The organism is Anaerolineales bacterium, from assembly GCA_016928575.1.
GTDB lineage: Bacteria > Chloroflexota > Anaerolineae > Anaerolineales > RBG-16-64-43 > JAFGKK01.
In genome coordinates this window covers 1-40,646 of sequence record JAFGKK010000038.1, presented here as the reverse complement: position 1 = coordinate 40,646, position 40,646 = coordinate 1, and the positions used below count along the sequence as shown (strand labels likewise).

Below are 40,646 nucleotides of genomic sequence, written 5' to 3'. Positions count from 1 at the left end.
GGGCAGATTTCTGTTCGACGAAGTCCCATCCCCCAACTCGCCGTACTGGTTATTCCCCCAGCACAGCACCTGGCTCGAACTCCGTAGCGCGCAGGTATGGCCCCCGCCGGCGGCGATCGCCACGATATCGTTCGGCAATCCGGCGACGATCCCGCGCTCCGCGCGATAGGGGACGGACGTGCCGTCGCCCAATTGCCCGTATTGATTGTCACCCCAGCACCTCACCCCGCCGTCCTGGATCAGGGCGCACGTATGGCCCCATCCCGCCGTTATGGAAACCACTCCGCCGGTAAGGTATTTCACCTCCACCGGCGTATTGCTGGAATTGGTTGTCCCATCGCCGAGTTGGCCGGAATCGTTCAACCCCCAGCATTTCACGCTGCCGTTTCCCAGCAAGGCGCAGGTATGGTCGTCGCCGGCCGCCATGGCGACCACGCCATGCAACCCCCAGACTCTCACCTGATATTCGTTCACGGGGCTATTACTGTCCGTGCCGTCCCCCAATTCCCCGTTTTTGTTATACCCCCAGCAATACACTCCGCCCACGGGTTCGTCGAGGAAATCGCCGAATCCGCAGGAATGTCCCCAGCCGGCGGTCACGCCGCGGAATATCCCGTCTCCTCCTCCCCAATACAAATCCACCGGCCGGTTACTGTCCGTGGTCGTATCGTCGCCCAATTGGCCGAAATCGTTTTTACCCCAGCATTGGATGTATCCGTCGCCGAATTCCGCGTCGCCGATAAGGGCGCAGGTGTGTTCTCCTCCGGCCGCCAGTGCTATGATGTCCCAATGGGATTCCTCCGGCGAAGCGGTGGTCTCGGGAATTGTCGGAACCGCTGTGGGCGAGCGTGTCTGCGCCGGCTCCCCGTCGGAGCTTGGGGTCGGCCCTTCGACAGTCAAGGTCGCCAGGGCTTCCGGCATCGGAGGGATGGTTTCTGCATCGGAGACAAGGGTCAAGGCGGGAGTTCGATTCGGCTCGCAGCCGGCGGTGAAGGCAACCGTCAACAACAGGAATTGGACGGAATGGATAATCCTTCTTTTTTCCATGGGGAAATCAGATCCAAGGTCGGAAATAATCGAGGCAATTATATCAAGCCCGGCCGCATGGAAACGCGGCGGGTCGGCCCTTCCGTCGGGACGGATCATCTCCCGTTGCAGCGTCCGGCGGGTGACGGGCTCCGTCTCCCAAGGACTGGGTGTGTACGCCCCGGCGGCGCCGCCGTCAGGGCTCTCGAATCACCAGCAACCGCTCCCAGCCGGCGAGATCCTTTTTGATTTTTATCGTCGATTGCGGAAAGAGGCGCTTGGCGATCTGGCGTGCGGCTTCCGCGTGCACCGCGTCGAGCTCGAACAGGGCCAATCCCCCGGCCGCCATCCGCGAGGCGGATTGCCCCAGCGCGCGGCCGACCAGCCGCAACCCGTCGTCGCCTCCGTCGAGGGCTAGACGCGGCTCGAACCGCAGCGAGGGCAGGCTGGCCAGCGCGGGGGTGAAGGCATAAGGCAGATTGGCGCACAGCAGATCGATCCGTCCGCGGAAGGGAGTCAACAAGTCGGCTTGGACCGGTCGGATGCGGTCCGCCACCGCGTGGCGGCGGAAATTCCGCGCGGCCACCGCCAAGGCGTCGGCGGAGAGATCCGCCGCGGTCACCCGCAGTCCGGGCGTGTGAACGGCGAGGGCGGCCGCAATGCAGCCGGATCCGGTCCCCAGGTCCAGGGCGCGGATCGCGGATGGGCCGCGTTTTTCCGCGGCGGATCGTTCCGCCAGCCATTCGAGCGCCGTATCCACCATGAGCTCGGTTTCCGGCCGCGGGATGAGCACCGCGGGCGTGACCTCGAACTCCAATCCGAAGAATTCCTGAATCCCGGTCAGGTAAGCCAGCGGCTCCCCTTCGCGGGCGCGCCGGACGAGGGCGGCGAAGGTTGCGGCGACCGCGGGCGGGAGGGGGATTTCCGGATGGGCGAGGGTCCAACAGCGCGGCTGGCGGTAGGCGTGCGCCAGAAGCGCCTGGCCGACGAGGGACGCGGAATCGGTCCGGGCCAGTTCCCGGGCGGCCCAGGCGAGGGCCGCGCCGACGGTGGGAAGGGAGGGCGGAGAGGAAGGGGTCACGCTTCGCCGGCGGCCTGCAGCCGCTCGGTCTCGTCGCGCAGCGTAAGCTCCTCAATGAAGGGCTCGATCTCGCCGTCCATCACGGCGGCCATGTTGTGCAGGGAAAAACCGATCCGGTGGTCGGTGATGCGCGACTGCGGAAAGTTGTAGGTGCGGATTTTCTCGGAGCGATCCGCTCTGCCCACCTGCGACCGGCGGGCGTTTTCGATCTCGGAGCGGCGCTTCTCCTCCTCGATTTCGTACAGCCGCGCGCGGAGAATGGCCATCGCCCGCATGCGGTTCTGCAGTTGGGAGCGCTCGTCCTGGCACTGCACCACCATCCCGGTGGGCACGTGCGTCAGCCGCACCGCGGTGGAGTTCTTCTGCACGTTCTGTCCGCCCGCACCCGAGGAGCGGTAGACCTCCATCTTAATGTCTTTCTCGGGGATGGCGATCTCCACTTCGTCGACCTGGGCCAGCACGGCGACGGTGGCGGTGGAGGTGTGGATCCGGCCCGAAGATTCGGTCACCGGCACGCGCTGGACTCGGTGCACGCCGGATTCGAACTTCAGCCGCGAATAGGCGCCTTGGCCTTTCAACTCGAAAATGATTTCCTTGAATCCGCCGATCCCCGTGTCGGATTGGGAGAGGATCTCCGACTTCCAATTGTGCTTCTCCGCATAGCGGCTGTACATCCGAAACAGGTCGGCGGCGAACAGCGCCGCCTCCTCGCCTCCGGTCCCGGCCCGGATCTCCACAATCACGTTTCGTGTGTCGCGCGGATCCCGGGGGAGGAGCAGGGATTTCAGCTCTTTTTCCAGCGCTGCAATTTTCGGCTCGAGGTCCGCGGCCTCGCCCTCGGCCATCGCCCGGAATTCGGGGTCCGGATCCGTCAGCATGGCCTTGGCTTGGGAAAGGGAATCCCCGGCGCGCCGGAACTCGCGGTATTTCGCCACCAACGGTTCGATTTCGGCCCGCTCGCGGGCCAACGCAGCCACGCGCGCGTAATCCTGCGCGTGCTCGGCCATCATCCGCTGCAGTTCCTCGTAGCGGGATACGATGCCCGCCAATTTTTCCAGCATGGTCCCTCGGTTTCGGTGGAAATTCCGCTCTGTTCCGCGGGTGATTGGAATTATATCCTTAACCAACGCGCCATCCGAAAAGGGGTGAAGCGGCAAACCCTTTCACCGCAAAGACGCAAAAAGTGCAAAGACTCGCGAACGTTTTCCGATTTTCCCCCTTTGAATTCTTTGGATTTTTTCGCGCCCTTCGCGGTCTTGGCGGTGAATGGGTTGGCCGAATGAGTATAATAATCACCATTCTATGCCAAACGATTCCGGCACGACCTCACGAAGCCCGATTAAGCGAGTCCTGGCCTTGCGGGATTTCCGGCTGTTGTTCGCCGGCACGGCCGCCTCGATCCTCGGGGACCAGTTCTATCTCATCGCCACGCCCTGGCTGGTGCTGCAGATGACCGACGATCCGCTGGCGTTGGGGATCGTTATCGCCTTGGGCGGGATTCCGCGAGCGGTGATGATGCTGCTCGGCGGCGCGGTCACCGACAGGTTTTCGCCGCGCGTGGTGATGATCGCCGCCGACATTCTGCGACTGGCCTTCACCGGCCTGCTGGCGATGGCCGTGTTCAGCGGGGAGGTTCAGATCTGGATGCTGTACGCGGTCTCCCTGGGATTCGGGATCGTCGCCGGTTTCGCGATCCCGGCCGGCAACAGCATCGTCCCCCTGCTGGTGGAGGACTGCGACCTGCAGGCGGGTAACTCCGTCATCCTCGGAACCACCCAAATCGCGGGGTTTGTCGGCCCGACTCTGGCCGGACTGACGATCGGCGGGCTGTCGGAATCCCTGCTCGGAGTCGGTCTGGCGTACGCCGTCGACGCCGCCAGCTTCGCCGCGTCGGCCGTGGCCCTGCTGCTCATGATCTCCGGGCGGAACCATCCGGCGGCCGCCATTGCGGAGGAGCGGAACGGCATCTGGGCTTCCATTTTAATGGGGATGAAATACCTCTGGGACGACCGGGCTTTGCGCCTGCTGTTTATGGTGGTCACGGCGGTGAACTTTCTGATCATCGGGCCGGTGCTGGTCGGAATTCCTGTGTTGGCCAATAATTATTTGCCGGAGGGCGCGGTGGCGTACGGCCTGTTGATGTCGGCCGTGGCCGGGGGCAATTTGGCCGGCTACGTCCTGGCCGCCCAACTGCCGCGGCCGAACGGACGGATTCTGCGGATCGCCCTGCTGGCCGGTTTGGCTGTTTTCGGGGCGGCCATCGGATCGCTCGGATTTCTCCGCTCCACCCCGGCGCTGATTGCGATCATGTGCATGCTGGGATTGGGGAACGGGTACCTGGTGATCATGGCCTTGACCTGGTTCCAGTCGCGCACCCCGCGCGAGATGCTCGGCCGGATGATGAGCATGGTCATGCTGTCAATCGCCGGTATGAGCCCCGTCTCCCAGGCCCTATCCGGCGCGGTCATCAAATGGGACATCGCGGTTTTGTTCATTGCGGCGGGGATCGGGCTGATCCTGGTGCCGATCTGGGCTTCCCGCCAGCCGGAATTAAAAACCCTCAGCGAGAGTTTCCTGCGGGATCTGGAGCAAGGATCCGCGGCGCAGTGATGGCAGCGTCCGTCTAAAAAAGCCCGCCGGGTTCCGAGTCCCGGCGGGCTTTTTTGGAGAAGGGATTCAATTCCTGCGGCGGAAATCCGCACCGGCTTTTATTCTTTCCTTTCCGCCCTCCGCAGGTTGAGGATCGCCACCACCACGAAGTAGATCGCTGTGAAGAACAGCGAGAAGGTCAGCGAGAAGATAAAGGCGTCTGAATTCGAACGCGGGTGGCGGATCCAATCCAGGATTTCCTTCAGAAGGGGTTTGGGATTCACCAACAGATCCCAGGAATTGAAGCGCAGGAAGCGGCCGATGTAGATCCCGAATCCGGCGGCGACGATCGCCGCGAGGGCGAACAGCCAACTCAGGACCGTCCCGAGCGCCCGCTTGACGATGCCCTGCATGAGGATCAGCGAGACCATGCCCAGGTAGCAGCCGGCGAAGGAAAATGCCATATACAGGATCTGATCGAACCAGTAAGGCATCTCCTCCTCCCGCGGCCGGAGGTGCACCAGATCGGTGATCAGGTACGGCGCGTTGGGGAAGAAGAGCAGCCAGATAGCCGCGCAGCCGAGCGCGACGACCGCGCCGACGCAGGATCCCTTGCGGTAGGCGTTGTAGGCGATGAGTGCGAACACCGCCGGGATCCAGGCCAGGAAGAGGTTGAAATTAAGCGAAGCGTAGACCGTCGAATCCGATTTGGCCGCGCGGATGAACCACAGCAGGACGCTCACCCCGCTGCAGACGACCATGGTGAATACCAGCAATCCCTGGTGCAGGCAGGAGAAGCGTCCGACCTCCGGTTTAGCGGCGGGGGCGGAAGCGGCGGGGGCATCCGGCGAAGCGGCGTTTTCCATTTGCATTTTTCCCGAATTCGAAGCGAACGGCGGCCCGGTCGGCCGCCGCGGAAAGGATTCTACCAGAAGGCTTTGCGGCGGTCAGGGGCGGGCCAGGTAATCCCCTTCGCCGACCCATTTGTAGGTGGTCAGTTCGCGCAGGCCCATCGGGCCGCGGGCGTGCAGCCGCTGGGTGGAGATGGCCACTTCCGCGCCCAGCCCGAATTGCGCGCCGTCGGTGAAGCGCGTGCTGGCGTTGACGTACACGGCGGCCGAATCCACCTCGGCCGTGAAGCGCGCCGCGTGCTCCTTGTCCTCGGTGAGAATCCCGTCGGAGTGGTTCTGCGAATGCCGCGCGATGTGCTCGATCGCTTCGTCGAGCCCCTCCACCACCTTGAGCCCGAGGACCAGCGACATCCACTCGGTGTCGAAATCCTCCGGCCCGGCCGGCCGCACCGAGGCCGGCAGGGGATTGCCGAGGAAGGGAATCGCGTTTTCGTGGGCGCGGAACGTCACGCCGTCCTGCTCCAGCCGCGCCACCACCATCGGGAGCAGCTTGCCCGCGATGGGGCGCTCCGCCAGGACCGTATCCAGCGCGTTGCACACCGAGGGGCGTTGGATCTTGGCGTTGCGGATCACCTCCACCGAGCGGGCGAGGTCGGCGCTTTGCTCGACATACAGGTGGCAGATCCCCACCCCGCCGGTGATGACCGGGATGCGGCTGTTGGCGCGGCAGAATTTGTGCAGGCTCGCCCCTCCCCGGGGGATGATCATGTCGATCGCTTCGTCGAGCGCGAGCATTTCGGTGACGCGGGCGCGGTCCGGGTCGTCGACAAAGAGCACCGCGTCGCCGGGCAGGCCGGCTTTTTGCAGGGCCCGGCGGACCGCGGCGATGAGCCCGCGGTTTGAATGGATTGTTTCGCTGCCGCCGCGGAGGATCGCGGCGTTGCCGGTCTTGATCGCCAGGCCGGCGACGTCGACGGTGACGTTGGGGCGGGATTCGTAGATCACGCCGAGCACGCCGAGCGGGACGCGCTGACGCCACAGGCGCAGCCCGCCGGGACGCAGGCTCTCGTCGAAGCGCTCACCGACCGGGTCGGGCAGGTCGATCACCTTCTGCAGGTCGGCGGCGATGCCTTCCAGGCGCGCCGGGGTGAGCGTCAGCCGGTCGATCAGCCCTTCGGCCAGGCCGGCGGCCTTCGCCGCGGCGACGTCTTTGGCGTTGGCGTCCAGAATCGACAGACGGTCCGTGCGCATCCGCGCGGCGAGTTCCGCGAGGGCCGCATTCTTTTGATCGGTCGGCGCCTTGGCCATCAAGGCTGCGGCGGCCTTGGCCCGCTTACCGAGATCGGGGATGTCAACCGACATGGCACCCTCCCATTCGAGGGGGAAATTCTACCATTTTCCTTTTGTAATAAATTGTCCGGCGCAAGCAGGGATAGCGACTTGGCAATCCGGCGGAAATCCGGCCGCGGATTTTCGGCCGGCCATGCCGCGGGGAAGCTCGCCCTTGCGGAGCGGAGCGCGGGGGGATTCGCCTATTTCCCGGTATGGAACAGGACGAGAATCGGGCCCTCCGATCCGTGATCGATGCCCAGCAGGAACCCACCGTCAAACGCCGCCAGGCGGGGACTGCCATGGTAGACCTCGCCCCGTTGATAGGTGAACAGCGGCTCCGGATCCCCCTCGCACCGGCGCAGCGTGATCCGGGAATTGTTCACAATATCGTCGTGTTCGGAAAGGTTTTCCGCGGCGGCCAGGACGCACAATCCGTCCACGACGACCAGATCGGTCTGATCGATCACCCGCGCGTCGTCCCAGGATGCCTGCGCCAGGGATCCTTTGCCGGAGGCGTCGAGGCATGCTACGACGGGATGGTTGACGAATTTCCGGCTGCCTTTCCGCCAGCCTGCAACCCAAACCGTTTCCTCCGACGCCCACGCGGCGCCGCCGCGCGCGTGAAAATCCACCGTCTCCTCAACGACCGGGTTCAATCCGGAGTCGAGCACCACCACTCCGCTCCCCGACGAGGCCGAATTCCACGCCGCCGCCAGTTTTGCGGAGGGGCGGTGGAGCGCGGCGGCGCTGAAGCTCGATCCGAAATGTTCTCCGGAGTACTGCGCCGCCAGCCGGCCGTTTTCCGCGTCGAGTTTGAAGGCCGCCAGATCCGCTCCCCCCGCGCCGGCATGCCAGGCGCCGACGCTGATGACCGCGCCCTCGAAGGCGGCCAGATAGGGTTTGACTTTTCCTGACGTGCCGCCGGTGTACATCCAATTAAAAGAAGCGGGGATCGAAGTTTCCCAAACAACGTTGCCTTGCGGATCGACCCGCAGATGGCGCACCGAACTCTCGCCTTCCACCCCGACCGCGACGGCGTCGCCATCCGGCAGGGCGCACATCCCCCACAGCTTGCTGTCGCCGGGGGAGGAGAGATCCCACACGGAATCGCGCCCGTCGGCGGCTGCCGCGGGGGGCGGCGGAGAATCGCTTGTCCATTGCAGGGTTCCCGCAGCGGAAACGAACGCAATGTGGGAGCGCTGAACCTTCTGCTGGGTGTCCCGTTTGTCGCCGGCGACGTACACCCCTTCGCCGGTCACCGCCATGGCATGGGCGCCGAAGGCAACCTCGGCGCGCCAAAGCTCCTTCCCCGAGGCGTCGATTCGCACCAGCGTTCCGGCGGTCAATGTGCCGGAAAGCAGGTACGCGCCGCCCGCCCCGTCCGGGGACAGATCGGCCAGATCGTCCAAATGGTCGCCGCCGAAGCGGTAGATGAATGCGGGTTCAAGCGCGCCGCCGGCCGCTTCGCCGCCGAAGAGGCTGCAGGCAAACGCGCCCGCAAGGAGCGCGGCGAGCGCCGCGGTGTGAGGAAGGATGCGTACGGAGGGCTTCGTTGCGAGCTTCATCGTTCCTCTCCTTTTCGGAACCGCAAATGCGGATGCCTGGATGATGGGCGCGCGCACAGCTGGGATTCGCCCCTAAAAGACTATCCAAAGCAAGGCGGCTTTGCGATCCAGAAATCTCCGCGCTGCCCGCACTCCGTCCAACGGCCTTTTACCCCTCTCCGGGAGGATTATCCATGCTCGGCGCAGCGGCGCGTGATTGCACCTCTCGCCGCCGGCAGGCGGTTCATTCGGAGAGGAAGGAGAGGACGGTCGATTGGAATGATTCCGGCTCCTCAAGAAAAGGCCAATGCCCGCTGCGGTCGAAACCGGCCAGCAGGCAATCCGGCAGCAGCCCGCAGATGGCCTCCGCCGCGGTCTTCCCGGTGGCGTCCGCATCGGCCGAACCGTACAGAACAAGCGTCTTTACATACAGCTCCTGGAGCGCTGCGGTGTAATCCGTTCCGCCCAACGAGCGCGAGACTTCGCGCCAGGTCGCGAAGGAAACATATCCGGAATCCTCAATCAGGGATCGCTTTGCCGGGTCATGCAGCCGCGGAAGCGATGTGGCAAGCAGCAGTCCGGCAAACCAAGCGTCGGCGGCTTGGGGATCGGCGGGCGGCAGGCCGGGACCGGCGGCGTACAACAGGGGGCCGAAAACATCCCACAACAGCGGGATGCCGATGCCGTTGTTGATCCGGATCGAGCCGACCAGAATCATGCGCTCGACGCGATCCGGATGCGCCAGGGCATACCGCTGGGCCAGCGCGCCGCCGGCCGAATGGCCGACGAGGACGATTTTCTCCGCGCGGAGGATATCCCGGCGAAGGCCGTCCAACTCTTCGACCAGTTGCTCGATGGTGTAGAGCGACGGATCGGGCCGGATCTGCGAATTTCCGGATCCGCGCTGGTCGTAGTACACCACCCGTCGGTCGGGAGCCAGGAAATCAAACCCCTGTTTAAAGGAAAGGCTGGAATGGCCCGGTCCGCCGTGCAACAGGACGACCGGCGCCGGATCATCGGCCGGACCGAGTTCCCGGTAGAACAGGTCGAACCCCCCGATGGAAACCGCACGGGCTTCGCCCGTGCACTGCCGGCAGGGAAGATCCGCCGGCGGTACGCGGTGGTAGGCGTAGTTGGCGTAAGCGATGAGCGCCGTTGCAAGGAGCAGAATGCTTGCCGTTCCCAAGACTGCGGCACGCAACCAAGGTTTTTTTCGATCGCCGTTTCGGATCATAATAGCCACTCCGCCCGGAGACGGATTTACCGTTCGCCCACCTTGGCCCCGCACTCGGCGCAGAATTTCGCCCCGGGCTTGAGTTTGGCGCCGCACTGCGTGCAGTGGGCTTCGGCTTTGATCTTCGCGCCGCACTCGGGGCAGAATTTGGCGTTTTTCGCCAGCGGCGCGTTGCACTTCGGGCAGGTGGCGCGCACGCCCTCGCGCCAGCTCTTCTCCTTCAGCATCTCGCGGTCTTCTTCGGCCATTTTGGAGTGCGCCCAAATCTCCTCGGTCGTGCGGCTGGATTGAGCCGCGGCCATCTCCACGCCCAGGTCGGGGGCGCACTCCTTGCACAGACCCTTCGAAGTGTTCCAACAGCTTTTACGGCAGACCCAAGAAGAGTAGCGCGGGCACTGGATGAAATCCGGTTTAAGATCCTGCATCGCCCGGGCGAAAGCCGCATCGTGGGCCTTCTGCCAGCCGGCGGAGCGCACCCGCTCCCCGAGGTCGGCCGCCTGGCCGAACACGCCGCCGAACAGCGAGCTGGCCGTATCCAGCGCGCCGGCGACGGTTCCCATCGCGTAGGCCTGGAACTCGGTCCGGAAGCCCGTGCCGCAGCGGTCGCAGTTGAACTCGAATTGGAACCCGGTGTCGGTCGAGAGGTCGGAGTAGTTTTGGGTGAACTCGATTTTGGCCATGCGGGATCTCCTGATGGACTAGGCGGTCGGGTGGGGGCTATTTTAAAAAACGAAACCGGATTTTCCAGGATAACGCTTGCCCTTGTCAGTTCGTCATTCCCGCGTGTTCTTGGTGGGAATCCAGGGGTTTGCTGAAGTGGATGCCCGCCAAGTTCGCGCGGGCATGACGATCACCTGGATGATAATATTGCCTTTTTTCGACAGCCCCGTTTCGAAACCTCTTGTTGATCACAGCAACACCAAATCGTTGCGGTGGATCACCTCGTCGCCGAAGTTGAACCCGAGGATCGATTCGATCTCGTCGGATTTTTTCCCGATGATCCGTGACAGTTCGCCCGAGCCGTAGTTGGCGATACCGCGGGCGATTTCCTTGCCGTCCGGGTCGAGGACGCGGATCGAATCGCCGCGTTCGAACGAGCCGTCGACGGAATTCACGCCGACCGGGAGCAGCGAGCTGCCGTGCGCCAACGCCTTGACCGCGCCGGAATCCAGCCTCACCGACCCGGCGGCCCTCCCGCCGGCGAGGATGTAGCGCTTGCGGCTCTCGACCGAGGTGGCCACCGGCCGGAAACGGGTGCCGACGGCGTCGCCGGCGGCCGCGCGCAACAGCACGTCGGGTGTATCCCCCGAGGCGATGATCACCGTGGTCCCTGAGCGGCGGGCAAGGTCCGCCGCCTGAAGCTTGGTCAGCATCCCGCCGGTCCCCAGGCCGCTGTCGGTGCCGCCGGCGGCCTTCCACAGCGCCTCCGGGATTTCCGGCTCGCTTACCTCATTCACCAGGATCGCCTCCGGGTCGGAGCGCGGATCGGCGGTGTAGAGGCCGCTCTGGTCGGTGAGCAGCAGCAGCAGGTCGGCGTCAATCAGGTTGGCCGCCAGCGCCGAGAGGTTGTCGTTCTCGCCGATGCGGATCTCCTCGGTGGCGACGGTGTCGTTTTCGTTGATTACCGGGACGGCGCCGTAATCGAGCAGGGCGGTGAGGGTGTTGCGCGAATTGAGGTAGCGGCGGCGCTCGGACAGGTCGGCGCGGGTCAGCAGAACCTGCGCCGGCACCAGCCCGAACATGCCGAAGACCTGCTCGTAGAGGGCCATCAGCCGCGGCTGGCCGATGGCGGCGAGCATCTGTTTGGCGGGCAGGCCCTTGGGCAGGGAGGGAAACCCCAGCCGTTCGCGCCCGGCGGCCATCGCGCCGGAGGTGACCAGGACCACGCCCGTCCCCTTGGCCCTGAGCGCCGCGAGCTGGCGGGCGATGTCGACCAGGTAGGGCATGGAGAGTCGGGGTGTGCCGGCGGTGAGGGTGGAGGTGCCGAGCTTTACGACAATCCGATGGAACGCCATGGCGTCCGTCCTTCGAATCGGCTTAAGCGGCGGTTATACCACAGAAGCCGGTCCGGGATTGAGCTCCAGTTGGAAGTGCGTATTTCCCCCCCGATGGTGGGTGACGGCGAATCCGCTCCCGCGGTAGAAGGCGACCGCGTCGGTCCATTCCGAGGTGGTCTCGAGGATCACCCGGCGGCAGCCGGCGGAGCGGGCATCCGCGATCAGCCGGCGGAGGATCGCGCCGCCGATCCCGCGCCGGCGCAGATCGCGGCGGACGGACATGCGCCGGATTTCCGCCACGCGCTGCGGATGAAAGGCCAACGCCCCGGTTGCGACGATTTGCCCGCCGAGAACGGCGACCAGAAACGCCCCGCGGCCGTACGCGGCGGCGATGTCGTCGAGGTCGGGATTCTTGCTCGGATCTAGTCTGTTCCAGCGTTCACGCAATCCTCCGAGGATCAGGGCTTTGGCGGCGGGTTGATCCCGGGGTTGGAAGGCGCGGACAAGCAATTCCTCCGGCATGATCGGATTCCTTTCTCCGGGGCTGGATTGCAAAAGGCGTTGCGGCTCCTATTATCCTCGATCCGCCGGCAATCGGGAATGGGAAACGTACGGATGTGTGCTCCGGCATCCGGGCGGCAAAAAGCGGAAGGCAGGAACGCGGATTGCATACAACGGGTGTGCCCGTGGTGAATTCCGGGCATTGGATAGATGTATCCAGGCGGCCTGCTCAGGATCGGCAAGCCGGGGAGCATGAAGGGCGCGGGCGTTGACAAAACGGCGAATCCGGGGGACGATAGACGCACGCAGAGATATTATTTCTCGCGGGATCGGGATCTCTCGATGCGATCGGGGAGAATGATCCATGCCTGTTCACTGCTCCCGGGGGCGGTTATGGATTGGATTGGCCGTATTGTTTTTGGCGGCGATTTCGCCGCAAACCGCGCGGGCGGACATCGGCCCCAAGCCCACGATGAAGTTCGAAATCGTCTACGAAATCTCGCCGGCGCCCGGGATCGTCGCCGCCGTGCTGGAGCAATGCTCGGATCCCAATTGTTCGTCTTCCTCTCCGTTTACCCAGGGCGGTCCGGCGCATTTCACCTGCAGTTGGAGAAGCTGCGACTCTCTGGGCTACTCCTACTCCGAATATCAACGCCTGAAGTTTTCCTTTTCCGACGGGAAGACGCGCCTGAGCAATGTCTTCACCAAGCGCAACTACTACGCCCGGTACGAGGTCGCCGTCCGGGAGAATGACCTGCTGGTGACGGAGCGGGCGGGGGAGATCGAACCCTTCTTTTCCGTGTATTGGTTCCTGCTGGGCGGGGCCGTCCTGCTCGCCGCCGGATTTCTGGTGTCGATCGTTCTTCTGATCGTGATTGCCCTGCGAGGCCGCGCATTTGAGGAAAGCCGCAAGGTATACCTTGCCGCATGGATCCTCTCCCTGCCGACAGCGGGGATTGTGCTGTTGGCCTCCTTGTTTTCCGGAATGATCATAGTTCTCCTGGCGGAGGCGGTTATTGCCATCCTCTACGCCGCGTTGAGAAAGCGTTCGATGGCATTGGTGCTGACGGTTGTATTTCTCCTGACCGTCGTCAAGGCGCCGGTCTTTGCCTTCGTGGCGGGATTCATTCCGCCGGAGACGGAAGGCATAAAGTGGATTCTCCTCTCGGGTCTATTTTTCTGCCTTTTGGATGCGGGAGTCCTTGGGATGGCCCTGCGAAAAACGGCGCGCTTCCCGGAGACGCTGTTGTTCGCCTTGGCGAATAACGTTCCCTATTGGGTGATGGGTTTGATTTCCATCATCCTGCGGTTGGCGATTTCTATGCGTTGAACAGAATCGAAACAGAGGCCGGAGGAATAATCCGCTTCCTCCGTCGCGAACGCCGTGCCCGCAATCTTCCCCTTTGCAGCTGTTCTCCTTCTATTGCCGATCCTGCTCGTACTGATTGCCGTTCGGGCGACCGGATTCCGGGAATCCCGGGCGGCATACCTGTCGGCATGGCTGTCCGCTCTCTTTGTAGCTTGGCGGCTTGCGGATTTTCCCCCGCTTCAGGAGGGGCTTCTGGCCACGTTGACCGTCGAGATGCCGTTGGCGGTCGGGTATACGCTGTGGCGCAAGCTTCCGGCGGCTCTCCTCCTGACCGTTGTCTGGGGGATGAACACGGTCACCCGCCCGCTGCTCTCTTTTGCCGTGGTTGCTTTGCATCCCTGGATCGGCTATTCCCTTTCTTGGCTGGTGCTTTTTGAGCTCCTAATTTGGATTGTCGAAGCGGCGATTCTGGCGGCCGCCATGCGGAAGCAAACGCCATTTTGGGAGGCGCTGTTGCTCAGCTTGGCTCTGAATGCGGCCAGCTTCGGGATCGGATTGCTGCTGCCGGTCCCTTAGCCCATTCATAGAACGGTACGATCCCGGAAAAAAGCCCCCTCGCATTCCGCAGTGCTTGACAACCCCTTTCCGGCTGTGATATCCTCCCACCCGACCGACCGGTCGGTCAGGTGGAGAAACGATGGCCGCCGACACCCGCGAAAAAATCCTCCAGGTCGCAGCCAAATTGATCGTCCGCCAAGGGTATACGGCCACTTCGGTCAACCAGATCGCGCGCGATACCGGTATCGGCAAGGCCACCGTCTACCACCATTTCCCCGACAAACGCGCCATCGTGACGGCGCTCCTGGAGCGTAACTCGGGCCGGCTCCGCGCCGTCCTGGCGGACAGGAAGGCCGAGCGGGATCCGCGGCGGCAGATCGAATCCGTCGCCCTGGCCGCCGTACGAATGCGCAGCGAAACCTTCGATCTGTTCCAGGTGATCCGCCGCGAAGTCCCCGACAGCCGGCCCGTGCTCCACGCCCAGCTGGCTTCCTTCCTGGAAGTCTATATGCGCGAGGTGACCAAGGCGATCGGGGGGGGAATCCGGCGCGGCATGTTCCGGCCGGTGGATCCCGCCCAGGCGGCACGTGCGCTGCTGGCGATGATCACCGGGTTGTACGTGCAGATCTACCTGGGCGCCGGTTCGTTCCCCGATCCGGAAAAAACGATCCGGTCGATGCTGGAGATCTTCTTCCGGGGAATTGAATCCCGTGGACGGGGGAAGCGGATGACGACAGAAAGGACCTGAGCCGTATGGACTGGTGCAGAATTCTCTCCGAATTGTCGAGCCGGGATCTGCCCCTGGCGGGCGGCAAGGGTGCCAACCTCGGCGCGCTGATCCGCGGCGGGATGCCGGTGCCGCCGGGGTTCTGCGTGCTGACCGGCGCGTACCGCGAAGCCGTCCGGCGCGGCGGTCTGCAGGCGGCGATCGATGCGGCGCTTGCGGAATGCCGCGGCGGAGCGCCGGCGGCGCTCGAATCCGCCGCCGGAAAAATCCGCGCCGCGTTCGCTTCCCGTCCTGTTCCGGAGGGGATCGCCGGCGAGATTCTCGCCGCCTACCGCGGGCTGAAGCCGGAGGGCGCTGCCGCGGTCGCCGTGCGTTCCTCCGCCACCGCAGAGGATCTCCCGGAGATGAGCTTCGCCGGCCAGCAGGAAACCTTCCTGAACGTCGTCGGCGAAGAGGCGCTGCTCCGGGCGGTCGTGGAGTGCTGGGCGAGCCTGTGGACCGCGCGCGCGATTCTGTACCGGATGCGCAACGCCGTTCCGGCGGAAGGGCTGGCGCTGGCGGTCGTCGTCCAGCGGATGATCCCCTCGGAGTGCTCGGGCGTGCTCTTCACCGCCAACCCGCTCAGCGGCAGCCGGCGCGAGACCGTGATCGACGCAACCTTCGGGTTGGGCGAGGCGCTGGTGGCGGGCAAGGTCGAACCGGACCACTACGTCGTCCGCCCGGCGGAAAACCGGATCATCTCCAAAACGTTGGGCGCCAAGGCGCTGCAGATCCGCGGAAAGACCGGCGGCGGGACCGAGATTCATCAAGTGGACGCGGCCGGGCGGCAGGCGCTCGTCGACGGCCAGATTCTCGAACTGGCGCGGCTGGGGGAACGGGCCCGCGCCCTCTTCCCCGATCCGCAGGATATCGAATGGGCGCTGGCGGACGGAAAATTTTTCCTCGTCCAATCGCGCCCGATCACTTCGCTCTTTCCGGTTCCGCACGATCCGCCGGCCGAAGGATTGCGTGTGTTCTTCTCGTTCGCGGCCGTGCAGGGGATGCTGGATCCGATGACGACTCTCGGGAGGGACACAATCCGCCTGATCTTCGCCGTCGGCGCGGGGATGCTCGGCGTGCGCGTCACTCCCGAAACGCAGACCGCGCTGCTCGCGGCCGGCGAGCGGCTGTGGATCAACATCACCCCCTTGCTGAAAAATCCGATCGGCCGCCGGATCCTCCCCTACGTGTTTGCGATGGTCGAGCCGACGGTCGGACAGGCGCTGGGGCGGCTGCTCGACGAGGCGGAACTCCAGCCCGGCCGCGCGCCGTTCAGCCCGCGCGGTTTTATCCGCCTGGCGCGGTTCGCCGTGCCGCTGGGGGGAAACGTCTTGCTGAACCTGCTTGCGCCCCGCGCCCGGCGGGAATCCATCGTCGCCGGGGGCGAAAGAATCTTGCTGGAGATGGAGGCCCGGGCCGCGGCACTCGCCGGAGACCGCCACGAACGCCTCGCCGCCGCCGTCGGAATAATGCCGACGCTGGTCGACCGGGAGTTGCCGCGTACGTTAATCCGCTTCGTCTCCGCCGTGGCGGCGGGGATGGTGTCCTGGAACGCGCTGAATATCATCGCGCGCAAGGCGATCGAAAAAAGCGGGGAGCGGGAGCGGGCCCGCGACCTCGTCCTGGAGATCACCCGTGGAATGCCGTACAACCCGACTACCGAGATGGACCTGGCGCTGTGGGAAGCGGCCAAGGCCATCCGGCGGGACGGTGAATCCAGCGCCGTGATCCAAAACCGAAACGCGGCGGAGCTTGCGGCGCGCTACGCGGCGGGGGATCTGCCCGCGCCGGTGATGCGGGCGGCGCAGGCCTTCATAGAAAAATACGGCGGGCGGGGGTTCGGGGAGATCGACCTGGGCCGCACGCGCTGGGCCGAGGATCCGACCCATGTGTTCGAGATGCTGGGGAGCTTCCTGGCGATCGGGGACGAAGCCCAGGCGCCGGACGCGGTCTTCGCGCGCAGCGCGGAGGCGGCCCACAAGGCGGTGGAAGAGCTCGCCCGGGCGGTCGGGCGGACGCGCGGCGGATGGATTAAAGCCCGCCTGGTGCGCTTCTTCGCCGGGCGGGCGCGCCAGCTGATGGGCGCGCGCGAAAGCCCGAAGTTCTTCGCGGTGCGGATGATGTACATCATCCGCCGCGAACTGCTCGCGCTCGGCCGGGAATTTGTGACGGCCGGGGAGCTGGCGCGCGCGGACGATCTCTTCCACTTGACCCTCGCCGAGCTGCGCGCCTTCGCCGCGAGGGAAACCCGTGGGTGGCGCGAAACGGTCGCCGAACGGCGGCGCGCATACGAACGCGAATTGCGCCGCAAGCAGATCCCGCGCTTGCTCCTGAGCGACGGGCGCGCGTTCTACGAGGGCATCGCCGGGGGAAGCCGCTCGGATGGCTGCATTCTCGGCAGCCCGGTTTCGCCGGGGGTGGCCGAAGGCCGCGTGCGGGTGGTCCTGGATCCGCGCCGGGCGAACCTCCAGCCGGGGGAGATCCTCGTCTGCCCGGGGACCGACCCTTCCTGGACCCCGTTGTTCCTCTCGGCTGCCGCGCTGGTGATGGAGACGGGCGGGATGATGACCCACGGCTCGGTTGTGGCGCGCGAGTACGGCATCCCCGGCGTGGTCGGCGTGCAAGAGGCGACCACCCGCTTGAAAACCGGGCAGTGCGTACGGGTCGATGGGTCGCGGGGGGTTGTCGAAGTGCTGGACCGCGCTGAGGCGGAAGGTTCTTAAGCGCTCCTATTACTCCACGATTATGGAAAAACCGCCGATGGGCGATGGACCATCTCATGACCGACCATAGACGATAAACCCCTCCCGACAAAGGCACTCGGGGGCAGGCATCGACCATCGCCGATTATTGGTGTGGTTCCCATGCCCGCGGCCGCGGAAAAAAATTTCGGACACGATATGAGGAACTCGAACAATCAGCGGCAATGGTCGAAGGTCTGCTTGCCATAGGCCGGCGCCGAACATCAAGATCGTTGGGGTGGCAGATGACAGCGAGAAGCGAAACCGTCCACGGCAGCGTAGCGCCCGGATTCGAGCCGGTGCGCGAGGCGTTCGCCCGCAATTTTTCCGGGCGCGGGGAACTCGGTGCGGCCTGCGCCGTCTTCCGGCAAAGCCGCAAGGTCGTGGACTTGTGGGGCGGCGCGCGCGACGATCGAACGCGGGCGCCGTGGCAAGAGGATACCCTCGTCCCGGTTTTTTCCTCGACCAAGGGCTTCGCGGCGATGACCCTGGCCGTGGCCAACGGGCGCGGCTGGCTGGAGTACGACGGGAAAGTGGCCGCCTATTGGCCGGAGTTCGCCCACAATGGCAAGCAGGATATCACCGTCCGCACGCTGCTCGGGCACCGCGCGGGGTTGTGCACGCTCGACGGGTTGCGCTTGCGCGCCTTTGCCGATTTTGACACCTCGGCGCAGGCCGCGTCGCTGGCGGAGAAGAAGCCGTTGTGGGAGCCCGGGACCCGGCAGGGATACCACTGTTGGACGATCGGCTGGTATATGGGGGAACTCCTGCGCCGGGTCGATCCGCGGCACCGCAGCCTGGGAAGGTTCTTCCGCGAGGAGATCGCCGGACCGCTGGGGGCGGAGTTCCATATCGGCCTGCCTCCGGAGACTCCGCAGGAGCGGATTGCCGTTTTGCACGGCGGAATGAATTCGGTATTCCAGCTGTTTTCCCATCTGAGGGAGATGGACACCCGCATCCTGTTCCAATTCTTTAACCCCTGGTCGCTCACCTGGCGCAGCATGATCGACCCGAAGCAGCTCCTCAAGCACGACAACTTCAACCGGCGGGAGCTGCAGTCGGTGGAGATGCCGGCCGGGAACGGGATCGGAAGCGCGCGCGGAATGGCGCTCCTGTTCCACGAGTTCGCCGCAGGCGGAAAGAAGCTGGGGCTAACCCCCGAATTCCTCGCCGATTTGGAATCGCCCGTTGCGCTTCCGCCCGGCGAAAAGATCGACCGGGTGGCGCGGATGGATTTCCGCTTCTCGCTGGGGTTTGCCAAGCCGTCGCCGGATCTTCCGTTCGGAACCAGCAGCCGCGCGTTTGGAATCGGCGGAGCGGGCGGATCGCTCGCCTTCGCCGACCCGGACCCGGGAATCGGCTACGCATATGTCATGAACCACATGGGCTTCTCCGTTTCCGGCGATCCGCGCGAACGCGCAGTCCGCGAGGCGGTGTACGGGTGCCTGTGAGGTCCGCCCCCCGGAGGATATGCACGACCATGGTTGATTTTCGCAGTGGTCCCTGTATCCGCGGCCGGGGAAAAACCCCGGACGTGAGATGATGAACCAAAACGGATGACGGCTGTGGTCCGTCGTCCACGGTCCATCGTCTGCCTGCTATAGGCCGGCGTTTTCCCAAGCGGCGACGGATTATCGCGCTTGAGCTCGGGCGCCGGTTCCTTGCGGTCCGCCCATCCCGTTCGTGATGCGGTTCGACCGCACGGCATGTTGCCGACGGAAAATCATCCGGTATTACATCCAATCCTATTCCGGGCATGAAGCCGATTGACAAAAACCGCGTTCCTTCATAGAATTCCCGTGGATTAACAACCGAATAACGTTGAGGTGACCCGCCGCCCGGAAGCCAGGGCATAAAGGTGGAAGCTGGTGCGAGTCCAGCGCTGTACCGCAACTGTGAGTCGGATCCTCCGACAAGCCAGGACGCCTGCCTCGACGATACTCGAAAACCCTTCTCGGATTAAGGAGGTGGAGTATGGCAGACCCGCAATCGCCAGACCCGTAACCCGACCGAAAGGCCGGGTTATTCTTTTTCATGGCAAGTTCGTTCCCTATTTTTCTTTTGGAGGTCTGGATGTTCCGAAAGATTGCATTGCCCATGTTTTTCGTATTCTCGCTTTGCCTGGCGGGATGCGCTCCCATGGCCGCTCCGACTCAGGCTCCACAACCCACCAATGCTCCCCCGACGGCCGAACCGTCTCCGACTCTCGAACCGACGGCCGAGCCCGTTTTTCCATTGACCTTCACCGACGGGGCGGGGCGCTCGGTTACCCTGAAAACCGCTCCCGCGCGGATCGTATCGCTGACCCCCTCCAACACCGAGATCCTCTTCGCGGTCGGCGCCGGCGGCATGGTCGTGGGAAACACTTCCTATTGCGACTACCCGCCCGAAGCCGCAGGGCTTCCGGCGGTGGGCGGTTTCACCGGCGAGTCGATCAGCGTGGAAACCATCGTATCGCTCGCTCCGGATCTGGTGTTGGCCAACGACACCCAGCAGGAAATCGTCATCGCCGCACTGGGGCAGGCGGGGATCGCCGTCGCCGCGCTCAAGGGCGCGTCCTTCGACGATGTCTACGCCAACATCGAGTTGGTCGGAAAAATCACCGGCCACGCCGGGGAAGCCGCCGCCGTGGTCGAGTGGATGAAGGCGCGCACAACGGCCGTGACCGAAGCCGTCTCCGCCGTCCCCGCCGCGGAGCGCCTGTCCGTGTTCTGGGAGGTCTGGGACGAGCCGCTGATGACCGCCGGGCCGGGCACCTTTGCCGGCCAAATGATCGGCCTGGCGGGCGGAGTCAACATCTTCGCTGAGTTGAGCGGGGATTATCCGACCGTCAGCGCCGAGGAAGTGGTCAAGCGCAATCCGGCGGTGATCATGGGGCCGGATTACCACGGCGATAAATTGACCGCCGAGCTCTTGGGATCCCGGCCCGGATGGGGGGAGATCGACGCGGTCGTCAACAACCGCGTGTACCTGATCGACGGGAACATCTGCTCGCGCCCGGGACCGCGCCTGGTGGACGCCTTGGAAGACGTCGCCGAAGCGTTGTACCCCGAGCTGTTCCATTGATCCATGGCTTTCCTCCACCGCAGAGGCGCGGGAAGTAAATCAGGATCCGCGCCTCTGCGGTGGAGCTTTCTTCGGATAGGATTGTATGAGTTCGCGCCGCTTTGCCTTCCTCTTGTTGTTGCTTGTCCTCGCCCTCGCCGCGGTGCTGGTGTTCAGCCTGGGCGTCGGCGCGGTGAATATTCCCCCGGAGCGGGTAGTCGATGTGCTCTTCCATCCGCAGAAGCCCGGTTTGAATCCCGCAGAGGTCGCCATCGTCCGCGATCTGCGCCTGGCGCGGGTCCTCCTGGCGGCGCTGGTCGGAGCCGGGCTGGCCGCGGCGGGCGCCGCCTTCCAAGCGCTGTTCCGCAACCCGCTGGCCGATCCGTACGTGATCGGCGCGTCGAGCGGCGCGGCCCTGGGGGCGACTCTAGCCATCACCCTCGGCTTGACGTGGAACCTGGCGGGCTTCGGTCCCACACCGCTCATGGCCTTCGCCGGTGCCCTGCTGGCGGTCCTGACCGTGTACCTGATCGCCGGCGGGGGCGGGAAAGCCACCGTGATCGGACTGCTCCTGGCGGGAGCGGCGTTGTCGACCGTGCTCTCCTCGGCCGTTTCGTTGCTGATGCTCACCCGCGAGGAGACTCTCCACGAGATCTTCGTCTGGCTGATGGGCGGTTTCAGCGGACGCAGTTGGCCTCACCTGTGGAGCGGCGCGCCCTACCTGGCGGCGGGGATCGCCGCCCTGTGGCTGTTGGCGCGTCCGCTGGATGCCCTTGCCTGCGGCGAGGAAACCGCCCAAACGGTCGGCCTCTCGCTGCCGCGCGCGCGCGGCGTGGTGGTCGCCGCCGCCAGTCTGGCGACCGCCGCCGCGGTGGCCTCCGGCGGGATCATCGGATTCGTCGGACTGGTCTCGCCGCACATCGCCCGGATGCTGTTCGGCGCCTCGCACGGGCGGCTGATCCCCGCCAGCGCGCTCACCGGCGCGCTGCTCACGCTTCTGGCCGATGACTTGGCGCGGGTGCTGCTCGCGCCGATGGAATTGCCGGTGGGCATCGTCACCTCGCTCCTCGGCGGCGCGTTCTTTCTCTTCCTGCTGAAGACGCGCCAGCAGGAACTGCGGAGGGGAGCATGACCGCGCTCGAACTGCGCGATCTTGCCTGCGCGTACGACCGCCGGACGGTGGTGGAACGGATTTCGCTCGAAGCTCGGCCCGGCCAGGTGTTGGCGCTGATCGGCCCGAACGGCGCGGGCAAGAGTACGCTGCTGCGGGCGATGGCCCGCTTGCTCAAGCCGGCACGCGGCAAAGTGATCCTCGCCGGACGCGAGCTCTGGGGTCTCTCGGCGCGCGAAACCGCCCGGCGTCTGGCCTTCGCGGCGCAGAAGGACGGCGATCCCTGGCCGGCGACGGTGATGCAGATCGTCTCCCTCGGGCGGGCGCCGCACCGCGGCTGGCTCCTTCCGCTCACCGGGCGCGACCGCCAAGCCTCCGAGGAAGCGCTTGCCCTGGTCGGGTTGGAGGGCATGGCGGACCGGCTGGCGACGGAGCTTTCCGGTGGCGAGCACCAGCGCATGGTCCTGGCCCGCGTCCTGGCCCAAGAGCCTTCCTTCTTATTGTTGGACGAGCCCACCTCGCATCTCGACTTGAAATACCAGACCGGCATCCTCGGTCTGGTCCACCGGCTGGCGCATCACAACGGGTTGGCGGTCGTCGTCAGCCTGCACGACCTGAACCTGGCCGCGGTCTACGCGGACCGGGTGGCGCTCCTGAGCGGCGGAACGCTGGACGCGCTGGGAACGCCGGCGGAGGTGCTCACTCCGGACCGCCTGACGCGGGCCTACGGCGTTCCTATTCTGGTCACCCGGCACCCGACCAGGGATTCCCTGTTCGTCACGCCGGATTTCGATTCGATGGAGGGTGCCGATGACGCAGAGTGAACCGAAAACCGGCCGCTCCGCGCAAGGGCGGGTTTTGGTGAACACCGGGGAGGGCAAGGGCAAAACCAGCGCCGCGGTCGGAGTCCTCCTGCGGGCGTGGGGCCGCGGGTTGCGCGTGTGCATGATCCAATTCATCAAGTCCGCCGATGTCGGCTCGGGCGAGGCGCAGGCCGCCGCCAAGCTGGGGATCGAGTGGCACATCAGCGGCGACGGCTACGTCTGGCCCGACAGGGATGCGGAGGGATCCAAGCGCTGCGCGGAACGGGGCTGGCAGACGGCGCGGGAAAAAATCTCCGGCGGGGAATACGATCTGGTCATCCTTGACGAGTTCACCTTTCCCCTGCATTTCGGCTGGCTGGATCCCGCCGGGGTTGTCGATTGGCTGGCGCGCAACAAGCCGCCGCGGATGCACCTGATCGTTACCGGCAGGTACGCCCCCGCGGCGCTGATCGAGTACGCCGATACCGTGACCGAGATGAAGCTCATCAAGCACGCCTACGATCAGGGGATCCAAGGGCAGCCGGGAATCGAATTTTAGGGAACCCTTGCCGACCCTAAGGGTCGGCAAGGGTTGGCCGCCGCGGAAGATGGAGAGAACGCCTTGTCGCTGGAGAACTTGATCGCAAAGATCCCGCCCTTCGACGCCGCCGCAGCGAAAGCAGCGGGCGCACGGCAGGACCGGCTGACCAAACCGCCGGGAAGCTTGGGCCGGCTGGAAGAGCTGGCGATTCAGCTCGCAGGCATCACCGGCGCCGAACTGCCCGTGATCCGGGATAAGGTTGTCATCGTCATGGCCGCGGATCACGGGGTTACGGACGAGAGAGTCAGCGCCTATCCGCGGGAGGTCACCGCGCAGATGGTGGCCAACTTCCTGCGGGGAGGCGCGGCGATCAACGTGCTGGCCAGCGCCGCCGGCGCCCGCGCGGTGTTCGTCGATATGGGCGTCGCCGCCGATATTCCCCCGCACGACCAACTGCAGAGCAGAAAGATCGCCCACGGAACGGCGAACATGGCGCTGGGTCCGGCGATGACGCACGGGCAGGCGTTGGAATCCGTCCTGGCCGGTGTGGAAGTGGTCGAAGCGGAAATCGCTCGCGGCGCAGACATCGTCGGCACGGGCGAGATGGGCATCGGCAACACGACCGCCGCCGCCGCAATCGCCTGCGTGTTGACGGGAGCGCCGCCAAGCAGGATCGTCGGGCGCGGCACGGGCATCGATGACGGGCGATTGAAGCGCAAGGCCGCCGCCGTCGAGCGGGCCCTATCGGTGAACAAACCCGACCCGCGCGACGGCCTGAACGTGCTTGCCAAAGTGGGAGGGTTCGAGATCGGCGGCCTGGCGGGCGTGATCCTGGGCGCGGCCGCCCGCCGAAAACCGGTGATGCTGGACGGATTCATCGCCACGGCGGCGGCTATGATCGCCGCCGCCATCGCCCCCGCGTGCCGGCCGTACCTGCTTTCGGCGCACCGAGCCGGGGAATCCGGGCACGGCAGGATGCTCGAGAGCCTCGGGTTGCTCCCTCTGCTCGACCTCAACCTGCGCCTCGGCGAAGGAACCGGCGCGGCACTCGGGATCGCACTGGCCGAAGCCGCCTGCCGTCTCCAGGCGGAGATGGCGACGTTCGACGAGGCGGGAATTTCCGGTAAGGCATGAAATACCTTCTGGCTGCGTTCCGTCTGCTGACCATATTTCCCGTCCCGGAGTACAGCCGGCCGCGAAATGGCGACTCCGGGCGCGCGGCGGTGTGGTTCCCCTTTGTCGGCCTGTGCTTGGGCGCGCTTGCCGCCGCGGTCTTTCTCCTGGCGGGCCGGTTCGGCCCGCCGCCGATGGCCGCCGCGCTCGCGCTTCTGGCGTGGGCCGTTATGACCGGCGGCTTGCACCTCGACGGGTTGGCCGATTGCTGCGACGGAATATTCCATCCCGGCGGCTCGGAACGCCGCCTTCAAATCATGAAGGATCCGCATCTCGGCGCCTTCGGTGCGGCGGGCCTCATGCTCCTTTTGTTGATGAAGTACTCGGCGCTGGTTTCCATCGCGCCGGAGCGGGCCCCCGCCGCGCTGATCCTCGCCGCCAGCCTGGGGCGCTGGTGCATCCTCCTTGCCGGTGTGACGCGGCCCGCCCGCGCCGATGGCATGGGAGCGGATCTGCACGCCGGGCTGAAGAAATCCACCCTGATCCTGGCCGCGCCGATCCCCCTCGCGGCGGCGGTCTGGCTGGGCGTTCCCGGCCTGCTGGCGCTCGGGGCGGGCCTGGCGGTTGGGTTAGCCGTACGGCGCATCGCGCGGAGGAACTTGGGCGGGGTCACCGGCGACGTCTTCGGCGCGGTCGTGGAAACCGTGGAAACCGCGGCGCTGACGGCGGCCGCGCTCACGCCATGAATCCGCCCGTCGTCATCGGTCTGCTCCTGGACTGGCTTCTCGGCGATCCGCTGAACCGGTTCCACCCGACCGCTTGGATGGGCGGATTAATCGCCGCCGCCGACCGGATCCGGCCTTACGGCCGGCCGGCGCTCGAGTTCATCGCCGGCATCGGGTTGACTCTGCTGGGAACGGCGCTCACCGGAATGATTGGGTGGGTGCTGACCGAATGGTTCGATTCCTTTCCCGCCCCGCTCGGGTGGCTGGCATCCGCAGTGATCCTAAAGGCATCCGTTTCGTTGCGCGGCTTGGACCGCGCCGCGGGCGAAGTGCAGATAGCCTTGGAATCGCGCAACCTGGCCGAAGCGCGCCGGAAATTATCCCGGCATCTGGTCAGCCGCGAAACCGCGCTGCTCGCGGAATCCCAGGCGGCGGGCGCGGCGGTCGAATCGGTCGCCGAAAACGCGTCCGACGGCGTCGTTGCTCCGATGTTCTTTTTCGCCGTCGGCGGGCTTCCGGCCGCGCTGGCCTACCGCTTCGTCAACACCGCCGACTCGATGCTCGGCTACCGCGATCCGCCGCGCGAGTGGTACGGGAAGTTTCCGGCGCGCCTGGACGACCTGTTGAACTTCATCCCCTCGCGCCTGACGGGCTTGCTGCTGACCGCCGCGGCGTTTCTCGCGCGCGAAAACGGCCCGCGGGCATGGCGGATCATGCGCCGCGATGCGCGACTCGCCGCCAGCCCGAACGCCGGCGTGCCGACGAGCGCGATGGCGGGTGCGCTGGGCGCGAGGCTCGAGAAGGCCGGACACTATTCGCTCGGAGGGGAATTCCCCTCCCCCTCGGCCGGCGAGATCCGTCGGGCGCGCCGACTCCTTCAAATCGCATCGATCCTGGCCGCCACCTTCCTGTTTCCGCTGCCCGCCGCGGGATGGTGGAAATAATCATGGATGTCCGTGCGCCGCGCGGCCCGGAGGAACACGGCGGGATCGACAGCGCCGAGCTCGAAGCGCTCGGCCTCCGGCCCGAATCCATCATCGATTTCAGCTCCAATGTCAACCCGTTCGGGCCGTTTCCGGGCGTCCGCGAGGCGCTGGAGACCGTCCGATTGGACCGGTACCCCGACCGGGAATCGCATGCCCTGCGCCGCGCGCTTGCCGCCCGGATCGGCGTGCCGCCCGATCAAATCCTCGCCGGCAACGGCGCGGCGGAGCTGATCGGCCTGGCGGCGTCCGCCTTCCTCCGGCCCGGCGACGAAGTCCTGATTCTCGCGCCGACGTTCTCCGAATACGAACGCGCTTCCCGGCGGATGGGCGCCCGTCCGCGCTTTTGGACCGCGTCGGCCGAGGACGGCTTCCGGCTGGATCCCTCCCTGTTGGCGAAAAAAAACGCCGCCACGGAGTATCGCGCCGTGTTCTTGTGCAATCCGAACAACCCCACCGGACAACTCCTCGCGGCGGAGGTTATCGCGGCCTGGGCGGAGGCGCATCCCGAAACGCTGTATGTCGTCGACGAGTCGTACCTCGCTTTCGTCCCCGGGATCGAATCCGTCCTGCGCCACCCGCACCGGAACGTCCTGGCGTTGCGCTCGATGACCAAGGATTACGCCCTCGCCGGATTGCGCCTGGGATACGCCGTCGGGGCGGAGGAAACCGTCCGGGCCATGGCCGCCGTCCGTCCGCCGTGGAACGTCAACGCCTTCGCCCAGGCGGCCGGATTGGCGGCGTTGGAGGAAGAGCAGTTCCTGCGCAGAACACTGGAACGATTGCAGGTGGAAAAAAACAATCTGCTTGCCGGGCTGGAAGGGCTCGGGTTTGCCCCCGTACCGTCGCGGACTCATTTCTTCCTTCTCCCCGTCGGGGACTCCGCGGCGTTCCGCGCCCGGCTCCTGCCGCGCGGGATCGCGGTGCGCAATTGCGCCTCCTTCGGCCTGCCCGAGAACGCGCGCCTCGCCACCCGGACCGGGGAGGAAAACGCCAGGCTGCTCGCCGCGCTGGCCGGGATGCCTCGCGATGAAGGCTGAGCCCCTGACGGTGTTCCTCGTCCGCCATGGGCGGACCGCCTGGAACCGGGAAGGCCGGTTCCAGGGATGGAGCGACGCGCCGCTCGACGACGAGGGGCTGGAGCAAGCCAAATTCCTCGGGCGCCGCCTGGCCGGCCGGCCGCTGGACGCCGTGTACTCCAGCGATTTGATCCGCGCCGCGGCGACCGCGCGGATCATCGCCGGCCGGCGCGGCTGCCCGCTCCGCGCCGATCCGCGCCTGCGGGAATTGTCGTTCGGCGATTGGGAGGGAAAGACCTTCGCCGAAATCGCCGAGAGTCATCCGGACCAATTCCGGGCGTGGCGCCGGGATCCGACGGCCAATGCGCCGCCCGGCGGCGAGACCCTGGCGCAACTCGCCGCCCGCACCGGGTCGGTTTGGGGAGATTTACGGGCGCTTCAATCGCCGCGGCATGTCGCCGTCGTCGCGCACGGAGGATCGCTCCAAATGCTCATCTGCATCGCGCTCGATCTCCCGCCGGAGCGGTACCGGCAGTTTCCGCTCCGTCCCGGGTCGCTCTCCGAACTCGCCGTGCATCCCGAGGGGGCGGTTCTGAACCGCCTGAACGAGGCGGCCGATGGCTGCTAAAACGCTCATGCTGCAGGGGGCCGGCTCCTCGGTCGGGAAGAGCCTGCTTTCCGCCGCGCTATGCCGCATCTACGCCCGCCGCGGGGTTCGGGTTGCGCCGTTCAAGGCTCAGAATATGTCGAACAACGCGGCCGTCTGCGCCGACGGGGGCGAGATCGGACGCGCCCAGGCGCTGCAGGCCGCGGCCGCCGGCCTGCCTCCTGCTACGGATATGAATCCTGTCTTGATCAAGCCGGAGGCGGATGCGCGTTCCCAAATCGTCCGGATGGGCAGGCCGTGGCGGACGCTCGCCGCGAAGGAGTACTATCGGGAAAAACTGATCTTGTGGGAGACCGTCCGCGCCGCTTTGGATCGGCTGCGCGAATCCTTCGAGCTGGTCGTCATCGAGGGAGCCGGCAGCCCGGCCGAATTGAACCTGCGGGAAGGCGACATCGTCAATATGGCCGTCGCCCGCTACGCCCGCTCCCCCGTCCTGCTTGCCGGCGACATCGACCGGGGCGGAATCTTCGCCCAACTCCTGGGTACGTTGTGGCTTCTCGAACCGGAAGATCGCGCGCTGGTGAAAGGTCTGCTGGTCAACAAGTTCCGCGGCGACCGTTCTCTGTTCGACGGGGGTGTCCGCGTTCTGGAGGAGCGGGGAGGCATTCCGGTCCTCGGCGTCGTCCCCTTTCTGCCCGCGCTTTCGCTTCCGGAGGAGGACGCCGTTGCGGTGGAGACGGACCGCGGAGGCTCGCCGGGCGGCGCGGAATGCGTCGAGATCGCCCTGATCGCCTTTCCGCGCATCGCCAACTTCGACGAGTTCGATCCGCTGCGCGCCGAAGCGGGCGTGCGCTTGCGGTATGTGAAAACCGCCGCGGAATTCGGAAACCCGCGGGCCGTCATCCTTCCGGGGACGAAGAGCACGATCGCCGACCTGGCCTGGATGCGCCGGAGCGGCCTGGCCGAGGCCGTTGTCCGGTTCGCCGCAAACGGCGGGGCGGTCGCCGGGATCTGCGGTGGATACCAAATGCTTGGCCGGATTATCCGCGATCCCGCGCATATGGAATCGAGCGCGGAGGAGGCGGCGGGCTTGGGATTGTTGCCGGCGGAAACGGTTTTTACCGGCGGGAAAGCGACGTTTCAATCCCGGGCGCAAGCAGCTTCCGGCCCCGGATGGCTGCAGTCGGTCGCGGGTGAACGGCTGGGGGGCTACGAGATACACTCCGGAGAAACCGCCGCCGCGGAGGGCGTCTGGCTGACGATCACGGAGAGGAACGGCGCGGCTGTCCGCATTCCGGCCGGAGCGGCCGATCCGCAAGGGCGCATTTGGGGCTGCTCTCCGCACGGCTTGTTCGGCAATCCGCGCTTCCGCCGCGGCTGGCTGCGCAGCCTGGGCTGGCGGGGAGCGGGGTCCGCGCTGTCCGCGAACGTCGAGCAAGGCTTGGAAGCCTTGGCCGATGCGGTGGAGGATGCGCTGGATATGGAACGCCTGGAGAAGATCCTATGGGAAAGCTGACCCTTATCCTGGGAGGCGCGCGCAGCGGAAAGAGCGCCCATGCCCGGCGGCTGGCGGAGGAACGCGGCGGGCGGGTTGTATACGTGGCCACCGCCGAAGCCGGCGACGACGACATGCGCGCGCGGATCCGGCGGCATCGGAGCGAGCGCCCGGCGGGGTGGACGACGCTCGAGATCCCGCGCGGCGTCGCGGAAGTTTTTACGAAGGATCCTCCGCAGGCCGATGTGATCGTTCTGGATTGCATCACCCTGCTGGTGAGCAACGCGATGCTGGCGGGAACGGAAAACGAGGATCCGCTGGACGAATCCGCCGCGGAAGGGCGGGTGGAGTCTGAACTAAACGGTTTGCTGCGCGTCGTCGAAAACGGATCCGCAGATTGGATCGTGGTCACCAACGAAGTTGGATCGGGGCTTGTCCCGCCCTACCCGGCGGGACGGCTGTACCGCGACCTGCTGGGGCGGGCCAACCAGCGGCTGGCGGCCCGGGCGGAAGAAGTTTATTGGATGGCGGCGGGTATTCCACTTCCGATCCATTCCTTCCGAAACGCGCCGTCCGCACCTTCCGCCGGCACCAGATCCCGCGCCTGTTCCTGAGCGACGGCCGGGCCTTCTATGAAGGCATAAGCGCCGCCGGCGGATCCGACAAGCGCATCCTCGGCGGCCCGGTTTGGCCGAGGGGCGAGGACCGGGTGAGCATGGTGTGGGATCCGCGGCAGGCGAACCACCAGACGGGCGATATCCTCGTTTGCCCGGGGACCGATCCCTCTTGGACTTCCCGCTCTCTGGACCATCGCACGACCGACCATAGACGATAGACCATCGGAAAACCGACGATAGACGATGGCCCCCCCCCCGACAAAGACATTTGTGGGCAGGCATCGACCATCGACCGTCGTCAATTGTTGAAATGCTTCCTATGCCCGCGGCCGCGAAAAAAAATTCGGACACGATATGAGGAACTCGGACGATCAGCGGCGATGGTCGATTGTCGATGATCGGGTCTTCAAACGGCCATGGTCCATCGTCCATGGTCGATGGTTGGATCTCGCCTTCGTCGGATATGGGTACAATGGTGGGATGATCGAGCTCCGCAACGTCCAGAAGGTCCTCGGCGGCAAGACCGTCCTCGACATCCCCGAGCTCGCCGTCGGCGCGGGCGAAACGGCGGGCGTGTTCGGGCTCGAGGACAGCGGCCGCGACGCGTTGTTCGCCCTGCTGATCGGCCGCATCCGCCCGACGCTCGGCACGGTCAGGCTCGGCGGAGCGGACCCCGCGCAGTCCCGGGAGCGGTTCAGCCGCCTCTCGGGAATCGTGTTCACCGAAGACGCGCTGTATAAAAACCTTTCCGCGCGCGCCAATCTGGAATTTCAAGCGGATTTATTCGGAACGCCGAAAGCCAGGATCGATGAGGTCCTGGCGCAGGTCGGGCTGGCGGACCAGGAATCGGTATCCGCCGGAAAATTGCCGCCGGGTTTACAGCGTCGGCTGGCCTTCGGGCGCGCCGTCCTTCACCGGCCGAAGGCGCTGGTCCTTGAGGAACTCTTTGCCCGCTGCGATGAAGCCACGATCATGCTCCTGGAAAGTTTGGTCCGGGCTGAGGCGGAGAGCGGAACCGCCGTCCTGCTGCTGTCGAGTACGTCCGCCCGGCTGGCACCGCTATGCTTCCGGATCTATAACCTCCAACAGGGGCGCCTGCTGGAAACCAAGTTCGAATCGGAGGATGCCGGACGCCGGGCCTTCAAACTGCCGGTAAAACTTGAAGATAAAGTCGTCCTGCTCAATCCCGTCGAAATCCTCTATGCCGACGCTGGCGAAGGCCGGATTTCCCTCGTCACCCCCGAGGGACGGTTGCCGACGCAGTACACGCTGGCCGATCTGGAAAACAAACTATCTCGCAGCGGCTTCTTCCGGGCCCACCGCAGCATCCTGGTGAATCTGCAGCACGTCAAGGAAGTGATTCCCTACACCCGCAACAGTTACAGCATCCGCCTGGACGATGCCGCGGGGACGAAAATCCCGCTGAGCAAGTCCGCGGCCGCGGAACTCAAGGCCTTTTTCGGCTATTAACCGCGTTCCATTCATCACCTGTTTTGCTTCATTCAACCTCTCCCAAGCGCCTTCGGGCGCTTTTTTGTTGCGGGTTATTGGGAAGATTTCTATATTGAAATCGCGGATTGCCTCCTCCTCTCTCCTCCCCCATTAGCGCAGCTAATGGGGGAGGAAGAAACCCGAAGCCTCCCTCGCAAGAAGACAGACGGGGGTAGACAAAAGCAGAATCCTCCCCCGTTTAGTGGTTTTCTAAACGGGGGAGGATAGAGGAGGGGGGAATAGGAGAAACGAAGATGGCCTACGAACCGAATTCGAACAAGCAGGCACGGAACGAGATGCAGGAAAACCGGCGCGCGGCGAATAGCGCCGTCTGGATCCCCGTCGGCACGGGGGCGGGTGTCGCTCTGGGGCTCGCTTTGGGGAATCTCGCCCTGGGCATCACCATCGGGGCGGGGATCGGCGTCGTGATCGGGATCGCCATGAGCGTCAGCCGCATGGGCGCGGAAATGGAAACCGCTGAAACCCCCGGCAGGCGGTGGATCTACGTGATCGCGGCGATCGGCGGGGTGGCGGTTCTGGTCGGCATGATCATCCTCTTCGAGTTGATTGCACGGTGATGCCCCCTCCCTTCCCTCCCCCGTCAGCTTGGCTGACGGGGGAGGAAGACAACCGAAGCCTCCCCCGCAAGAGAGCTGACGGGGGAGGAAGAAACCCGAAGCCTCCCCCACAAGCAAGCTGACGGGGGAGGAAGACAACTGAAGCCTCCCCCACAAGCAAGCTGACGGGGGAGGACAAAAGCAGAATCCTCCCCCGTTTAGTGGTTTTCTAAACGGGGGAGGATAGAGGAGGGGGAAGGAGAAAATCATGAACGCCATCGAAACGCACGAACTGAGCAGGGATTTCGGAACCGTGAAAGCGGTCGACCGGATCACGTTCTCCGCCGCGGCGGGCGAGCTCTTCGGCTTCCTCGGGCCCAACGGCGCGGGCAAGACGACCACCATCCGGATCCTCACCGGCCAACTGCGGCCGACCTCCGGGAGCGCGAAGGTGGCCGGATACGACGCGGTCACCGAACGGGCGGAGCTCAAGCGGCGGATCGGCGTCGTCTTCGAATACCAGAACCTCTACGAGCGGATGTCCGCGATCGAAAACCTGCACTTCATCGCCGACCTGTACGGCGCTTCCCGCAAGCGGGTCGCGCAGGTGCTGGAGCAGGTGGGGCTGGCGGAGCGGGCGTGTGAGCCGATCAAGCGCTTTTCCAACGGTATGAAACAGCGTCTGCTGATCGCGCGGGCGCTGATCCCCCGTCCGCAAGTGCTCTTCCTCGACGAGCCGACCCGCGGGCTGGATCCCGCTGTGGCGCGCGACGTCCGCTCGATTATCGCCGGCCTGGCCCGGAGCGGCACGACGGTCTTCCTCACCACACACTACATGGAGGAGGCCGACCGGCTCTGCGCGCGGGTGGCGATCCTCGACCGCGGGCGGATCGTCGCCATGGATGCGCCGGCCGCCCTTAAAGCCGCGCATGGCGGGCCGCAGGGGACCTTGGAGGACGTATTCCTCAAACTCACCGGATCCCCGATGCCCGTGGAACCGCAGTAATAGTGTTTTCTTTTCACAAATCGAAAGGGTATCATGGTTGCGGCGATGAAAAATATTCTGGAATATCTGCGGGTCGTCGGCGTGCTGGCCCGGAAGGACATCGTCCAGGGAATTAAGAACAGGAACATCCTGGTGCTGTTCTTCTCGGTCGCGTTCCTCATCCTCTTCTACAAAGCGCTTCCCTCGCTGTCCGCCGGCAAAAATCCGATCTCCGTTTTCATCTATGATGCCGGCAACTCCGCGTACACCGGCCGCCTGGAAGAAGCTTCGGGGTTGGAGGTGAGATCGGATTTTCCCTCCGAAGAGGAGATGAAGCGCCGTCTGGCGCTGGGCGATCGCCCGGAGCTCGGCCTGGTGATCCCGGCCGGCTTCGACGACATCGCGGCGGGGGGCGACGCGCCGCCCCTGCGCGGCATCGTCGCCTACTGGCTGAGCGGGGAAGAGGTCGCCGGGCTGAAGGCCGAAGTGGAAGAAGCGATCGCCGCCGTTTGGGGTACGGGCGTATCCATCGCGATCGACAAAAGCGTCGTCTATGGGCCGGTGGACGACGAGGGCGCCGGAACCCAGGCCGCGATGGCGCTGATCTTTTCGCTGACGATGATCGGGATCAGCCTGGTGCCGCACCTGATGTTTGACGAGAAGCAGGCTCGCACGCTCGACGTGCTGCTTGTCTCTCCGGCGAGCGCCACCCAGATAGCGGCGGGGAAGCTGCTGGCCGGCTTGTTCTACTCCGGCACGGTGGCTGCGCTGGCGGTGATCGTCAACCACAGCCTGATCGTCCATTGGGGGCTGTTTCTGGTTATTTTGGCGGTGTATGCGATATTTTGCGTGTCGATGGGGCTGATCCTCGGAACCGCGATGGAATCCCGGGCCCAATTCGCCGTCTGGGCCTGGCTGATCATCCTGCCGCTGTTCATGCCGGTCATCCTCTACCTGCTGCGCGAGTTGATCCCCGACGCGGTCATGCGCGTGCTGCCCGTTATCCCCTCCGTCACGGCGTATCTCGCGATGCGATACGTATTCGCCCAGCCGATCACGCTCGGCGCGCCCCTGCTGGGGCTGGGCTGGGTTATCGTTTGCACGGGAATCGAGCTTGCGGTCGTCTCCTGGCTGTTGCGGCGGAGGGATCGGGCGGACGAATCCAAGCTCAGGAAAAAGAACGGCGTTCCCCCCGCACAAGTACAGCCGGAGGAAGCATTCCGCCCGCCGGCGCGCACGACTCCGCAGGAAGATTCCGGGACGAAGAACGATGCGCCGGAATCTTCCTGCGGACGCGCTGCTCTGCGGATCACGGCGGCGATCGCGCTCAAGGACGTGCGCGAAGCATTCCGCAACCGGCTCATCTTTTCGGTGATGATCGGTACGGCGTTCCTGGCGGTCAACGGGAGCCTGTTGCCGGCGCTGATCAACCGGGGCAGCCCGCCGTCGGCGGTCGTCTTCGACGAGGGAAAATCGGCCGCTTTCCGAGAGGCGGTCGGGGAGATCGACGGCCGGCTGGTGGCGGCGGCATCGCGCGAGGATATGGAAATGCGGGTTGTGGAGGCCACCGGCATTTGGATCGGGTTCGTGCTCCCGGCTGATTTCGACGCGCTTGTGCAAAGCCGGGCCGAGATCCGGCTCGAAGCCTACGCCGCGCACTGGGCGGATCCGGAAAAAACCGCGCAGGATGCCGTCCATTTTTCCGAACAACTCAGCCTTGCCGCATCCACCGATGTGAAGATCACCATGGCCGAGGAGGGTTTGTATCCGTCGGCTGATTCCTCAGGGCGGCCGCTGATCAACCTGCTCACCCAGATCCTGATGCTGGCGGTGGTCGGATTCGCGATCGTGCCGCTGCTTTTCGTGGAGGAGAAGGAATCGCGCACGATGGACATCCTCAGGGTCTCCCCCGCAGGGTACGTGCAGATCTTGGTCGGCAAGCTGCTCGCCGGGATGACCTACGGCCTGTTTGTCGGGATCGTGATCGCGCTGATGAACCTTAAGCAGATCGTCCACTGGGACGTTCTGGCGTTGACCCTGTTCCTCGGTGCGCTGTTCGTGGTCTCGGTCGGAACGCTGGTCGGCGTGCTGGCGGATTCGCCGACCGCCGCGGCGTTCTGGGGCAGCCCGCTCTTCATTCTCGTGGTCCTCCCGTTGCTCTTCGAAACCTTCTTAGTCGGAGTCTGGCCGGCTTGGCTGACGGATCTGCTCTCCTGGTTTCCGACTTCCGTGATCATGCGCATGTTCCGGCTCGCGATCGCGGGCGAAGCGCCGGCGCAGATGGTGTGGCAGTCCGCCGCGGTGCTGGCGGCCGTCTCGGCGGTTTTCTACGCGTTGGCGGGATGGATCATGCGGAGGAAGCACGGCGTGTAGGATTCGACCGTCGACCATCGGCAATCGCAAAACCCCTCCCCTTTATCCCCTCCCCATCATGGGGAGGGGGAATTTTTTACCGTCAGCGGTTTTATGCAATCGCAACTCTCGGAAGCCGGACATGTTGAGGGTGTCGCCGGTAGGCAGGGGGCGGCTCGTGGCCGGGAAGGCACTAACCGGGCTGGCAACCTGCGCCGCAGCCGATCTTGCGGTAATCCTCTGGTAACTGCCGAAGATTGTCCATGTGAATTCGGAATGCCGGCGGCAATTACGGCTTGCTGTTTTTGGGAAACCGGTCCCTCCCCAACAGGAGAGGGGCCGGCGATAGCCGAAAGTCGATGGTCGTGTTTTATGCCCAGGTGACCCCGCCCATTCCCGGATGAACGTATAGACCGGCGGCGGGGAGGACGGCGCTGGTGCAGCGCGTAGCCTGGATCCCGTACGAACCGGCGCGCAGGGTGAAATCCCTCCGCTGTCCGGTAAGGATGGATCCGCCGCCATCTTCCGTGGCGTAGAGCTTGGTCCACGAGCCGCCCGGGGGAAGGATATCGATCCAGCAGATACTGAACGGGTGGTTATTCTGAATGTAGAAATCCACGTCGTTGGCGATCAGCTGGTAGCGATACGCTGGATCGGCGCCGATCGCCCGGTCGTGCTCCTCATACAGCGTCGACATCGCGCAATCATTAATCTGAACATCGTAATACCCTGCGAGGATGCTCACGCTGAATGTGCCGTTTATAATGATGACTCCGCTTAATCGGTTGGCACCCCAGGCGGTCTCCTCCTTCCCGCGGATGAAAACTGCACACAGGGTGATGAGAACCTGGTTCTCAATCACGTAGGTGACGGTCGGCAGGGGCGGGGTTTCGCGCACAGGCAGAGTCCCGGCCGGGCCGCTGATCGTCGAACTGCCGCCGAAGGCCCAGCATTCCGTTCCGTCGCCGGTGCGCGCGACGTAGTAATCCGGGATCTCGGGGACGGCGCGGGCGATCAGGGTGACGGTCTCGCCCTCGGCGATCCGGGCGACCCACTCATAGAGCTTCCAATCCGGTCCTTTCACGCAGCTGAGGTCCTGCCCGGCGGTCATCGTCACCGGCTCGGCGGTGAAGGTTGCGGTGAGCGACGAAGTGAAGGTGGCCATGAGAGTCTGGGCCGGCTCCTGGGTCGTGGTGGCCGAGGCATCTGCGGAGGTTTGGTTTTGGCCATCTCCGTCCGGGGTGGCGGTGACGACCACCACCTGGGGGGGGCCGGCGGGCGCGGCCGCCTCCAGGATGCACCCTCCGCTCAATAAGGCGGCGCTGATGAAGGCAATCGCGCGAAGGGTTTCCGGTGTTTTCATGGTTCCTCTCCTCTACGGGTGGGAGTCGGGTCGTTCACCTATTATGTATCAATGGACCCCGATTCGTATACGGTTTTTGGCTTGGAAAAACGAATTCTGGAGGGAATCTGGAGATTCTTATGAAGGATGGACCGGAGCCGGGAATTTTCCGGAAACGAGTCGTCCTGGGCCGCGCGGTCCGGCATGGCACCCTTCATGAAGCATCGCCCCGCCGGCGGCATGCGAATCGCCCTCCGGGCATCCGCCGCCATGGGCGACGAACCCTCCTCCTTGGTCCACGCTTCAGGAGATCGTCACGGTTACCCTGGCCGGCGAGATGGCGACGGCTTCGGCGGAGAAGATCAATTTGTAGTTTGTCTCATAACTTTCGTGCGCCCGGAAGTCGTACAGCCCGGCTTGCACCGTGAAGTGCATCGTTTTTCCGTCGCGCAGGGCGTCATCGTACATGCCGGTGATATCCTGCCAAGAATCCTCCCCGTGGCGGGAATACTGGATCCAGTAGACGTCTTTTCCGGATTGGTTGAGGATCGCGAACGTTACCAGCGCGTTGACTTTCACGATCCGCGATTGTTCCAGTGGCCCGATGGGCGTATTCTCCGCCTCGAACAATTTCCCGCCGAAGCAATCGGCGATCTGCACGTCGTAAAATCCCGACATCAGGACGAACCCGAAGGTCAAGCCGGGCGCGCCGGCTCCGGCGGGGAGCAGATTGGGTCCCCATTGTTTTCCGGGCGGCTGGCGAACGGTTACATCGCAGATTTTCAGGCCGGTCTGGTTCTCGACCTGGAAGTAGATCTCGTGCAGCGGCGGGGCCTCCAATTCCGGCAGTCCCCGGGGATCGCCGTCGATCCTGCCGCCGATGCTCGACGCCCAGCATTCCGTTCCGTCGCTTTTCCGGACGTAGTAGTAATCCGGCCAATCGGGCGTCGAGCGCGCGGTCAGGGTGACCGTCTCCCCCGGCTGGATCATGGCCACCATGTCGTACAGGATCCAGTGCGGACCTTTCGCGCAGTTCAACGGCTGGCCGGCGGTCATCGTGACCGGTTTGGAGGGCGTCGGATACGGGGTTTTGATCGCAGCCTCTGCCGCCCCAGGCGCAAACCCGGAGGCGACGGCGCTCTGAGCCGCGGAATCTTCCTTGGCCGCTGGCTGAGGCTTACAGGCGCTTCCGGCCAGCAGGATCATCAGGGGGAAGAACAGGCGTGCGGATCGATGTTTTCCATTTCTCATGGCGCCTCTCCATCGCAATCGTGGGTACCGGGTCTTTGGAATATTATGACTCCCTCTCGGCGCGGTGTCTACAAAATAGGAGTGGAGTACCTGGATCGGCCGGCCGCGGGACGGATATCTGATAAACCGAGGAAGTATCTTCTGACGATTGACCGTCGACCATCGTCGATTTTGTTCCCCGGTTGGGATTCCCTGTCGGTATGCTGAAGTGCCGAAGGCGGGAAGGTTTCGCCTGCCAACCGGTTTCATAGAATGGAGTCTGCGGGGTTTAGGAGGGATCGATAGGATCGGAGGCTCGACGATGGTCCATGGTCGATAGCCCATCGTCGGTTTTTCCATGGTCGATGGTCTGTTCCTATCCCAGCTTCCTGACGATCCCGTTGCCTACGGCCCAGACTTCGCCTGCCATCCGCTCGATGAAATACCGGTCGTGCACCGCGGCCAGGACGGTCCCCGGGAAGGCGCGCAACGCCTCTTCGAACCGCTCCCGGGAGGGGATATCGAGGTGGTTGATCGGCTCGTCGAGCAGGAGGAAGTTGCTGCCGCGGGCCGCCAGCAGCGCCAGCTGCAGCCGGGCGCGTTCGCCGTAGGAAAGCGAGCCGACCGGGGTGAAGACGTCGTCGCCGGAGAAGAGGAAGCAATGCAGGAAGCGGCGGGCGTCGGTCTCGTCGGCGGCGATCTCGGCCTGGACGGTTTGGAGCGCGTCCTTGCCCGGATCGAGTGTTTCCTGCTCCTGGGCTATGAATCCGATCCGCACGTTGGACCCGATCCGCACCCGGCCGGCGAGCGGCGGCAGCGCGCCAGCGATCGTCCGCAGTAGGGTCGTCTTGCCGCTGCCGTTGGCGCCGGTGATCACCGCCCGCGCGCCGCGCCACAGCTGGAGATTGACTCCCTCGAGGATAACGGTGTTGGAATACCCTGCAGAGAGGCTCTCGAGTGAAAGGACGAAGTTCCCGGAGGCGGCTGGCTCGAACTCCAGCTTCATCCCCCACTCCCAGCCGGGTTTTTCCACGCGGTTTTCGGCGAACAAGCGCTCGATCCGGCGCTCGATCTGCTTGGCGCGCTTCACCGTCCCCGCACCGCGGTTGGCGAAGAATCCGCGCGCGAATTTGTCCCCCGAATCCGCCTTGCCGCCTTTGCGGAAGCGGGCGATCCCCCGCAAATGGACTGCCGCGCTGCGCAGTTCGGCGATCTGCGCCTCCTGGTCGGAATACGCCTGCGCCAGGCGTGCGCGTTCGGCGGCTTTCGCCCAGCGGTAGGCGGAGTAGTTGCCCTCGTACTCCCGGATCGCGCGGGTCCGCTCGTCCAGTTCCAGGATCCGGGTGACCGCCCGGTCGAGGAAAGCCCGGTCGTGGGATACCACCAGTGCAACGCCGCGAAATCCGTTCAGCCACTTTTCGAGCCATTCGAGCATCGCCAGATCGAGGTAGTTGGTCGGTTCGTCGAGCAGCAGCAGCTGAGGATGCCCGAGCAGCACGCCGGCCAGCGCCAGGCGGGTCTTCTGCCCGCCGGAGAGGGTGGAGATTTTTTCCCCGGAAGGGATATGGTCCAAACCGAGCGCGGCCAGCGCGTCGATCGCCGCGCCGGATCCCTCGCCGGCGGCGGCGAGCCGACTGAGCGCCTGGTCGTAGGCCGTGTGCAGTGAGGTGTCACCCGGCAGCTGCGCCAAAGCCGCCGCCAGGCGTTCCACCTTGGCGGTGAGCCGGGGCAAGTCGCCTTGGGCGCGGTCCAGATACCCGGCGAGGGTCTCGTCGGGCGGAAGGACGAGCCCCTGCGGGAGGTATCCGATGCGCAGGGCGTTCGGCTTGCGGACGGAGCCGGAATCGGGGGAATCGATTCCGGCCAGGATCCGCAGCAGGGTGGTTTTTCCGCAGCCGTTGGGGCCGACCAGGCCCGCGCGCTCGCCCGGATTGAGGCTGAGGGTGACGCCGTCGAGGATGACGTTGTCGCCGTAGGTTTTTCGGATTTGAGTGGCGGTTAGCATATCGACCTGTGGTGAGAAAATAAAAACCGTGGGCAACGCTCCACGGCCGAGCCGCGCGAATCGTTCCGCCGCGGCGAAGGGGGAAGTGCCCGGAAAAATCGGTTTACAGGTCGCTGCCAGCCATGGGGAGGAATCCTTTCGATGATTCTCCGGAGAGTATACCACGGCGCGGGCGCAGGGAAACCGGGCGAGAGATCGAAGCCGGATTGTCTTGAGCGGCCTTCCCGCTTCAATGGAAAGCGAGAATTGACCCGGAGTGTGACGGACCGTTTCCGGAAATGGTAGGGGTATACTGGATACGGCATCCGGCGGATTCCCGCTGGGATTATCCACATGCCTCAGAGGATTAACATAAACCGGACATTTCCAATTTCCAATCGGTTTGTTGAAAAAGAAACGTATCTTCTCAGCCCGATTCAAGGATAGGAAGAATCGCCGAAAAACACGTGCCGATTTTCCTCCCCCCATCCCAGCTTTACAGTTGGATGGCTTCAGACAAATGCATCTCTTCATCCGCACAGGTTGGGTCGGGGAAACGGTCCCGGCGCGATTCCAGGAAAAATGACCGAACCTATTCCGAGGCACCTGGCCCGAGCGCCTGTCCCGAGCGCTTGTCCCGCGCGAAGCGAGGGAAAGCGAGGGAAGGACGAATGAGGGGGAGGTTGAGGAGATAATAGGAGTCATTCGATGCCGGAGAAAAATTTTTTCCACGGAGGACACGGAGGACACGGAGGGCACGGAAGAATCGGCGTCGCCGATGAATCATATTTCAACCATCCGATCAACGGTATATTGGGAGATCATAAACAATGACCCGTTGGAGAAAATTCCCCGGTCCTCTCAAAAGAGGTTCACAACCCGGCGAAGCCGGGCGCCGGTAAGGGTCCGGGGATTCGCCCCCGGGGAATCGGGAGGAATGGAAAAATCCCGCAGGTTGTTAGCTCTTAAAACCACTGCCTATGGCAGTGAGTATAGTGCAAAGGATCTGCCGATGGAGTAGTATTATGTTATCCATCCCATCCTGCCTCCCCCGTCCCTCGCCGACGCTCGGGAAACCCCCTCCTCCCTTCCCGTATTACGGGAAGGGAGGAGGGGG

General features: G+C 64.8%; 34 protein-coding genes and 1 riboswitch. Of the genes, 21 read left to right on the top strand and 13 right to left on the bottom strand.

The genetic code is table 11. The features are described from left to right. From JW929_05500 to prfA, 3 genes are all read right to left on the bottom strand, one after another. A partial coding sequence (locus JW929_05500; protein MBN1438850.1) for a hypothetical protein occupies positions 1-1,047 on the bottom strand: 1,047 nt, incomplete at its 3' end. 175 nt (positions 1,048-1,222) lie between these two features. Next, positions 1,223-2,107 (bottom strand): peptide chain release factor N(5)-glutamine methyltransferase, encoded by an 885-nt coding sequence (gene prmC / locus JW929_05495; GenBank protein MBN1438849.1) that lies wholly within the window; start codon positions 2,105-2,107, stop codon positions 1,223-1,225. Then, complete coding sequence (prfA, locus tag JW929_05490) at positions 2,104-3,168, bottom strand: peptide chain release factor 1 (protein ID MBN1438848.1); 1,065 nt, start codon at positions 3,166-3,168, stop codon at positions 2,104-2,106. The genes prmC and prfA overlap by 4 nt, the downstream gene beginning before the upstream one ends. Before the next feature lie 241 nt (positions 3,169-3,409). On the opposite strand from prfA, the gene JW929_05485 reads away from it, so the two are divergent. After that, the gene (locus JW929_05485) at positions 3,410-4,717 is read left to right on the top strand and encodes an MFS transporter (protein ID MBN1438847.1); all 1,308 of its coding nucleotides are present in this window, start codon (positions 3,410-3,412) and stop codon (positions 4,715-4,717) included. A 98-nt stretch (positions 4,718-4,815) separates the two neighbouring features. On the opposite strand, the gene JW929_05480 is transcribed toward JW929_05485, so the two are convergent. From JW929_05480 to JW929_05450, 7 genes are all read right to left on the bottom strand, one after another. Continuing rightward, on the bottom strand, positions 4,816-5,562 hold the full coding sequence (locus tag JW929_05480) for a DUF1361 domain-containing protein (protein ID MBN1438846.1): 747 nt from the start codon (positions 5,560-5,562) through the stop codon (positions 4,816-4,818). 81 nt (positions 5,563-5,643) lie between these two features. After that, positions 5,644-6,909, bottom strand: a complete 1,266-nt coding sequence (locus tag JW929_05475; GenBank protein ID MBN1438845.1) for a glutamate-5-semialdehyde dehydrogenase — start codon at positions 6,907-6,909, stop codon at positions 5,644-5,646. A 170-nt stretch (positions 6,910-7,079) separates the two neighbouring features. Next, positions 7,080-8,444: a hypothetical protein gene (locus JW929_05470; protein MBN1438844.1), complete on the bottom strand. Its 1,365-nt coding sequence runs from the start codon at positions 8,442-8,444 to the stop codon at positions 7,080-7,082. 223 nt (positions 8,445-8,667) lie between these two features. After that, positions 8,668-9,657, bottom strand: coding sequence for an alpha/beta hydrolase (locus JW929_05465; GenBank protein ID MBN1438843.1), 990 nt, complete (start codon positions 9,655-9,657; stop codon positions 8,668-8,670). Positions 9,658-9,683: 26 nt separating this feature from the next. Beyond that, entirely contained in the window at positions 9,684-10,337 is a 654-nt protein-coding gene (locus JW929_05460; protein MBN1438842.1) for a zinc ribbon domain-containing protein, read from the bottom strand. Positions 10,338-10,565: 228 nt separating this feature from the next. Then, the gene (proB, locus tag JW929_05455) at positions 10,566-11,672 is read right to left on the bottom strand and encodes a glutamate 5-kinase (protein MBN1438841.1); all 1,107 of its coding nucleotides are present in this window, start codon (positions 11,670-11,672) and stop codon (positions 10,566-10,568) included. Positions 11,673-11,705: 33 nt separating this feature from the next. Next, complete coding sequence (locus JW929_05450; GenBank protein MBN1438840.1) at positions 11,706-12,176, bottom strand: GNAT family N-acetyltransferase; 471 nt, start codon at positions 12,174-12,176, stop codon at positions 11,706-11,708. A gap of 343 nt (positions 12,177-12,519) precedes the next feature. On the opposite strand from JW929_05450, the gene JW929_05445 reads away from it, so the two are divergent. From JW929_05445 to JW929_05350, 20 genes are all read left to right on the top strand, one after another. Beyond that, positions 12,520-13,485: a hypothetical protein gene (locus tag JW929_05445; protein MBN1438839.1), complete on the top strand. Its 966-nt coding sequence runs from the start codon at positions 12,520-12,522 to the stop codon at positions 13,483-13,485. 240 nt (positions 13,486-13,725) lie between these two features. Continuing rightward, positions 13,726-14,040 (top strand): hypothetical protein, encoded by a 315-nt coding sequence (locus JW929_05440; GenBank protein MBN1438838.1) that lies wholly within the window; start codon positions 13,726-13,728, stop codon positions 14,038-14,040. Positions 14,041-14,161: 121 nt separating this feature from the next. Continuing rightward, on the top strand, positions 14,162-14,770 hold the full coding sequence (locus JW929_05435) for a TetR/AcrR family transcriptional regulator (protein MBN1438837.1): 609 nt from the start codon (positions 14,162-14,164) through the stop codon (positions 14,768-14,770). Positions 14,771-14,775: 5 nt separating this feature from the next. Continuing rightward, positions 14,776-17,511: a hypothetical protein gene (locus JW929_05430; GenBank protein ID MBN1438836.1), complete on the top strand. Its 2,736-nt coding sequence runs from the start codon at positions 14,776-14,778 to the stop codon at positions 17,509-17,511. Positions 17,512-17,774: 263 nt separating this feature from the next. Then, positions 17,775-18,980, top strand: coding sequence for a beta-lactamase family protein (locus JW929_05425; GenBank protein ID MBN1438835.1), 1,206 nt, complete (start codon positions 17,775-17,777; stop codon positions 18,978-18,980). A gap of 356 nt (positions 18,981-19,336) precedes the next feature. Then, a riboswitch (cobalamin riboswitch) is annotated at positions 19,337-19,478 on the top strand. A 190-nt stretch (positions 19,479-19,668) separates the two neighbouring features. Beyond that, on the top strand, positions 19,669-20,595 hold the full coding sequence (locus JW929_05420) for a cobalamin-binding protein (protein MBN1438834.1): 927 nt from the start codon (positions 19,669-19,671) through the stop codon (positions 20,593-20,595). Positions 20,596-20,680: 85 nt separating this feature from the next. Continuing rightward, the gene (locus tag JW929_05415) at positions 20,681-21,706 is read left to right on the top strand and encodes an iron ABC transporter permease (GenBank protein ID MBN1438833.1); all 1,026 of its coding nucleotides are present in this window, start codon (positions 20,681-20,683) and stop codon (positions 21,704-21,706) included. Further along, positions 21,703-22,509 carry an ABC transporter ATP-binding protein gene (locus tag JW929_05410; protein MBN1438832.1) on the top strand — a complete coding sequence of 269 codons (807 nt, stop codon included), beginning with the start codon at positions 21,703-21,705 and terminating at the stop codon, positions 22,507-22,509. Before JW929_05415 ends, JW929_05410 begins: the two co-directional genes overlap by 4 nt. Beyond that, positions 22,496-23,047, top strand: a complete 552-nt coding sequence (gene cobO / locus JW929_05405) for a cob(I)yrinic acid a,c-diamide adenosyltransferase (protein ID MBN1438831.1) — start codon at positions 22,496-22,498, stop codon at positions 23,045-23,047. The genes JW929_05410 and cobO overlap by 14 nt, the downstream gene beginning before the upstream one ends. Before the next feature lie 63 nt (positions 23,048-23,110). Next, the gene (gene cobT / locus JW929_05400; GenBank protein MBN1438830.1) at positions 23,111-24,163 is read left to right on the top strand and encodes a nicotinate-nucleotide--dimethylbenzimidazole phosphoribosyltransferase; all 1,053 of its coding nucleotides are present in this window, start codon (positions 23,111-23,113) and stop codon (positions 24,161-24,163) included. Then, entirely contained in the window at positions 24,160-24,888 is a 729-nt protein-coding gene (cobS, locus tag JW929_05395) for an adenosylcobinamide-GDP ribazoletransferase (protein ID MBN1438829.1), read from the top strand. The genes cobT and cobS overlap by 4 nt, the downstream gene beginning before the upstream one ends. Next, positions 24,885-25,811 (top strand): cobalamin biosynthesis protein CobD, encoded by a 927-nt coding sequence (gene cobD / locus JW929_05390; protein MBN1438828.1) that lies wholly within the window; start codon positions 24,885-24,887, stop codon positions 25,809-25,811. The genes cobS and cobD overlap by 4 nt, the downstream gene beginning before the upstream one ends. Before the next feature lie 2 nt (positions 25,812-25,813). Further along, positions 25,814-26,890, top strand: coding sequence for a threonine-phosphate decarboxylase (locus tag JW929_05385; protein MBN1438827.1), 1,077 nt, complete (start codon positions 25,814-25,816; stop codon positions 26,888-26,890). Next, positions 26,880-27,497, top strand: coding sequence for an alpha-ribazole phosphatase (cobC, locus tag JW929_05380; GenBank protein MBN1438826.1), 618 nt, complete (start codon positions 26,880-26,882; stop codon positions 27,495-27,497). Before JW929_05385 ends, cobC begins: the two co-directional genes overlap by 11 nt. Next, positions 27,487-28,992: a cobyric acid synthase gene (locus tag JW929_05375; protein ID MBN1438825.1), complete on the top strand. Its 1,506-nt coding sequence runs from the start codon at positions 27,487-27,489 to the stop codon at positions 28,990-28,992. The genes cobC and JW929_05375 overlap by 11 nt, the downstream gene beginning before the upstream one ends. Further along, positions 28,980-29,585 carry a bifunctional adenosylcobinamide kinase/adenosylcobinamide-phosphate guanylyltransferase gene (cobU, locus tag JW929_05370; GenBank protein ID MBN1438824.1) on the top strand — a complete coding sequence of 202 codons (606 nt, stop codon included), beginning with the start codon at positions 28,980-28,982 and terminating at the stop codon, positions 29,583-29,585. Before JW929_05375 ends, cobU begins: the two co-directional genes overlap by 13 nt. A gap of 483 nt (positions 29,586-30,068) precedes the next feature. Then, entirely contained in the window at positions 30,069-31,058 is a 990-nt protein-coding gene (locus JW929_05365; protein MBN1438823.1) for a LytTR family transcriptional regulator DNA-binding domain-containing protein, read from the top strand. Positions 31,059-31,333: 275 nt separating this feature from the next. Beyond that, complete coding sequence (locus JW929_05360; GenBank protein ID MBN1438822.1) at positions 31,334-31,657, top strand: hypothetical protein; 324 nt, start codon at positions 31,334-31,336, stop codon at positions 31,655-31,657. 247 nt (positions 31,658-31,904) lie between these two features. Further along, positions 31,905-32,642, top strand: a complete 738-nt coding sequence (locus tag JW929_05355; protein ID MBN1438821.1) for an ABC transporter ATP-binding protein — start codon at positions 31,905-31,907, stop codon at positions 32,640-32,642. Between the two features lie 45 nt (positions 32,643-32,687). Further along, positions 32,688-34,994, top strand: coding sequence for an ABC transporter permease (locus JW929_05350; GenBank protein ID MBN1438820.1), 2,307 nt, complete (start codon positions 32,688-32,690; stop codon positions 34,992-34,994). 349 nt (positions 34,995-35,343) lie between these two features. Here the strand turns inward: JW929_05350 and JW929_05345 are convergent, their stop codons facing one another. The 3 genes from JW929_05345 to JW929_05335 form a co-directional block, all read right to left on the bottom strand. Beyond that, entirely contained in the window at positions 35,344-36,336 is a 993-nt protein-coding gene (locus tag JW929_05345) for a hypothetical protein (GenBank protein ID MBN1438819.1), read from the bottom strand. 282 nt (positions 36,337-36,618) lie between these two features. Further along, positions 36,619-37,566: a hypothetical protein gene (locus tag JW929_05340; protein ID MBN1438818.1), complete on the bottom strand. Its 948-nt coding sequence runs from the start codon at positions 37,564-37,566 to the stop codon at positions 36,619-36,621. 355 nt (positions 37,567-37,921) lie between these two features. Beyond that, complete coding sequence (locus JW929_05335; protein MBN1438817.1) at positions 37,922-39,550, bottom strand: ABC-F family ATP-binding cassette domain-containing protein; 1,629 nt, start codon at positions 39,548-39,550, stop codon at positions 37,922-37,924. Positions 39,551-40,646: the final 1,096 nt, after the last annotated feature.

Coding starts and splice junctions, on each gene's coding strand:
- prfA (MBN1438848.1), bottom strand. CDS start 3,168: ATGCTGGAAAAATTGGCGGGCATCGTATCCCGCTACGAGGAACTGCAG.
- JW929_05485 (MBN1438847.1), top strand. CDS start 3,410: ATGCCAAACGATTCCGGCACGACCTCACGAAGCCCGATTAAGCGAGTC.
- JW929_05480 (MBN1438846.1), bottom strand. CDS start 5,562: ATGGAAAACGCCGCTTCGCCGGATGCCCCCGCCGCTTCCGCCCCCGCC.
- JW929_05475 (MBN1438845.1), bottom strand. CDS start 6,909: ATGTCGGTTGACATCCCCGATCTCGGTAAGCGGGCCAAGGCCGCCGCA.
- JW929_05470 (MBN1438844.1), bottom strand. CDS start 8,444: ATGAAGCTCGCAACGAAGCCCTCCGTACGCATCCTTCCTCACACCGCG.
- JW929_05465 (MBN1438843.1), bottom strand. CDS start 9,657: ATGATCCGAAACGGCGATCGAAAAAAACCTTGGTTGCGTGCCGCAGTC.
- JW929_05460 (MBN1438842.1), bottom strand. CDS start 10,337: ATGGCCAAAATCGAGTTCACCCAAAACTACTCCGACCTCTCGACCGAC.
- proB (MBN1438841.1), bottom strand. CDS start 11,672: ATGGCGTTCCATCGGATTGTCGTAAAGCTCGGCACCTCCACCCTCACC.
- JW929_05450 (MBN1438840.1), bottom strand. CDS start 12,176: ATGCCGGAGGAATTGCTTGTCCGCGCCTTCCAACCCCGGGATCAACCC.
- JW929_05445 (MBN1438839.1), top strand. CDS start 12,520: ATGCCTGTTCACTGCTCCCGGGGGCGGTTATGGATTGGATTGGCCGTA.
- JW929_05435 (MBN1438837.1), top strand. CDS start 14,162: ATGGCCGCCGACACCCGCGAAAAAATCCTCCAGGTCGCAGCCAAATTG.
- JW929_05430 (MBN1438836.1), top strand. CDS start 14,776: ATGGACTGGTGCAGAATTCTCTCCGAATTGTCGAGCCGGGATCTGCCC.
- JW929_05425 (MBN1438835.1), top strand. CDS start 17,775: ATGACAGCGAGAAGCGAAACCGTCCACGGCAGCGTAGCGCCCGGATTC.
- JW929_05420 (MBN1438834.1), top strand. CDS start 19,669: ATGGCCGCTCCGACTCAGGCTCCACAACCCACCAATGCTCCCCCGACG.
- JW929_05415 (MBN1438833.1), top strand. CDS start 20,681: ATGAGTTCGCGCCGCTTTGCCTTCCTCTTGTTGTTGCTTGTCCTCGCC.
- JW929_05410 (MBN1438832.1), top strand. CDS start 21,703: ATGACCGCGCTCGAACTGCGCGATCTTGCCTGCGCGTACGACCGCCGG.
- cobO (MBN1438831.1), top strand. CDS start 22,496: ATGACGCAGAGTGAACCGAAAACCGGCCGCTCCGCGCAAGGGCGGGTT.
- cobS (MBN1438829.1), top strand. CDS start 24,160: ATGAAATACCTTCTGGCTGCGTTCCGTCTGCTGACCATATTTCCCGTC.
- cobD (MBN1438828.1), top strand. CDS start 24,885: ATGAATCCGCCCGTCGTCATCGGTCTGCTCCTGGACTGGCTTCTCGGC.
- JW929_05385 (MBN1438827.1), top strand. CDS start 25,814: ATGGATGTCCGTGCGCCGCGCGGCCCGGAGGAACACGGCGGGATCGAC.
- cobC (MBN1438826.1), top strand. CDS start 26,880: ATGAAGGCTGAGCCCCTGACGGTGTTCCTCGTCCGCCATGGGCGGACC.
- JW929_05375 (MBN1438825.1), top strand. CDS start 27,487: ATGGCTGCTAAAACGCTCATGCTGCAGGGGGCCGGCTCCTCGGTCGGG.
- cobU (MBN1438824.1), top strand. CDS start 28,980: ATGGGAAAGCTGACCCTTATCCTGGGAGGCGCGCGCAGCGGAAAGAGC.
- JW929_05365 (MBN1438823.1), top strand. CDS start 30,069: ATGATCGAGCTCCGCAACGTCCAGAAGGTCCTCGGCGGCAAGACCGTC.
- JW929_05360 (MBN1438822.1), top strand. CDS start 31,334: ATGGCCTACGAACCGAATTCGAACAAGCAGGCACGGAACGAGATGCAG.
- JW929_05355 (MBN1438821.1), top strand. CDS start 31,905: ATGAACGCCATCGAAACGCACGAACTGAGCAGGGATTTCGGAACCGTG.
- JW929_05350 (MBN1438820.1), top strand. CDS start 32,688: ATGAAAAATATTCTGGAATATCTGCGGGTCGTCGGCGTGCTGGCCCGG.
- JW929_05345 (MBN1438819.1), bottom strand. CDS start 36,336: ATGAAAACACCGGAAACCCTTCGCGCGATTGCCTTCATCAGCGCCGCC.
- JW929_05340 (MBN1438818.1), bottom strand. CDS start 37,566: ATGAGAAATGGAAAACATCGATCCGCACGCCTGTTCTTCCCCCTGATG.
- JW929_05335 (MBN1438817.1), bottom strand. CDS start 39,550: ATGCTAACCGCCACTCAAATCCGAAAAACCTACGGCGACAACGTCATC.